The sequence below is a fragment of the Rhodomicrobium sp. R_RK_3 genome, from assembly GCF_002198715.1.
GTDB lineage: Bacteria > Pseudomonadota > Alphaproteobacteria > Rhizobiales > Rhodomicrobiaceae > R-RK-3.
Genome location: NZ_MWLK01000034.1, coordinates 111,954 through 159,306 on the forward strand (window position 1 = coordinate 111,954; position 47,353 = coordinate 159,306).

Annotated in this window: 42 protein-coding genes, 1 pseudogene and 1 riboswitch (1 of these 44 running past the window's edge); of the genes and pseudogenes, 22 read left to right on the plus strand and 21 right to left on the minus strand. The window is 66.1% G+C overall.

Annotation, left to right across the window (positions count from 1 at the left end; all coding sequences use genetic code 11):
* The 4 genes and pseudogenes from BLEFHOIH_RS21265 to BLEFHOIH_RS21280 form a co-directional block, all read right to left on the minus strand.
* A protein-coding gene (locus tag BLEFHOIH_RS21265; protein ID WP_088348040.1) for a thymidylate synthase crosses the window boundary here: on the minus strand, nt 1-471 show its 5' portion. Its footprint begins 324 nt before the window's first position; only the first 471 of its 795 coding nucleotides appear in the window; the start codon lies at nt 469-471; its stop codon lies off the left edge, out of view.
* Nucleotides 472-504: 33 nt separating this feature from the next.
* Complete coding sequence (locus tag BLEFHOIH_RS21270) at nt 505-1,401, minus strand: ion transporter (RefSeq protein WP_348626062.1); 897 nt, start codon at nt 1,399-1,401, stop codon at nt 505-507.
* A 170-nt stretch (nt 1,402-1,571) separates the two neighbouring features.
* Nucleotides 1,572-2,303, minus strand: coding sequence for a cell cycle transcriptional regulator TrcR (locus BLEFHOIH_RS21275; RefSeq protein ID WP_088348042.1), 732 nt, complete (start codon nt 2,301-2,303; stop codon nt 1,572-1,574).
* Between the two features lie 165 nt (nt 2,304-2,468).
* A pseudogene (locus BLEFHOIH_RS21280) lies at nt 2,469-3,463 on the minus strand (NAD(P)H-quinone oxidoreductase).
* A 77-nt stretch (nt 3,464-3,540) separates the two neighbouring features.
* Here BLEFHOIH_RS21280 and BLEFHOIH_RS21285 point away from each other — a divergent pair.
* Together BLEFHOIH_RS21285 and BLEFHOIH_RS21290 are read left to right on the plus strand one after the other, a co-directional pair.
* Complete coding sequence (locus BLEFHOIH_RS21285) at nt 3,541-3,729, plus strand: DUF1192 domain-containing protein (protein WP_088348043.1); 189 nt, start codon at nt 3,541-3,543, stop codon at nt 3,727-3,729.
* A 383-nt stretch (nt 3,730-4,112) separates the two neighbouring features.
* Complete coding sequence (locus BLEFHOIH_RS21290; protein WP_088348044.1) at nt 4,113-4,643, plus strand: DUF1465 family protein; 531 nt, start codon at nt 4,113-4,115, stop codon at nt 4,641-4,643.
* Between the two features lie 295 nt (nt 4,644-4,938).
* Here BLEFHOIH_RS21290 and rpmE read toward each other — a convergent pair whose 3' ends face one another.
* Complete coding sequence (gene rpmE, locus BLEFHOIH_RS21295) at nt 4,939-5,160, minus strand: 50S ribosomal protein L31 (RefSeq protein WP_088348045.1); 222 nt, start codon at nt 5,158-5,160, stop codon at nt 4,939-4,941.
* 243 nt (nt 5,161-5,403) lie between these two features.
* Here rpmE and BLEFHOIH_RS21300 point away from each other — a divergent pair, with 243 nt between their 5' ends.
* From BLEFHOIH_RS21300 to smc, 6 genes are all read left to right on the plus strand, one after another.
* Nucleotides 5,404-7,284 (plus strand): ABC transporter transmembrane domain-containing protein, encoded by a 1,881-nt coding sequence (locus BLEFHOIH_RS21300; RefSeq protein WP_245297128.1) that lies wholly within the window; start codon nt 5,404-5,406, stop codon nt 7,282-7,284.
* 87 nt (nt 7,285-7,371) lie between these two features.
* Nucleotides 7,372-8,016 (plus strand): HAD hydrolase-like protein, encoded by a 645-nt coding sequence (locus BLEFHOIH_RS21305; RefSeq protein ID WP_088348046.1) that lies wholly within the window; start codon nt 7,372-7,374, stop codon nt 8,014-8,016.
* Between the two features lie 115 nt (nt 8,017-8,131).
* Nucleotides 8,132-8,698, plus strand: coding sequence for a DciA family protein (locus tag BLEFHOIH_RS21310; protein ID WP_088348047.1), 567 nt, complete (start codon nt 8,132-8,134; stop codon nt 8,696-8,698).
* 218 nt (nt 8,699-8,916) lie between these two features.
* On the plus strand, nt 8,917-9,648 hold the full coding sequence (locus BLEFHOIH_RS21315; protein ID WP_245297129.1) for a DsbA family protein: 732 nt from the start codon (nt 8,917-8,919) through the stop codon (nt 9,646-9,648).
* 60 nt (nt 9,649-9,708) lie between these two features.
* On the plus strand, nt 9,709-10,383 hold the full coding sequence (locus tag BLEFHOIH_RS21320) for a DsbA family protein (protein ID WP_170937311.1): 675 nt from the start codon (nt 9,709-9,711) through the stop codon (nt 10,381-10,383).
* A gap of 66 nt (nt 10,384-10,449) precedes the next feature.
* Complete coding sequence (gene smc / locus BLEFHOIH_RS21325) at nt 10,450-13,905, plus strand: chromosome segregation protein SMC (protein WP_088348049.1); 3,456 nt, start codon at nt 10,450-10,452, stop codon at nt 13,903-13,905.
* Here the strand turns inward: smc and BLEFHOIH_RS21330 are convergent.
* Together BLEFHOIH_RS21330 and BLEFHOIH_RS21335 are read right to left on the minus strand one after the other, a co-directional pair.
* Nucleotides 13,902-14,219 carry a HigA family addiction module antitoxin gene (locus tag BLEFHOIH_RS21330; protein ID WP_088348050.1) on the minus strand — a complete coding sequence of 106 codons (318 nt, stop codon included), beginning with the start codon at nt 14,217-14,219 and terminating at the stop codon, nt 13,902-13,904. The two genes, smc and BLEFHOIH_RS21330, sit on opposite strands and share 4 nt — an antisense overlap.
* Complete coding sequence (locus BLEFHOIH_RS21335; protein WP_088348051.1) at nt 14,191-14,475, minus strand: type II toxin-antitoxin system RelE/ParE family toxin; 285 nt, start codon at nt 14,473-14,475, stop codon at nt 14,191-14,193. The genes BLEFHOIH_RS21330 and BLEFHOIH_RS21335 overlap by 29 nt, the downstream gene beginning before the upstream one ends.
* Nucleotides 14,476-14,576: 101 nt before the next feature.
* Here BLEFHOIH_RS21335 and BLEFHOIH_RS21340 point away from each other — a divergent pair, with 101 nt between their 5' ends.
* From BLEFHOIH_RS21340 to BLEFHOIH_RS21365, 6 genes are all read left to right on the plus strand, one after another.
* The gene (locus BLEFHOIH_RS21340) at nt 14,577-15,113 is read left to right on the plus strand and encodes a GNAT family N-acetyltransferase (RefSeq protein ID WP_088348052.1); all 537 of its coding nucleotides are present in this window, start codon (nt 14,577-14,579) and stop codon (nt 15,111-15,113) included.
* 100 nt (nt 15,114-15,213) lie between these two features.
* Entirely contained in the window at nt 15,214-15,567 is a 354-nt protein-coding gene (locus BLEFHOIH_RS21345) for an AtpZ/AtpI family protein (protein ID WP_088348053.1), read from the plus strand.
* 120 nt (nt 15,568-15,687) lie between these two features.
* Nucleotides 15,688-16,407 carry a F0F1 ATP synthase subunit A gene (locus BLEFHOIH_RS21350; protein WP_088348095.1) on the plus strand — a complete coding sequence of 240 codons (720 nt, stop codon included), beginning with the start codon at nt 15,688-15,690 and terminating at the stop codon, nt 16,405-16,407.
* Between the two features lie 46 nt (nt 16,408-16,453).
* Nucleotides 16,454-16,681: a F0F1 ATP synthase subunit C gene (locus tag BLEFHOIH_RS21355; protein ID WP_088348054.1), complete on the plus strand. Its 228-nt coding sequence runs from the start codon at nt 16,454-16,456 to the stop codon at nt 16,679-16,681.
* Between the two features lie 48 nt (nt 16,682-16,729).
* Nucleotides 16,730-17,215, plus strand: coding sequence for a F0F1 ATP synthase subunit B' (locus BLEFHOIH_RS21360; RefSeq protein WP_088348055.1), 486 nt, complete (start codon nt 16,730-16,732; stop codon nt 17,213-17,215).
* A 12-nt stretch (nt 17,216-17,227) separates the two neighbouring features.
* Nucleotides 17,228-17,713, plus strand: a complete 486-nt coding sequence (locus BLEFHOIH_RS21365) for a F0F1 ATP synthase subunit B (protein WP_088348056.1) — start codon at nt 17,228-17,230, stop codon at nt 17,711-17,713.
* A 424-nt stretch (nt 17,714-18,137) separates the two neighbouring features.
* Here the strand turns inward: BLEFHOIH_RS21365 and BLEFHOIH_RS21370 are convergent, their stop codons facing one another.
* The 7 genes from BLEFHOIH_RS21370 to BLEFHOIH_RS21400 all read right to left on the minus strand — a co-directional run bounded on the left by BLEFHOIH_RS21370 (nt 18,138) and on the right by BLEFHOIH_RS21400 (nt 25,001).
* Nucleotides 18,138-18,578 carry a hypothetical protein gene (locus BLEFHOIH_RS21370; protein ID WP_088348057.1) on the minus strand — a complete coding sequence of 147 codons (441 nt, stop codon included), beginning with the start codon at nt 18,576-18,578 and terminating at the stop codon, nt 18,138-18,140.
* A 142-nt stretch (nt 18,579-18,720) separates the two neighbouring features.
* The gene (gene gcvPB / locus BLEFHOIH_RS21375; protein ID WP_088348058.1) at nt 18,721-20,274 is read right to left on the minus strand and encodes an aminomethyl-transferring glycine dehydrogenase subunit GcvPB; all 1,554 of its coding nucleotides are present in this window, start codon (nt 20,272-20,274) and stop codon (nt 18,721-18,723) included.
* Nucleotides 20,271-21,611: an aminomethyl-transferring glycine dehydrogenase subunit GcvPA gene (gcvPA, locus tag BLEFHOIH_RS21380; RefSeq protein WP_088348059.1), complete on the minus strand. Its 1,341-nt coding sequence runs from the start codon at nt 21,609-21,611 to the stop codon at nt 20,271-20,273. Before gcvPA ends, gcvPB begins: the two co-directional genes overlap by 4 nt.
* Entirely contained in the window at nt 21,611-21,988 is a 378-nt protein-coding gene (gene gcvH / locus BLEFHOIH_RS21385; RefSeq protein ID WP_088348060.1) for a glycine cleavage system protein GcvH, read from the minus strand. Before gcvH ends, gcvPA begins: the two co-directional genes overlap by 1 nt.
* Entirely contained in the window at nt 21,981-23,159 is a 1,179-nt protein-coding gene (gcvT, locus tag BLEFHOIH_RS21390) for a glycine cleavage system aminomethyltransferase GcvT (protein ID WP_088348061.1), read from the minus strand. Before gcvT ends, gcvH begins: the two co-directional genes overlap by 8 nt.
* Before the next feature lie 168 nt (nt 23,160-23,327).
* A riboswitch (glycine riboswitch) is annotated at nt 23,328-23,415 on the minus strand.
* A gap of 179 nt (nt 23,416-23,594) precedes the next feature.
* The gene (locus BLEFHOIH_RS21395; RefSeq protein WP_088348062.1) at nt 23,595-24,080 is read right to left on the minus strand and encodes a VOC family protein; all 486 of its coding nucleotides are present in this window, start codon (nt 24,078-24,080) and stop codon (nt 23,595-23,597) included.
* Between the two features lie 120 nt (nt 24,081-24,200).
* Complete coding sequence (locus BLEFHOIH_RS21400) at nt 24,201-25,001, minus strand: phytanoyl-CoA dioxygenase family protein (protein ID WP_088348063.1); 801 nt, start codon at nt 24,999-25,001, stop codon at nt 24,201-24,203.
* A 170-nt stretch (nt 25,002-25,171) separates the two neighbouring features.
* Between BLEFHOIH_RS21400 and BLEFHOIH_RS21405 the strand changes: the two genes are divergently transcribed.
* Nucleotides 25,172-26,782: a Na+/H+ antiporter gene (locus tag BLEFHOIH_RS21405; RefSeq protein WP_088348064.1), complete on the plus strand. Its 1,611-nt coding sequence runs from the start codon at nt 25,172-25,174 to the stop codon at nt 26,780-26,782.
* Between the two features lie 182 nt (nt 26,783-26,964).
* Here BLEFHOIH_RS21405 and BLEFHOIH_RS21410 read toward each other — a convergent pair whose 3' ends face one another.
* The 5 genes from BLEFHOIH_RS21410 to BLEFHOIH_RS21430 all read right to left on the minus strand — a co-directional run bounded on the left by BLEFHOIH_RS21410 (nt 26,965) and on the right by BLEFHOIH_RS21430 (nt 32,034).
* On the minus strand, nt 26,965-28,404 hold the full coding sequence (locus BLEFHOIH_RS21410) for an amidohydrolase family protein (RefSeq protein WP_088348065.1): 1,440 nt from the start codon (nt 28,402-28,404) through the stop codon (nt 26,965-26,967).
* A gap of 226 nt (nt 28,405-28,630) precedes the next feature.
* Nucleotides 28,631-29,656, minus strand: coding sequence for an ABC transporter substrate-binding protein (locus tag BLEFHOIH_RS21415; RefSeq protein WP_088348066.1), 1,026 nt, complete (start codon nt 29,654-29,656; stop codon nt 28,631-28,633).
* A gap of 57 nt (nt 29,657-29,713) precedes the next feature.
* Nucleotides 29,714-30,490: an ABC transporter permease gene (locus BLEFHOIH_RS21420; protein WP_088348096.1), complete on the minus strand. Its 777-nt coding sequence runs from the start codon at nt 30,488-30,490 to the stop codon at nt 29,714-29,716.
* A complete protein-coding gene (locus BLEFHOIH_RS21425) occupies nt 30,490-31,311 on the minus strand; it encodes an ABC transporter ATP-binding protein (RefSeq protein ID WP_088348067.1) in 822 nt (273 codons plus the stop codon). Before BLEFHOIH_RS21425 ends, BLEFHOIH_RS21420 begins: the two co-directional genes overlap by 1 nt.
* A gap of 327 nt (nt 31,312-31,638) precedes the next feature.
* Nucleotides 31,639-32,034 carry a hypothetical protein gene (locus BLEFHOIH_RS21430; protein ID WP_088348068.1) on the minus strand — a complete coding sequence of 132 codons (396 nt, stop codon included), beginning with the start codon at nt 32,032-32,034 and terminating at the stop codon, nt 31,639-31,641.
* An 83-nt stretch (nt 32,035-32,117) separates the two neighbouring features.
* On the opposite strand from BLEFHOIH_RS21430, the gene BLEFHOIH_RS21435 reads away from it, so the two are divergent.
* The 3 genes from BLEFHOIH_RS21435 to BLEFHOIH_RS21445 all read left to right on the plus strand — a co-directional run bounded on the left by BLEFHOIH_RS21435 (nt 32,118) and on the right by BLEFHOIH_RS21445 (nt 38,130).
* On the plus strand, nt 32,118-33,353 hold the full coding sequence (locus BLEFHOIH_RS21435; protein WP_088348069.1) for an amidohydrolase family protein: 1,236 nt from the start codon (nt 32,118-32,120) through the stop codon (nt 33,351-33,353).
* Between the two features lie 90 nt (nt 33,354-33,443).
* Nucleotides 33,444-34,985, plus strand: coding sequence for a cation:proton antiporter (locus BLEFHOIH_RS21440; RefSeq protein ID WP_088348070.1), 1,542 nt, complete (start codon nt 33,444-33,446; stop codon nt 34,983-34,985).
* Nucleotides 34,986-35,307: 322 nt separating this feature from the next.
* On the plus strand, nt 35,308-38,130 hold the full coding sequence (locus BLEFHOIH_RS21445) for a winged helix-turn-helix domain-containing protein (RefSeq protein ID WP_088348071.1): 2,823 nt from the start codon (nt 35,308-35,310) through the stop codon (nt 38,128-38,130).
* A gap of 359 nt (nt 38,131-38,489) precedes the next feature.
* Here BLEFHOIH_RS21445 and BLEFHOIH_RS21450 read toward each other — a convergent pair whose 3' ends face one another.
* Nucleotides 38,490-39,458, minus strand: a complete 969-nt coding sequence (locus tag BLEFHOIH_RS21450; RefSeq protein ID WP_088348072.1) for an alpha/beta hydrolase — start codon at nt 39,456-39,458, stop codon at nt 38,490-38,492.
* 437 nt (nt 39,459-39,895) lie between these two features.
* On the opposite strand from BLEFHOIH_RS21450, the gene BLEFHOIH_RS21455 reads away from it, so the two are divergent.
* The 3 genes from BLEFHOIH_RS21455 to fhuF all read left to right on the plus strand — a co-directional run bounded on the left by BLEFHOIH_RS21455 (nt 39,896) and on the right by fhuF (nt 42,752).
* The gene (locus BLEFHOIH_RS21455; protein ID WP_170937312.1) at nt 39,896-40,561 is read left to right on the plus strand and encodes an AraC family transcriptional regulator; all 666 of its coding nucleotides are present in this window, start codon (nt 39,896-39,898) and stop codon (nt 40,559-40,561) included.
* Between the two features lie 236 nt (nt 40,562-40,797).
* Nucleotides 40,798-41,994: a DUF418 domain-containing protein gene (locus BLEFHOIH_RS21460; RefSeq protein ID WP_088348074.1), complete on the plus strand. Its 1,197-nt coding sequence runs from the start codon at nt 40,798-40,800 to the stop codon at nt 41,992-41,994.
* Entirely contained in the window at nt 41,991-42,752 is a 762-nt protein-coding gene (fhuF, locus tag BLEFHOIH_RS21465) for a siderophore-iron reductase FhuF (RefSeq protein WP_088348075.1), read from the plus strand. Before BLEFHOIH_RS21460 ends, fhuF begins: the two co-directional genes overlap by 4 nt.
* On the opposite strand, the gene BLEFHOIH_RS21470 is transcribed toward fhuF, so the two are convergent.
* Nucleotides 42,753-43,523, minus strand: a complete 771-nt coding sequence (locus tag BLEFHOIH_RS21470) for an alpha/beta fold hydrolase (RefSeq protein WP_125461845.1) — start codon at nt 43,521-43,523, stop codon at nt 42,753-42,755.
* Nucleotides 43,524-43,696: 173 nt separating this feature from the next.
* On the opposite strand from BLEFHOIH_RS21470, the gene BLEFHOIH_RS21475 reads away from it, so the two are divergent.
* Nucleotides 43,697-47,353, plus strand: a 3,657-nt coding sequence (locus tag BLEFHOIH_RS21475; RefSeq protein WP_170937313.1) for a condensation domain-containing protein, incomplete at its 3' end; no start/stop codon positions are given.

Below are 47,353 nucleotides of genomic sequence, written 5' to 3' on the forward strand. Positions count from 1 at the left end.
CCCATCAGCGACATGGAACTGGAACAGGCAATGGCAGGGCGGCAGCGCCATCTCCTCGACCTCGGCCGGGTTCCAGGCGCTGACAATATGGCGGCGCGAATAGGGGTTCGCCTTGAGCCCATGCATGAGTTGGGCGATCTGGTCGATGCTGCGGCCGTCCGGTGCCGCCCAGGAGCGCCACTGCTTGCCATAGACCGGCCCCAGCTCGCCATCCGCGTCGGCCCATTCATCCCAGATCCTGACGCCGTTCTCGCGCAGATAGCGGATGTTGGTGTCGCCGGAGAGGAACCACAACAGCTCATGCACGATCGACTTCAGATGCAGCTTCTTCGTCGTCACCATCGGGAAGCCGTCGGCGAGGTCGAAGCGCATCTGGTGGCCGAAAATGCCCAGCGTGCCGACGCCGGTGCGGTCCGAACGGCGCACGCCTTCACGGCGCACAAGACGGAGCAGATCGAGATATTGTTTCATGGGCCTCAATCTTAATGCGAGTCGGCGACGGAGCTAAACGTCCAGTTTTGCTTGCCGATTTCCATCATCGCGGCTCAGTTGGTCGCGGCGCAGCGCGGCCAGTTCCTCGCGCACGCAGCGCAGCTCGGACATCAGCGTATCGAAGTTTGCCGCCGAGCGCACGCGATCCTGGCTGATCTCCGCCTCCTGCTCGCTCTGCATGGCGTCGACGATGATGCCGATGAACAGGTTGAGCACCGCGAAGGAGGTGATGAGAATGAAGATGATGAAGAAAATCCAGGCGTAGGGGTATTTTTCCATCACCGGCCGGACGATCTCGGCCGCCCAGCCTTCGAGCGTCATCACCTGGAACAGCGAGAAGGCGCTGTCGCCGATCGTACCGAACAGGGCAGGAAAATCCGGCCCGTAGAGCTTGGTCGCCATCACCGAGAAAACGTAGAAGATGAGGCCGAGCAGCGCGATCACCGCGCCCATGCTGGGAATGGCCTGCAACAGGCCGTTGACCACCCGGCGCATCGACTTCACCGTCGAGATCAGCCGCAAGACGCGGATGACGCGCAGCGCCCGCAGCACCGAGAAGCCGCCCGTCGCCGGCACGAGGGCTATGGCGACGACGGTGAAATCGAACAGGCTCCAGCCGTCGCGCCAGAAGGCGCCGCGATAGACGAAGATGCGCAGCGAGATCTCGATGACGAAGATCGTCAGGATGATCGCGTCGATCGCATTGAGCAACCCGCCGAAACGCGACATCGCCGCGGCGCTGGTTTCCAGGCCGATCGACACCGCATTGAGGATGATCAGCGCCGTGATCGTGCGCTCCCAGGCGGCACTTTCCAGCGCCGCCTTCAGCTCACCGCGCAGATCGCGTCCGCCGCCGCGCCGGTCTTGCAGCCGGCCGGAGGCCGCTTTGATGTGGTCGGATGCAGTCAAGGCCCAATCCCGCAGCGGCACGTGTCTTGCGTCCTCATGCATTGCGCAGCCTGACCGGGGGACAAGCTGCGGCTTATGGCTTACCCCTTACCCGCCGCCTCGAGGCGGGAGCCCTCTCCCCCGGGAGAGACAGTGGGCGCGAAGCGACCGGGCGAGGCGGCGTGTTTTGCTTACGTGCGATCCGGCTGCGTGCCGAACACATCCTCGATGGTGAGTTCGCGCTCGTCCTCGTCGTCCTTGGCCGCCGGCCGGCCGTCATGCCGGTTGGCGAAGGCGTCGGGGTTGGAGGTCTCCTCGGCGGGCAGCAGCGTGCCGGCGGCGGCCTCTTCCTGCTCGGCATCGACATCGATGCCGGCGTCGCGACGCTCCTGCTCGACGCGCTTGGAGGCCTTGCGCACCTCGGCGTCGAGATCGATCTGCGAGCACAGGCCGAGCGCCACCGGATCCTGCGGCTGCAGATTGGCGGAATTCCAATGGGTGCGCTCGCGGATCGCCTCGATCGTCGGCTTGGTGGTGCCGACGAGGCGCATGATCTGGCTGTCGCGAAGCTCAGGATGGCTGCGCAGCAGCCACAGGATGGCGTTCGGACGGTCATGGCGGCGCGACAAGGGCGTGTATTTGGGCACGCGCTTGGTCTTCACCGGCGGGATCTCGACCTTCGACTTGGCGAGTTGCAGGCGGTAATTGGAATTGTCCTGGCCTTTGCGGATTTCTTCGCGCGTCAACTGGCCGGACGAGATCGGGTCCATGCCCTTAATGCCATGCGCGACGTCGCCATCGGCGATGCCCTTCACCTCGAGCACATGCAGCCCGCAAAATTCGGCGATCTGTTCGAAGCTGAGCGCGGTATGCTCGACCAGCCAAACGGCCGTGGCCTTGGGCATCAATGGGATTTGCGTCATAAATTTCTCCCGTCTCCTGCAAAACCTTTGCTTACAGGACTATTCTCTTCAACGATGCGTGGAGGAGGGCTTCGTTCGCATCAAAGCTCTAAATTCATATAAGCGTTATGAACGAAAGACGCAAATCTTCTCGACTGCCGGCCCCCGCGGCAGGCACGCTACGGCCTATATGGTTAAGATGATCTTGCCGATATGGCCGCCCTCCTCCATGCGCCGATGGGCCTCCGCCGCCGCCTCGAGGGGAAAGGTGCTGTCGATCACAGGAGCGACGGCTCCGCTGGCCAGCAGCGGCCAGACTTTGTCCTCCAGCGCCTCGGCCAGCTTGGCTTTGACCTCGAGCGTGCGCGGGCGCAGCGTCGACCCGGTATAGGTGATGCGCCGGACCATCAGCCGGGTGAAATCGACGCTTGCCTTGCCGCCTTGCAGAAAGGCGATCTGGTGGATGCGGCCGTCCTCGGCGACGCAGTTCAGATTGCGCTGGATGTAATCGCCGCCGACCATGTCGAGGATGAAATCGACGCCCTTGCCGCCGGTGCGGTCCTTGATGACCGCGACGAAATCCTCCTCGCGGTAGTTGATCGCCAGATCCGCGCCGAGCTGTTGGCAGACGGCGCATTTCTCGGCGCTGCCGGCCGTCGTGTAGACGACAGCGCCGAAAGCCTTGGCAAGCTGGATCGCCGTGGTGCCGATGCCGCTGGTGCCCCCATGGATCAGGATGCTTTCGCCCGCCCGAAGCCGCCGCGCGCGAAGAGATTTTGCCAGACGGTGAAGAAGGTCTCGGGCAGCGCCGCCGCCCGGATGGCATCGTAGCCGGCGGGAAACGGCAAAGCGGTCGGCTCGTCCGCTACGCAATATTCCGCATAGCCGCCGCCGGTGACCAGCGCCGTCACTTGATCGCCGAGCCGGTAGCGCGACGCGCCTGCCCCGAGTTCGACCACTTCACCCGCTATTTCGAGGCCGGGAATCGGCGAGGCGCCGGGCGGCGGCGGGTAGCGTCCTTCGCGCTGGATCACATCCGGACGGTTGACGCCTGCCGCCGCGACCTTGATCAGGAGCTGGCCCGCCCCCGGCCTCGGCATCGGCGCGTTCACCGGCCGCAGCACGTCCGGGCCGCCATGTTGCGTTATGGCGATAAGTTTAATCGTCTGGGGTAAAGTCACGGTGGCTCCTCATGCGTTGATTTGCATGTTGAGGCCATCATAATGCATCCAGAGAAGACGGACAGGAGATTTGAGCGATGAGCTGGGATGAACCCGTGGCAAAAAAACCGGCCGCCTTCGACCTCGGCGCTGATCTTTCCGCTTTGTCGGTCAAGGAGTTAGAGGAGTATATCGCGCTGCTTGCCGGCGAGCGCGACCGGGTCGAGGCGGTGCTGGCGGCCAAGCGCGCCTCGCAGAATGCGGCACATTCGATCTTCAAAAGCTGAACTGTTTCTGCGGAGACTAGGATATAGCTTTAATCAAATCTTAGAAATTTGCTGCGATCTTTTGCATTACTCCGACACGGACCTGTACTGACGGGCCGCATTGGGTGTAGTGATACCTCCTTGTAGACTGGTGCCGCGGCAAGCTCCGCGGCATTTTTTTTGCGCCTACGGTAAAATGCGTATGGCCGGTTGCCGCGAAAACATCTCCGATCGGCGCAAGTTACGGCCCCGCCCAGGAAAATAGCTGTGGATGATTCTTAATTCGTGCCGCTGTTTATCAAATCCTCAAATTTCCCTTGCATCGCTAAGCTTATATTAAACATGATTGGCGATCAGCTTATGGGTGGGTCGCATCGCGTTGCCAGTGGGTAGGGTCTGAGTTGATGAGTAGCAAATCCGGAATTATGCCTCCCCGCAGGGATGGCACGGTAACCGTTCCTTTCCGCAAGAAATCCGGCCAGCCGGACGCCTTTCTCGGCCTGTTCCGGGAAGGCATGTCGCTGGTCGAGGCGACGGCGAACTATCTCGACGGTCCGGGGCGGCGCGAGTCCAAATGCCTGCCGCCGCAGATCGCGCTCTGCTACGCCACCGAGAGCATGCGTCTGACGACGCGGCTCACTCAGCTCGCAACCTGGCTGCTCGCCCGCCGCGCGGTGATGAACGGCGAGCCGATGCCGCCCTCCGGCAGCGCCAACGATCCGCAGCAGCTCCCGCCGATGACGCGGCCTGCCGGCTCGAAAGGCTTCGAAAGCCTGCCCCAGCAGCTCCGCGATCTCATCGAGGCCGGCTACCGGCTGCATGACAAGGTCTGCCGTTTCGACGGCGCGGAGCGGGGGGTGGTGATCGTCGCGGCCCATCGCCACAATGCGGTCGCGTCGCAGGTGGCCCAGCTTCAGGCGGCCTTCGGGCAGTAAGCCGTCTGTCGCTCGTCCCGGACGGCTGGCAGGCCGAGCCGGGACCGAATGGCCTATTCGCGGGCACCAGGGCAAAAGAGAAGGCGAACAGGCCCCGGCTCTGGCGGCTGGGGCGACGGTTGAAGATGGCCTGGCGAGATCTCCACAAGAGAAGCGCGGCCGTCCTGCCCCCAAATCCAGCGATCAAACGCAAAAAACCGCGCTCCGGACGGCGGCTGCGCGGTTTTGCTAAGATTTTAACGATGAACTGAAATTCGGCGCCCTGGCGCGAGGCCGCTCGCCGGGCGACCGTAATTTAGCCCAAAAATCCTTCGAACTTCTTCTTGAACTTGCTGAGGCGTCCGCCGCGGTCGACAAGCTGCTGATTGCCGCCAGTCCAGGCCGGATGGGTATTCGGGTCGATGTCGAGATTGAGCTTGGCGCCCTCTTCGCCATAGGTCGAAAAGGTCTCGAATTCGGTGCCGTTGGTCATCACGACCGTGATCTTGTGGTAATCGGGGTGAGCGTCTTTCTTCATAGCCAATCGCCTTCCGTCTCGCATGAGCCCGCGCCGGATGCAGCATCCAAACTTTGGGTGGTGTTTCTCGGCTTCCTATATCGCACTCTATTGCGGGATGACAAGATGCGTGTTTGGGTGGATCTCGGCGGAAATACAGTGCCGCACCGGCTTGGATAAGCAGCAATCGGTACAGACCTCTGAGGTAACTTCTATTTTGCGACGGCCGCTGGCGGCCGCCTGGATTTGTTAGGGGCTAGAGTGATGAAAAACGGCAGCGCACAGACCCGCTGGCCCAAACCGGCGCCGGTCGACACCGAGATGCCGGAGACAGAAGATGCGGCGCCAGTCGGCAACTCCGCCTTGTCGCGGACGGCGGCGAAACGGCCCGCCCTCTCCGCCGAGAGCCTGAGGACTCTGAAGCCCTTCGTCCTGCGCTACAAGGGCACGCTGGCGCTCGCCGTAATCGGCCTCGTGCTCGCCGCCGGGGCGACGCTTGTGCTGCCGGTCGCCGTCCGCCGCATGATCGATTTCGGCTTTTCCGGCGACAGCGCCCATCTGATCAACAGCTATTTCGCCATGCTGCTGGTGGTTGCCGCCGTGCTTGCGGGCGCGAGCGCCGTGCGCTTCTACTGCGTGAGCTGGCTCGGCGAGCGCGCCGTCTCCGACATCCGCGCCGCCGTCTTCGCCCATCTGACCTCGCTCAGCCCGGTCTTTTACGAGCAGAACCATTCCGCCGAGCTGATGTCGCGCCTCACCGCCGACACCGGCCACATCCAGACCGCCATCGCCTCCTCCGTCAGCCAGGCGCTGCGCAATCTGGTGCTTGTGATCGGCGCCCTCGGCATGATGGTGTTCACCAGCCCCGCGCTGAGCGCGCTCGCCATCGGCGTCATCCCGCTGATCGTGCTGCCGCTGGTCGCCTATGGCCGCGTCGTGCGCCGTCTCTCCCGCCGCGCCCAGGACGAACTTGCCGCCGCCTCCTCCTACGCCGCCGAAAATCTGGCCGCCCCGCGCACCATGCAGGCTTTCACCTTTGAGCCGGTCGTCACCGCGCGTTACGGCCGGGCCGTGCAGAACGCCTTCGACGCCGCCCGCCAGCGCATCTTTGCCCGCGCGGCCCTCACCGCGATCGCGACCTTCCTGGTCTTCGGCAGCGTCGTCGGCATCCTCTGGTACGGCGCGCATGAAGTGCTGGCCGGCTCGATGACCGGCGGACGGCTGGCGCAATTCGTGCTTTACGCCGCCTTCGCCGCCGGATCGGTCGCGGTCCTGTCGGAAGTCTGGGGCGAAGTGCAGCAGGCCATGGGCGCCGCCGAACGGCTCGGCGAAATCATGGCCGTCAAACCCGAGATCGTCTCGCCCGAGAAGCCGGCACCGCTGCCCGAACCGGCGCGCGGCGAAATCCGCTTCGACGACGTCACCTTCGCCTATCCCGCCCGGCCGGACGCGCCGATCTTCAGCGATCTCGGCCTGACCGTGAAACCCGGCGAGCGCATCGCCATCGTCGGCCCGTCCGGCGCGGGCAAGACCACGCTGTTCAGCCTGATCCTACGCTTCTACGATCCCCAGCGCGGCCGCGTGCTGGTCGACGGCGTCCCCGTCAATGAAGCGGACCTGACATCGCTGCGCCAGCGCATGTCCTATGTCCCGCAAGATCCCGCCATGTTCGCCGCCAGCGTCGCCGAGAACATCCGCTACGGCTCGCCCGACGCGAGCGACGAACAGGTCCGCCGCGCCGCCCGCACTGCGCTCGCCAGCCAGTTCATCGAGGCGCTGCCGCAAGGTTATGACACGCCGCTCGGCGAACGCGGCATCACGCTTTCCGGCGGCCAGCGCCAGCGCATCGCGATCGCCCGCGCGCTTCTGCGCAACGCACCGATCCTGCTGCTCGACGAAGCCACGAGCGCCCTCGACGCCGAGAGCGAAAGCCTCGTCCAGACCGCGCTCAACCGCGTCATGCAGGGCCGCACCACGCTGGTGATTGCCCACCGGCTGGCGACGGTGCTCAGCGCCGACCGGATTCTGGTGCTCGAAGGCGGCCGCATCGTCGAGGAGGGCACACACGCGAGCCTGATCGACAAGGGCGGCATCTACTCCCGCCTTGCCGAGCTGCAATTCCGACACGAGGCGGGTGCGGCTTAGACGCTAGTGGTGGAGGATTGAGCGGCGGCAGCGATAGAATCATCTATCAAACCTCGGCAACCCCTAGCCGGTGAACCCCAGCCGCTCATGCCCTACAAGCTCGTCATCTTCGATTTCGACGGCACGCTCGCCGATAGCGCCGCCTGGTTTCTCGCCCGGTTCAATGGCGTGGCGGAGCGGTATCGCTTCCCCAAATTGACGCCTGACGAGATCGAGGAGATGCGCGGCCAGAACAGCCGCGAGATCGTCCGCCGGCTCGGTCTGCCGCTCTGGAAGCTGCCTTTGATTGCGCGGCACGTGCGCCAGCTCGCGATGGACGATGGCGGCGGCATCACCCTTTTCCCCGGCATCGAGGCGATGCTGCGGCATCTGGATGCGCGCGGCATGCAGATCGCCGTGGTGAGTTCCAATGCGGAAACGACGATCCGGCGGACCATGGGGGCGGCAATCGCGGCATCGATCGACCATTTCGAATGCGGAGCCTCGCTTTTCGGCAAGGCGCGGAGGCTTCGGCGTGTTCTGAAGTCCAGCGGGGTCGCCGCCTCCGAGGCCATTTTCATCGGCGATGAGACGCGCGACATCGAGGCCGCGCATCAGGCGGGCATCGCCGCGGCAGGCGTGCTGTGGGGCTATGCCAAACCGGCCGCATTCGAAGGCGTCGGCCCGATGACGACCTTCGCGACGGTCGAGGACATAACAAGCTTCCTCGCTGGTGATCCGCCGGCAGGCTGATCGGCGCGCATCACGCAAATTGGGACGGGCACCCCGCTTTCTCCGCCCCTCCTCGCCCAAAACCCTCGAATCATCTAGCGTCCCGCCCAGTCCAAGGGGACAGGCCGGGGGGCTGATGTCGGAAAAAACCGCGAAGATCGTCTCGCGCAAAGGCTTCACGCCGGCCAAGCCGGGCTGGAAGGCCAATGCGGTGCGCGCCAAGAGCGTCGGCGAATTCGTGCCCGCGCTGATGCGTCCGGCCTTCGAGAAATACGGCTTCCCCGCCGCCGCCATCCTCACCGAATGGACCGCCATCGCCGGCGCCGAGATGGCCGCCTTCACCGCGCCCGAGCGGCTGAAATGGCCGCGCCGCACCGGCGCCGAGGACGAGGGCAACGAAAAGGGCGCGACGCTGATCCTGCGCGTGGCGGGCGCGAGGGCGCTCGAAGTCGAACATATGCGCCAGCCGCTGATCGAGCGCATCAACGCCGCCTTCGGCTACCGCGCCGTCGCCGAGATCCGCGTTCTGCAGGCCCCGCTTGCCCGGCCGAAATCCGACGCGCGCCCTCCCCTCCCCGCCGCCTCGCCGGCCAATGCGGCCCTGCTCAGTGCCCTCCCCGAAGACCGGCTGAAACAAGCCTTTACCCGCATGGCCTCCGGCCTCGAAGCCCGCCGCGCCTCCGCCGCCGCCGCTCGCACCTAGCGTTTCAGCCCTAACGCGGATCCAAGCGCCGCACCGCGCGTTGGGCTAGGGCATGTGTCGAGCACGCCCAGGCTCCCGGATGCGGCGCGGTGATAATTCGGCGATCCAACGCGCCGAACATGACCGATTTTTCACGTCGAATTCATCGCCGGCGCCTTTGCCGCGCTCGACAGAGCCGTCATCTCGCCTTATGTCTTGACGCAAGATAACGGCAAGAAATGCGCCCCCACGCCGAGGAGGGCCGTCAGTCGCTGAAGGAGATGGAAGTGGTCACCTTGTTTTCTGCACCTGTCACACCGGTCTCGCGCCGTTTCGCGCTCATCGCCGGCGCGGCGGCATTGCTGGCGGCCATGATCGGCGCCGGCTCGTTCGAGGCGCGGGCGCAGGCCCCGCTGAAGCCCGATGTCGACATGACCGCGTTCATGAAGACCGACGGCCTGCCCGAGAATGTGATGGGCAAGGAAGATGCGCCCTACACCATCGTCGAATATTCCTCGATGACCTGTCCGCACTGCGCGGCCTTCCATAAGGACGTGCTGCCGGACCTGAAGAAGAAATATATCGATACCGGCCGCGCCAAATATATCGTGCGCGAATTCCCGCTCGATAACGTCGCCGCCTCCGCTTTCATGCTCGGGCGCTGCGTCGAACCGGCCAAGTATTTCGACCTGATCGACCTGCTCTACGCCAACCAGGAAGAATGGGCGTTCAAGGACAACCCGCTGCCGGGCTTGCAGAAATTCGCCCTGCAGGTCGGCTTCACCGAGGACAAGTTCAATCAGTGCCTGAAGGATGAGAAGCTGCTGAACCATATCGCCTGGGTGCGCGATCGCGGCAGCAAGGAATTCGGCGTGCGCGCGACGCCGACCTTCTTCGTCAACGGCCAGCGCCTGAAGGGCACCGGCATCGAAGCCTTCGATAAGGTCATCGGCCCCGACAGCAAGAGCTAAGCCGAATCGGTCATGCTGGCCCCGAAATTCCGCCGAGCGGCGGGCAACCGGGGTCCAGCCATGGCCAGCCTTGCATCGAGACTGATGTGTTTCATCTACGCCGCCGGGCTTTTGACGGCGGCGACAACCGCCGCCCAGGCCGAGGATGTCTTCCCGGCCCCGGTGGCCCGCCCGGCCAAGCCGCCGAGCATCGCCGAGCTGAACCTGCCCGGCCCGCTCGGCGAGCGCAGCCTCGGCAAGGCCACGGCGCCGGTCACCATCATCGAATATGCCTCGCTCGGCTGCCCGGTCTGCGCCGGATTTCACACGCAGATCCTGCCGAAGCTGAAGGCCGACTATATCGACACCGGCAAGGTCCGGCTGATCTACCGCGAATTCCCGATCGGCAAATCCTCGCTGGCCGCCGCCCATGCCGCCCGCTGCGTCGCCGAGCGGCATTTTTTCCGCATCAACGAAAAGCTGATGTCGAATCGCGGCGGCTGGAACGCGCGCGAGCCTGATCCGGGCCTGCTCTATAAAATTGTGCAGGAAACCGGCATTCAGCGCGCCGCATTTGACAGTTGCATGGCGAATCAAAAGACTAAGGATGGGTTAATATGGATGAAACAGCGGGGGCGGGAGCTTGGCGTGAAGGGCACGCCGAGTTTCTTCATCAATGGCCAGCCGGTGCGCGGCGTATTGAATTACGAGGAGATGCGCAGGCTCATCGAGCAGCATCTCCAAAGCGCGAGCTAAGCCGGCGCAGCCTCCCGCCCGCTCGACCGAGGGCGACGACGCCTCGCGAGCCATGAGGGATTGCCAGTGCAGATTAAGCGCCTCCGCCTTCTGGGCTTCAAATCCTTCGTCGAGCCGACCGAGCTGCTGATTGAGCCCGGCCTGACGGGCGTCGTCGGCCCGAATGGCTGCGGCAAGTCGAACCTGCTCGAAGCGCTGCGCTGGGTGATGGGCGAGACGTCCTACAAGAACATGCGCGGCGGCGCCATGGACGACGTCATCTTCGCCGGCACCGATACGCGGCCCTCGCGCAATATGGCCGAAGTCAGCCTGACGCTGGACAATTCCGCCCGCAAGGCCCCGGCCGAGTTCAACGACAGCGACACGCTGGAAATCTCCCGCCGCATCCAGCGCGAGGCGGGCTCGATCTACAAGGTCAACGGCAAGGACGTGCGCGCCCGCGACGTGCAATTGCTGTTCGCCGACGCCGCGACCGGCGCGCGCAGCCAGGCCCTCGTCCGCCAGGGCCAGATCGGCGAGATCATCAGCGCCAAGCCGCAGGACCGCCGCCGCATCCTCGAAGACGCCGCCGGCATCGCCGGCCTGCACGGCCGCCGCCACGAGGCGGAGCTGCGGCTGAAGGGCGCCGAGAGCAATATCGAGCGCCTGCGCGATGTCATGGGCCAGCTCGGCTCGCAATTGCAGAGCCTGAGGAAGCAGGCGCGGCAGGCGCAGCGCTATAAGGAGATCTCCGTCGAGCTGCGCAGGTACGAGGCCATCCAGCATCATCTGCAATGGACCTCCGCCTCCGAGCATGTGACGGCCGAGGAGGCCGCGCAACTCGACGCCACGCGGCAGGTCGGCCAGTTGACCCAGGCCGAGTCCTCGGCGATGCGCATTCAGGCCGAAATCGCCGAGACCTTGCAGCCCTTGCGCGAGGAGGAGGCGACCCGCGCCGCCGTGCTGCATCGCCTCGAAGTCGAGCGCCAGACACTCGACCGCGAGGAGCAGCGCGCCAAGGACCGCTATGCCGAGCTGGAAACCCGCCTCGCGCAATTACAGCGGGACATCGACCGCGAGACCGACGCCATCGGCGAGGCCAAGGAGCTTTTGAAGAAGCTCGACGCCGAAGAGGAAGAGCTGCGCGACAGCGGCGAGGACGATGGCGCCGCGCGCGAGATCATGCAGGAGGCCGTCGCCGAGGCCGCCGCCGCGCTCGAGGCCACGGAAGACGCGCTGCAGGCCGCGACCAGCGCCGCCGCCGAGGCGCGCGCCAGCCGCACCCAGGCCGAGGCGCGCATTCAGGAAAGCTCCGGCCGCGTCAACAAGCTGAACGCCCAGGCTGCCGAGCTGGATCGCCAGATCCGCGCGCTCGGCGTGTCGCCCGATGCGATGGCCGATGTCGAGATGCTGCGCGAGCAGGTCGCCCAGCTCGCCGAGGAACTGGAGATCGTCGAGGCGCAGACGACCGACGCCGAAGCCGCTTTGCCCGAAGCCCGCGCCCGCGAGAAGGAAGCGCGCGAGACGGCAGGTCAGGCGCGGCTGAAGGCCCGCCAGCTCGAGACCGAAGTGGCGACGCTGGTCAAATTGCTGAAGCCCGACGAAAGCGCCAAATGGCGGCCGGTGGTCGATGACATCCGCGTTTCGCCCGGTTTCGAGATCGCGCTCGGGGCGGCGCTCAGCGACGATCTGGAAGCCGGCCTCGACGCCAGCGCGCCCGTGCGCTGGAGCCTCGTCGCCGCCGATGGCGATGCGCCCCTGCCGGCCGGCGCCGAACCGCTCAGCAGCTCCGTCAAGGCTCCGGCGGAACTTGCCCGCCGCCTCGCCCAGATCGGCGTCGTCGACCGGGCGCAGGGCGCCGCCTTGCAGCCGCAGCTCAGACCCGGCCAGCGCCTCGTCAGCCGCGAGGGCGACGTCTGGCGCTGGGACGGCTTCATCGCCGCGGGCGACGCCCCCACCGCCGCCGCCAAGCGCCTCGCCGAGCGCAACCGCCTGGGCGAACTCGAGGAGCAGGTTTCCGCCCTGCTTGCCATGGCCGAGGACGCCGAAGCCGCGCGCGAAGCCGCGACCGAGGCCGTCAACCATGCCCAGCAGCAGGAGAAATCGCTTCGCGACCGCTGGCGCCAGCTCCAGGCCCAGGCCGGCTCGTCGCGCGACAAGCTGGTCAAGGCCGAGCGCGCCATCCAGGAGCACACCACCAAGCTGACCAGCCTCACCGATGCTGCCGCCCGCATCGAAGAGGCCCGCGAGGAAGCCGCCGCAATCCAGTTCGACGCCGAAGCCGCGCTCGACGCGCTTGCGCCAACCGCCGATCTGGAAGCCCGCCAGCAAGCCGCCATGGCCGCCGCCGCCGCCAAGCGCAGCGCCTTCGCCGAGGCCAAGTCGCGCGCCGACGGCATCGAGCGCGAAATCCGCGCCCGGCAGATGCGGCTCGAAGCCATCTCAGCCGAGCGCAAGCGCTGGCTCGGCCGCGACGGCAGCGCCGAGCAGCAGATCGCCACGCTGCATGAGCGTCTCGGCGAGATCCGGCGCGAGATGGCCGAGCTGGGCGAGCTTCCGGTGAAGATCGAGGAGCGCCGCCAGCGCATCCTCAACGAGCTGAGCCAGGCCGAGGAACAGCGCCGCCTTGCCGCCACCACGCTGGCCGAATCCGAACATGCGGTGCGCGAGCAGGAACGGGCGCTGCGCGAGGCGCAAAGCGCGCTCGGCAAAGCCCGCGAGGAACGCGCCCGCATCGAAGCGCGCCTGGAAGCCGCCCGCGAAAAGCGCCAGGATCAGGCGCGTATGATCCGCGAAATGTTCGAATGCTCGGCGGAAGAATGCCTCGCGGTCGCGGGCGTCGAGGCCGGCAAGCCGCTGCCGCCCCTCGATGAGGTCGAGCAATCCATCGTCAAGCTGAAGGCCGACCGCGAGCGCCTGGGCGGCGTCAATTTGCGCGCCGAAGAGGAGGCCGAAACGCTCGGCGCCGAATTCGACGGGCTTGAGAAGGAGCGCGCCGATCTCGAAGAAGCGATCGCCAAGCTGCGCCAGGGCATCATCAATCTGAACAAGGAAGGCCGCAAGCGCCTGATGGAGGCGTTCGAGACCGTGAACGGACATTTCCAGCGCCTGTTCAAGATCCTGTTCGGCGGCGGCGAGGCCGAATTGCAGCTCATCGAGAGCGACGACCCGCTGGAATCGGGGCTAGAAATCCTCGCCCGCCCGCCCGGCAAGAAGCCGCAAGTGCTGACCCTGCTCTCCGGCGGCGAGAAGGCGCTGACGGCGCTGGCACTGATCTTTGCGGTGTTCCAGACCAACCCCTCCCCGATCTGCGTGCTGGACGAGGTCGACGCACCGCTCGACGACGCCAATGTGCACCGCTTCAACGCCATGCTGGAGGAAATGACCAAGACCACCGACACCCGCTTCCTGGTCATCACCCACAACCCGATCACCATGGCGATCATGAGCCGCCTGTTCGGCGTCACGATGCAGGAGAAGGGCGTGAGCCAACTCGTGTCGGTGGACCTACAGACGGCAGAGCGGTTCCGCGAGGCGAGTTAGGCGCGCGGGCTGATCGCTTCCAACTCGCCGGCGATCTGGCGGCGGCGTTGCATCAGGTCGTAATCGCTCTGCAGTCCGAGGAAAAAGCCCTCGGAAAGGCCGAAATAGCGGGCCAGTCTCAAATCGGTGTCTGCGGAAATCGACCGCTTTCCAAGGACCAGTTCATTGATACGTCGCGGCGGCACGCGCAGTTCGCGGGCCAGCCGGTTCTGACTGAGGTCCAGTGGGCGCAAAAATTCCTCCATTAGGATTTCGCCTGGGTGAGGATTCGGCAATAGCTCGGCCTCATTTATGATAGTCGACGATTTCGACATCTGTCGCTCCTTCGTCCCGCCAGATAAAGCAAATCCGCCATTGATGATTGATCCGGATGCTGTGTTGTCCCTCGCGTCCGCCCCTCAAGGCTTCGAGCCGATTACCGGGCGGTATTCTCAGATCTTCGAGGACGCGCGCTTGGTTCAACATGCGCAATTTGCGCAAGGCCGCCGGCTGCATGTCGGCGGGAAGCTTCCGGCTGCGCCGCCCGGCCCATATTGTCGCCGTTTCGTCGTCGGCAAAGCCTCGGATCATGGACAACTATAACGCGCCGCGTTATAGTTGAACAGCAAATTCCGCTGGCAAAAACTTCGCTGAATTGGCAAGCAATCCGGGACGTAACAACGAGGCCTCCGATGGTGAATGTGCGTGATCTGCGTTCGGCGGATCTCGAAGCCGTGACCCGCATCTATGCCCATCATGTCGCTCATGGCACGGGTACGTTCGACGAGGTCGCGCCGTCTCTTGCCGAGATGGCCGAAAAGTATGAAACCCTGCGCGCCGCCGGCCTGCCCTGGCTGATCGCCGAAGCCGATGGCGACATCCTCGGCTATGCCTATGCCGCGCCCTTCCGCACGCGCACGGCCTATCGTTTCACCCTCGAAGACAGCGTCTATATCGCCCCCGGCGCCCAGCGCCGGGGCGTCGGCCGGGCGTTGCTCGCCGCGCTCATCGCCCGCTGCGAAGCTCTCGGCTACCGGCAGCTCCTCGCGGTCATCGGCGACAGCGAAAATCACGGCTCGGTCGGGCTGCACCGGGCGCTCGGTTTCACCCATACCGGCACCTCGAAATCGGTCGGGCTGAAATTCGGGCGCTGGCTCGATGTGGTGTTCATGCAGCTCAGCCTCGGCGAAGGCGACAAGACCCCGCCGAACGATGCGTCCACGGCCTAAAACCGGGCAAAACCGGCTTTCCCTTTGTGGGACGATCGACTAAGCTGCGGCCAATTCAAAGTGCGGCACGGCGCCGCGCGTATTCCCCTTGAGGTTTTCTATGGTGCAGTCAGCGGGCGGGGGCCGTCCGCCGCAGGATGACGGGCCGGACGACCGGGACATCAAGGACCGGCTGAACCAGTTGCGCGGCAAGCTGGACCAGGTCAAGCGGCGCGATCCGCCGCCGCCGGCCGATCCGGAAGCGCGCGGCCGGGCGATGAGTTTCGCCTTCCGGCTGGCGACCGAACTGGTGGCAGGCGTGTTCGTCGGCGGGCTGATCGGCTGGGGTCTCGACAAGCTTTTGGGAACTGCGCCGATTTTACTCATTGTGTGCCTGCTTTTGGGGGTTGCCGGAGGGCTCCTCAATTCGGTAAGAGCAGCACAGAGAATGCAGAAAGACCTTCAGGGGCGATAGGTGACGGGCGTGACAGCGCAGACTTTGACGTTAGCACAAGCCGACACGCATGGCGCGGCAGCAGGCCATGGCGCCGAGGCGGCGCACGGCGCCGCGCATGGAGCGCCCGGCATCGATCCGATGCATCAGTTCGAGATCAAGCGCTTCGTGCCGCTGGAGATCTTCGGCATCGATGTATCCTTCACCAATTCGGCGCTGTTCATGCTGATCGCGGTCGCCGTGGTCAGCCTGTTCCTGATCTACGCCACGCGCGGCCCCTCGCTGGTGCCGAGCCGGCTACAATCGGCGGCGGAACTGGCCTATGAATTCGTCGCCAATCTGGTGCGCGAGAACACCGGCAAGGAAGGGATGCAATATTTCCCCTTCATCTTCTCGCTGTTCATCTTCATCCTGGCGCTGAACATGCTGGGCATGGTGCCCTATTCGTTCACCGTGACCAGCCACATCATCGTCACCTTCGCCATGGCGCTGATGGTGTTCCTGTTCGTCACCATCGTCGGCTTCGCCAAGAACGGCCCGGGCTTCCTAAAACTGTTCGTGCCGTCGGGGGTGCCGGTCGCGCTCTTGCCGCTGATCACGCTCCTGGAAGTGTTCTCCTTCCTGATCCGGCCGATCAGCCTCTCGGTGCGTTTGTTCGCCAACATGATGGCCGGCCACATGATGCTGAAGGTGTTCGCCGCCTTCGTCGTCGGCCTCGGCCTCATCGGCGGCTGGGCGCCGCTCCTGTTCATGGTCGCCTTTACCGGCCTCGAAGTGCTGGTGGCGTTCCTGCAGGCCTTCGTCTTTACCGTCCTCACCTGCATCTATCTCAATGATGCACTTCACATGCACGATCACTGACCTTTCCGTCTGACAATTCTCAAAACATCTTCCCAAGGAGATCATCATGGACGCAGCAGCAGCAAAGCTCATCGGCGCGGGCATCGCCTCGACCGCTCTCATCGGCGCCGGCCTCGGCATCGGCAACATCTTCGGCAGCTACCTCACCGGCGCCCTGCGCAATCCGTCGGCCGCTCCCGGCCAGTTCCCGAACCTCCTGCTCGGCTTCGCGCTTGCCGAAGCAACCGGCCTGTTCGGCCTGATCGTTGCACTGATCATTCTGTTCGTATTCTAAGCCGCGCGAGACCCATAGCTTCATGCCGGCGAATAGACAGAGGCGGACATGCCCCAGTTAGACGTCAATGATTTCGCGCCACAGCTCATCTGGCTCGCGATCTCCTTCATCCTGCTCTATCTGATCATGTCGCGCCTCGCTCTGCCGCGCGTCGGCAGCATCCTGGAAGAGCGGGCCGGCCGGATCGCGGGCGACCTCGCGACGGCCGCCAAGCTGCGCGAGGAAACCGCGCAAGCCATTGCAGACTATGAGAAAGCGCTCGCCGATGCCAAGGCGCGCGCCCAGGCCATCGCCCGCAAGGCGCGCGAGGAAACCATCGCTGCCATCGAAGCGCAGCGGGCCGAAAGCGACCGGCAGATCGCCGCCCGCATGGCAGATGCTGAAAAACGCATCACGACGCTTAAAGAGGCAGCGTTGACCCATGTTGGCGAAATAGCCACAGAAACCGCGGAAGCACTTGTCGCCCGTTTGCTGGGCAAGCCGGTCGATCGGAAAGAATTGCAAGTGGCCGTAAACGAAGCGCTTGGAAAGTGACGAAGGTGTGCTATGTTTGCCTCTCCCGAGCTTTGGGTACTCGTGTCTTTCGTCCTGTTTCTGGCGCTTCTCGTGTATTACAAGATACCTAATAAAGTTGCTAAAGCCTTGGATGATCGTGCCGACCGCATCAAGGCCGAACTCGAGGAGGCGCGTCGCCTTCGCGAAGAGGCCCAAAGCATCTTGGCCGATTACCAGCGCAAGCAGCGGGACGCCGAGAAGGAAGTGGAAGACATCATCGCGTTGGCACGCAGAGAGGCGCAGTTTTTCGCCGCTGAATCCAATAAGTCTCTCAACGAGACGCTACAGCGGCGTGTAAAGCTTGCCGAGGAAAAGATCGCTCGTGCCGAGGAGCAGGCCGTCCAGGATATCCGCTCCAAATCGGTCGATGCGGCCGTCGCAGCCGCACAGACCGTGATTGCGCGTGAACTCAGAGGCAAATCGGCGGAAGACTTGGTGACAAAAAGCATCAGAGATGTAAGCGCCAAGTTGAATTGACGAGCTGAGGCTTTGGCCCAGGTCCTGTGGGAGGAGAGGAACTAGCCGGGTTTTCGAACCCGGTTTTTTCTTTTTTGGGCCAGCCTCAGTCATAAAACTGTCATGGGCGTTACCGCCTTTCCGGTTCCACTTCGCTTGGTCTCCCCTTCTTCGTCGTCCCGGACGGCCGTCAGGCCGAGCCGGGACCCAATCATCTATCAGCGAATTCTGCGGCAAGAGATGAGGCGAGTGGGCCCCGGCTCTGACGGCCGGGGCGACGAGATTGCAGGTACGCTAAAGCCACCCCGCAGCCGCCATATCGGACTTGGCCGAATAGCCCCTCTCCCCCCAAAAATAAAGAGCCGCTGGCTCTAACACCAGCGGCTACAACTCGCTCACCACGCAACGCTTGCTCTACGCGACGCCACGCTACGCTATCCCTGCCTCAGCGGCAGGGGGTCGCCGTCGCGACGCAGCTCTTCAGGCCGCCGACGCGCGTGCAGGTGATTTCGGCATTATGTGCGTTGCTCCAGCTTGCATATCGATCACCATGCACGAAGCGGGCCTCGCGGATCCAGGCGAAGCGGGCGCTGTTCCGGGCAAATGCCGTCACCAGATTGCGCTTGCCGACCGCACGCACGAGCGGAGCGCAGCGGCCATAGCCGTTGCCCTTGCCATTGTAGCTCTCGCGCTTGCGGTGCTTCTTGGCATAGGGGTCGCAGGCGTCGTCATAGGGATGCTGGTAGCAATAGCGGCTGAGGCTCTCGCGATTATATTTGTAGCTGTCGTCGTCGCTGTCATAGAGGCCGCCGGCCTGGGCGCCGGACGCCATCGCGACCATGCCGAACAAGGCGAATGCAGTGATTTTGGTCGGAAATTTCGACATCGGAGTCTCCCTAAACGAGGGGGGCGGTGCCGTATTTCGCCCACCCTTCAAATCCTGGGAGATCGTAGCTGGATCAAAATGAACGCGGCTCGAGGGCGGCGTTCATTTTGAATTAACCATTCGAGCGGCTTGCGGGCTCAAGCTACTCCGCCGCTTTACTTTGCGCTGGGCTATAGCTCAGCACGGGCTGACGGGCGGCGCGGGTCTCGTCGAGGCGGCGGCGCGGCGCGTAATGCGGGGCGCCCTTGAAGCGCTCGGCATCGCCTTGCGTTGCCGCGCGCACCAGCGAGCGCAGCGCGCCGATGAACTGGTCGAGGCTCTGCTTGCCCTCGGACTCGGTCGGCTCGATCAGCATGGCGCCGTGCACGACTAGCGGGAAATACACCGTCATCGGGTGAAAACCCTCGTCGATCATGGCCTTGGCGAAATCGAGGGTCGAGAGGCCGGTGCCCTTCAGGAAGCTGTCGTCGAACAGCACCTCATGCATACAGACCTTGTCGCCGAACGGCTGGCTCATCACGTCGCGGAGGCCAGCGCGGATGTAGTTGGCATTCAGCACCGCATCCTCGGAGGCCTGCCGCACGCCATCAACGCCGAAGCTCAGCATGTAGGAGACGGCGCGCACGAACATGCCCATCTGGCCGTGGAAGGCGACGAGGCGTCCGAAGGGGTGTTCGCCCTGCGTCTCTGATTCGTTCTCGATCAGCGCGAAGCTGTCGCCATCCTTGCGGATCAGCGGCAGCGGCGCGAAGGGGGCAAGGCTTTCGGAGAACACGACCGGGCCGGAGCCTGGGCCGCCGCCGCCATGCGGGGTCGAAAAGGTCTTGTGCAGGTTGATGTGCATGGCGTCGATGCCGAGGTCGCCGGGGCGGACGCGGCCGGCGATGGCGTTGAAATTGGCGCCGTCGCAATAAAGGAAGGCGCCCGCCTCATGCAGCGCGGCGGCGATTTCGGCGATCTCCGGCTCGAACAGCCCGCAGGTGTTCGGATTGGTGATCATCATCGCGGCGACGTCCGGCCCGAGCGCCTCGCGCACGGCCGCAGCGCGCACGGTGCCGTCCTTGTCGGCGGCGACGGCGCGGACCTCGAAGCCGAGCAGCGCGGCGGTCGCCGGGTTGGTGCCGTGCGCCGAATCCGGCACCAGCACGACGCGGCGCGTCTGCGCCTCGCCCCGCGCTTCGAGCGCGGCACGGATCGCGGTCATGCCGCAAAGCTCGCCATGCGCGCCGGCCTTGGGCGAGAGCGCCACGGCAGGCATTCCGGTCAGCTTGGTCAGCCATTCTGAGAGCACGGCCATCAGCTCGATGGCACCCTGAATGGTCTTTTGCGGCTGCAGCGGATGGATATCGCCGAAGCCGGGCAGCCGCGCCATCTTTTCGTTGATGCGCGGATTGTGCTTCATCGTGCACGAACCCAGCGGGAAGATGCCCGTGTCGATCGAGTAGTTCTTCTGGCTGAGCCGCACATAGTGGCGCATCGTTTCCGGTTCGGAGAGGCCCGGCAGGCCGATGGAATCATGCCGCTCGACATCGCCGAGGCGGCTTTCGAACGCCTCCGGCTCCTCGAAGTCGACGCCCGAAGTCTCCAGCGCGCCCGCCTCGAAAATCAGCGGCTCCTCGATCTGAAGCCCGCGATTGCCGGTATGGGTGCTGGGCTGCGCGCCCTTGGCGAAGAATTTCGTGGTCATGTCGGTCATGCGAGCACCTTGGCGAGAGCGGCGGCGTAGGCGTCACGGTCGCCGGATGTGTTGGTTTCGGTCGCGGCGACGATAATGAGGTCGTCCAGCCGCTCCTCGCCGGGGAAGAGCCGCGAGGCGGGAACGCCGCCAATGACGCCTTCATCGACAAGCGCATCGATCACGGCGGCGCCGGGCTTCGGCGTGCGGATGGTGAACTCGTTGAAGAAATGCCGCGTCACGATTTCGACGCCCGGCACAGCGGCGAGCTTATCAGCCAACGCGACGGCATTGGCGTGATTGAGCCGGGCCAGCTTGCGGAGGCCCGCTTCGCCGAGCAGCGTCATATGGGCGGTGAAGGCCAGCGAGCACAGCCCCGAATTGGTGCAGATATTGCTGGTCGCTTTGTCGCGGCGGATGTGCTGCTCCCGCGTCGAGAGCGTCAGTACGAAGCCGCGCTTGCCGTCCTCGTCGACGGTCTGGCCGCAGAGGCGGCCGGGCATCTGGCGCAGGAATTTTTGGCGCGTGGCGAACAGGCCGAGATAGGGGCCGCCGAAATTCAGGCCGTTGCCGATCGACTGGCCTTCCGCCGCGACGATGTCCGCGCCCATCGAGCCGGGCGAGCGCAGCGCGCCGAAGGAGATCGCCTCGGTGACGACGACGATCAGCAGCGCCCCGGCCTTGTGGACCAACTCGGCCAGCGCCGACAGGTCACGCGCGCCGCCGAAGACGCCCGGATATTGCACCACGACGCAGGAGGTCTCCGCGTCCACCGACTCCACGAACTCCGTGTTCGGCGCGGAGGGCAGCGCCATCGTCTCATAATGCGCGTAGCGGCTGATGGTCTCGATCACCGCGCGGTAATGCGGGTGCAGGTTACCGAACAGCACCGCCTTGTTGCGCTTGGTGAGCCGGTGCGCCATCAGCACGGCCTCGGCCGCCGCCGTCGAGCCGTCCCACATGGACGCGTTGGCGACCTCCATGCCGGTCAGCGCCGCGACCTGGGTCTGGAACTCGAACAGATATTGCAGCGTGCCTTGCGCGATTTCCGGCTGGTACGGCGTGTAGGCCGTCATGAATTCGGAGCGCTGGATGATGTGATCGACCGTCGCCGGAACATGATGCTTATAAGCGCCGCAGCCCGCAAAGAACGGCACCGAGCCCGCCGGCACATTGCGCGCCGCGATGCGGCCCAGCGCCCGCTCGACCGCCATCTCGCTCTGATGATGCGGCAGGCCCTCGATCTCGCCCGTGCGGAAGGCGGCCGGCACATCCTGATAGAGCGCATCGACGCTCGGCACGCCGATGGCGGCGAGCATTTGGCGGCGCTCCTCGGCGGTGTGGGGAAGAAAACGCATTATTCGACAGTCTCCAGATAGTCCTTATAGGCCTGTTCCGGCATGAGCTGGTCCAGCTCGCGCGGATTGGCGATGCGGATTTTTAGGAACCAGGCATTGCCTTCCGGGTCCTGGTTGACCAGTTCGGGATTGGCGACGATGGCCTCGTTGACCTCGACGACCTCGCCCGAGACCGGCGCGTAAACCTCGCTCGCCGCCTTCACGGATTCGACGACCGCCGCTTCCTGGCCCTTCGAGAGCACCTTGCCGACCGCCGGCAGCTCGACGAATACGATGTCGCCGAGCTTGTCCTGCGCATATTGCGAGATGCCGATGGTGCCGATGCCGTTCTCGACGCGGATATATTCGTGATCGCTCGTATATCTGGGCTCAGCCATTGGATTTTCCTGACTTGGTAGGCCGGTGGTAGCGGTGCGGGACAAAAGGCATTTTGACGACGGACGCCGGATGCGGCGTGCCGCGGATGACGATGTTGAGGCGCGTGCCTGGTGCGGCCCTCGCGGCGGCGACATAGCCCATGGCGACCGGGCCGCCGACACTCGGCGCGAAAGAGCCGCTGGTGACGCGGCCGACGGGCTCGCCGGTCTCGGTGACGATCTCGCAGCCTTCGCGAGCGGGCGCACGGCCCTCGAGCCTGAGGCCGACCCGCTTGCGGGACGGACCGCCGTTCAACTCGGCCTGGACGCGCCCGGCGCCGGGGAAACCGCCCTCGTCGCGGCGGCGCTTGCCGATGGACCAGACCAGATCCGCCTCGACGGGCGAGGTGCTTTCGTCGATGTCGTGGCCGTAGAGGCAAAGCCCGGCTTCGAGCCGCAGCGTGTCGCGGGCGCCGAGACCGATCGGCTTGACCAGGGGATTGCCGAGCAATGCGCGCGCCAATGCCTCAGCCTGCGCCGCCGGGACGGAGATTTCGTAGCCGTCCTCACCGGTATAGCCGGAGCGGGAGATGTGCAGCGGAAAGCCCTCGAAACTTGAGCCGATATAGCACATGAACGGCATGTCGCGCGCGTCCGGCACCAGTGCCGCCATCACGTCGACCGCCTGCGGACCCTGCAGCGCGATCAGCGCAAGGTCGTCCCTGACCTGAAGCGTGACGCCGTCGGGGAGGCGGTCCGCGATATGGATGTAGTCGGCGTCTTTGCAGCCCGCATTGACGACGACGTACGCGGTGCCTTCCAGGCCGTCATAGCCGAGGCGCGTAATCATCAGATCGTCGAGAATGCCGCCATCTTCGGCCATGAGCTGCGAATAGCGCTGCTGCCCGGGCTTGAGACCCAGCACATCGGCGGGGACCAGCGCCTCGATGGCGCGGGCGGTCGCGTCCCAGCTTTCGCTGCTGATATGGCACTGCCCCATATGCGAGACGTCGAACAGCCCGGCGGCCTCGCGCGTATGCAGATGCTCCTTGATCAGCCCCGGCGGGTAGCTGACCGGCATGTCATAGCCGCCGAACGGCACCATCTTCGCGCCGAGCTCGAGATGCAGGGCGTGAAGCGGCGTCCGCTTCAATGCTGATTTTGTGTCTTTTTCCGGCGCCGCAATGGTCATCAGAATCCCGCGAAACAAGTGGCGATACGCCCGGCCAAACCGGACGCCAAGCCCCCTCTGTCACGTGACCTGAGAGAATTCACCGGATCGCAGCGTGGAACGCCGGACGCGGCATTACCCCATCGGTGAGCCCGAACGCTTGCGCGCGTAGACTACTTTCCAGAGTGCCGTCTGCTTGCGGTCCTTTTGCCTGAGAGGTTCCGGGGCGGTTGCTCCTTCGGCGCCGGACTGAACCGGTCTCTTCCGCATGCATCGCGCGGCGTATGGCTATAGATAGCGAAATAAAACGACGTGTGCAATGCAGCGAAACCGATTCCCCCAATAATGGCAATGGCCTCGCCGCCGCGGCATGGAAGCGGCCACGGCGGCGGCACGGGCGGCCGGTCTTGGAGGGAGGAAGGAGAGATTTGGCCCGGCGGCCTCGTGCAAACGGCCTCAGGCGTCCTTCTTCGACGGCGCGCCCATGGACCAGATCACGCCGAACGGATCGCGAACCTGGCCGTAGCGGTCGCCCCAGAACATGTCCTGCAGCGGCAGGGTGATTTCCGCGCCGGCATCGACCGCGCGCTTCCAGGCGGCCTCGACGTCATCGACCTTCATATGGATGTTGAAGGCTTGCGGCGCGACCTTGGGAAAGCCGTGCTCCGGGTAGAAATCGCACAGCATCACCGAGCTGCCATTGATGTAGAGATGGATATGCATGGTCCGGCCCTTCTCGTCGACCGGATGGCGGCCGACTTCCCTGGCGCCGAAGGCTTTGGCGTAGAATTCGGCGGCCTTGACCGCGCCGTCGACGTTCAAATAGGGCACCGCGCCGCCCTTGACTTCGATCTGGCCGACTGGAACCGGCTCACTTTTCTTGGACGGTGCTGCGGGCTTGCGAGAAGTTGCTGGTTTGCGCGCTGTTGCTGTCTTTGCCATTCGTAGCTCTCCTTGTTCTCGATCAGCCCCCCGATCCTGAAGTTCAGCAGGAGCTTAAGGCTATTCCAAGGACGTTCAGCCTGCCGCCGGTGCGACAGGCCCGCCGGAATTTTTTCGAGCTTATTCCGCCGCCACCTTGCGCGAGGCCGCATAGCGCAGCAGCGCATCATCCTCGACCGCCGAGATGGGCGTGAAATCGCGATGCGCGATCCACTCCTCGCGGTTGAACTTGGTGATGTGGTTCGACACCGCGCATAGCGTCAGATAGACGATCTTGCGCGGATAGGGCGTGATGTTGGGCGGCGAGGCGTGAACCAGATTGCCGTGGAACATCAAGACCGAACCCGGCTTGCCCGTCGGCGCGACGATGCCGCCCTCCTCGGCGAGCTGGGTGATGGTCTCGCGGTCGAGCGTCCACAGCGGATAGGACGTCGTCTTCAGATCGTGGCCGGCGGCGAGCACGCCCTTCTTGTGGCTCTTGGGGATGAACATCAGCGGGCCGTTGATCGGCATCACCTCGTCCAGGAACACGGCGATGTTCATCGCGCGCGGCTCGGGCATGCCGTCGTCGCGCGCCCAGGTGCCGTAATCCTGGTGCCATTGCCAGACCTCGCCGTCGAAGGGCGCCTTGGCGTTGATCTTGAACTGGTGCACATAGACCGGCTCGCCGAAAAACTGCATGAGCGGCTCGACGAGGCGCGGATGCGCGCCGAGCAGCCGGAAGGCCTCATTATAGGTGTGGGCGGCGAAGGCGGTGCGGGGCGCGCCGGAGCTTTCGCGCCAGACCTCCTTGCGGTCGCTGCGGTAGATCGCCTCCGCCTCGCTGCGCAAAACCGCGACCTCGGCGTCGGAAAAGCAGTTGGGCATGAAGAGATAGCCCTGCTCGTCGAATTCGCGCAATTGGTCCTGGGTAAGCTTCATTGGTCGACCTCCCTGATCGGCCGCCTCGTCCGGGCGGTTGATTGCTTTTCATAAAGTCTAACGCCAATTGTGGCCTTTTCGCAGGGATTTCCGTTATAGGAGGCAGGCTCCACTGAGACGAAGCGAGGCTGCCCACCCGCCGAGGCACGCCGCGACGCAAGGGACGATCCATGGCCGAAATGATGCATACGCTTTTGATGCTCGCCGCCGTGCTGGCCATGGGGGCGGTGGTGGCGCGGAAGCTCGATGTCGCGCCTTCGATCGTGCTGCTGATCGCGGGGCTGACGCTGGCGCTCATCCCCGGCTTTCCGACCGTCGAGCTGGCGCCGGAGCTCGTGCTGCTCGGCATATTGCCGCCGCTGATCTACTCCGCCGGGGTCGCCATGAGCTGGCGCGAATTCCGCTTCAACCTGCGCCCGATCATTCTGCTGGCCTTCGGCGGCGTCATCTTCACCACCTGCGCGGTGGCGCTGGCGGCGCATTGGCTGCTCGGCATGCCGCTGGGCGTTGCCTTCGTGCTCGGCGCCATCGTCGCCCCGCCCGATACCGTCGCGCCGATCGCCATCGCCCGCCGGCTCGGACTGCCGCGCCGCCTCCTCGTGGTGCTTGAAGGCGAGGGCCTCGCCGACGACGCGACCGCGCTCATCCTCTACCGCTTCGCGGTGGCGGCGGTGGCGACGGGCGTGTTCGAGTTCGGCGAGGCGGTCGGCGGCTTCGCGCTGATCGTGCTCGGAGAAATTGCCTGGGGCCTGGTCATCGGCTGGCTCAGCCTGCGCCTGCGCCGCTGGGCGCACGATCCGCGCGTCGAAATCACCCTGTCGCTGATGACGCCCTATCTCGCCTTCTGGTTCCCAGAACATGTCGGCGGCTCCGGCGTGCTGGCGACGGTCACCGCCGGACTGTTCGTGAGCTGGAACGGCCCGCTGCTGATCCCTTCGGCGACCCGGCTGCAAGGCATCTTCTTCTGGGACTTGGCGATCTATCTGCTCGAGGGCTCGGTGTTTCTCGTCACCGGCCTGCAGGCGCGCACAATACTCGACCGCATCGGCGAGGAAGGTGTGCGCGACGTCATCGCCAGCACCTTCGTCGTGCTCCTGGTGCTGATCGTGACGCGGTTCATCTGGGTCTATCCGGCGATCTATCTGCCGCGCTGGCTGAGCCCGGCGCTCGCCGTGCGCGACCCGGCGCCGCCGTGGCAGCAGCCCTTCCTCATCGCTTTTGTCGGCGTGCGCGGCGTGGTCTCGCTGGCGGCGGCGCTTGCCATCCCGCTGACGACGTCGACCGGCGCGCCCTTCCCCTATCGCGACGAAATGCTCTCGATCACCTTCGGCATTATCATCCTGACGCTGGTCGGCCAGGGCCTGGTGCTGCCGGCCATCGTGCGCTGGCTGGGGCTGGGGACGATCCAATCCGCCGAGGCGCTGCGCGAAGAGGCCGACGAGATCCGCGCCCGGCGCAACGCGCTGAACATGGTCAAGCGCCGGCTCGACGAGCTGGAGGCCAAGGGCGATCTGCCGCCGGAGGTGCTGACCGCGCTGCACCGGCGCCAGGAGCACCGCGTCAGCCGCCTGCCGCAGCCGGCGTCCGAGGGCGGCGAGCCGCTGCACCGGATTTCTGAATTGAAATATCAGCTCATCACGCTGGAGCGGAACTACATCCACAACCTGCTGCGCGACGGCAAGATCACCGACGAGTCGCGGCGCCGGATCGAGCGCGAGCTGGATCTGGAGGAGGCGAGCATCGCCTGCCGGGTCGACGGCAGCGCGGAGCTGCCGATTTAAAGACGTGACGTCGAGAGGCGGCGCCGACCCCAATCCATCCACGCCCTCATACGAAATCCCCGCGAAGGCGGGGATCCAGTAAAGGGCGGCATCAGCCGTTGGGCGTTCGCCTAGCCGCGACTACTCGGCGTACTGGATCCCCGCCTTCGCGGGGATTAGGAAACGGGAGATTCGGCAGCCCGTTAACAGCAGCCCTGCGCGCGGAACCAGTGCGTCACGGCGGCCTCGAAGGGGGACCACGCCTCTTGCAGCGCGGCGTAGCGCGGGACGTTGCGCCGGTACAATTCCCGCAGCTCGGTCTCCAGGGCGGGCAGGTCGATGCCGGTCGGCTGGCCGTCGCGGGCGACGGTGCGGCCCGCGATCACCACCTCCCGCACGCAGCCGCTATTGCCGCGTGCGAACAGCAGGTCGATGGGGTCGATGGGCATGATGGCGTCGCGGTCGAGGCGGTCGAGGTCGATGATGGTGAAATCGGCCGGCTCGCCGATGGCGAGGACACCCGTTCCCGGCGCGCCGGTCGCCTTGCGGCCGTTCCTCACCGCCAGCGACAGGAAATCGGCGCGGCTCCAGGTGCGCTCGAAGCCTAGGCCGTTATGCATCATCTGTACGAGGCGCAATTCGCGGATGGCGTCGTCGTCCTCGTCCAGCGCGATGCCGTCGACGCCGACCGCGATGCCGCAGCCGCGCCGATGCGCGTCGGCGATGGGCCCGAGACCGGAATGCAGATGCAGGTTGGAGCTGAAATTGGTGACGATGGTCGCGCCGCTTTCGGCGATCATATCGAGTTCTTCCTGGCGGGCATGGACGCAGTGGGCGAGCGTCAGCCGCTCCGAGAGCAGGCCGATATCGCGCAGATAGCGCACCATGCCGCCGGGAAAGGCCCGGTCGGCCCATTGCCGCTGATAGATCGTCTCCAGGAGATGCATGTGGATGCGCCGCCCGGTCGCCGCCGAGCGCTCGGCGATGGCCTCCAGCAGCGCGGGCGAGCACCATTGCACGCCGGCCGGACCGTACTGCACGTCGATCATCGGCCCGGCGATGGCCGCGTGGATGCCGTCGACCAGATCGAGATAGGCGGCGGGCGTCATCGGCGGCCGCAGAAAGATGTCCTCGATCGTGCGCCGCGCCTCGGGCGGCAGCGCGTCGAGCACCGGGCGGCTGTCGCCGTAGACCAGCGGGTTCTGGTCGCGCACCGCCAGCGCGAAGGCGATGCGGATGCCGACGTCGCCGGCCGCGCGCGCGACGGCCCTGGCCTCGTCGATGACCGGCATGGTGCCGCTGAGCCGGGTGTAATGCACCATCATCGCGCCGCAGCCGGAGCGGGCGCAGCGCGCGAGCGCAGCGGCGGCCTGCATGTAGGGATCGGCTGGCGTGCCGAAAACCGAGCGCGCGATCCAGATCTCCAGCGGCATGTTGGAGGCGCCGAAGGAGGTGGCGCTCGGGCGGGCGTGGTCGTGGGCGTTGGCGAGCGCCGGGACGATCAGCGTGCCGCCGCCCGATGGCGCCGGCGTGCCGTCGGTGATCGCGGTGATGATCCCGTCATGATGCCGGATGGTCGCGTTGGTGAGAAGCCCCCGCTCGCCGCCGCAGAAGACTGACGTCGCATGTACGGATTCGGTCATTTGCGTTCTCCTATGGCGAAGTCATCCTCGTGGCACAGCCCGATTTCCTCTCCCTTGGGAGCCCTCGGCCAAATCCGGCAAGCGCTCATCCGTCGCCCCGGCCGTCAGAGCCGGGGCCCACTCGCTTCTCCGCGAGCACGGTGCCGGCTGATCCGCGAGTGGATCCCGGTTCGGCCTGACGGCCGCCCGGGACGACGAGAGAAAAGTCGCCTGGGTCCGCGACCTGTCAGTTCGCCGTGTAACTCAGCTCGCGCTCTCCCCGCGCGGGCAGGTAATCGCGCGAAAAAATCTCGGCGGGTGTGGGGGTGCGGGTCAATTGATAGCCCTCGACGACGATGCCGATGGCGCGGGTCATGCGGTCGTCCTTGATGTCGCCGACGCCGATCTCCTTCATCTCCGGCGAGACGATCAGCTTATCGAAAGAATATTGCAAACGCCTCTTTTCGACCGCGACATTGATCAGATTGTCGAAATTCACCGCCGCCGCCATGCCGGCATTCTGGTCCTTGGCCACCTCGATCAGCGCCTTGTTGGTCGCCCGCACCAGACCGGCGACCGCCTTCGGATTCTCCGCGATCAGCTTGCGCGACACCATCAGCCCGTTCGAGTAGAGGTCCAGCCCGAACTCGCCGAAGGTGAACCACTTATAATCCTTGTCCGGATCCTGGCGGTTCAAGACGAGGTTGAAATAGCTGGTGATGTTGAAGACCAGGGCGGCGTCGATGTCGCCCTTGATCATCATCGGCTCCTGCAGGTTCGGCGCCATGTTCGACAGCTTGATCTTGGCCATGTCGAGGCCGTTCTTGTGGGCGAACACCGGCAGCAGCCGCGTCGTCGGGGTCCCTTGAGCGCCGCCCAGGATGCGCCCCTCGAAATCCTTCGGGGAATTGATGCCGCTCGACGCCTTGGTGACGATGGCGAAGGGCGGCTGGTTCCACATCATGTAGACCATGACGGGCGCTTCGTTCGGCCGTGTCGAGGCATTCTGAATGATGGCGTTCACATCCCCAAAACCGGCGTCATAGGCGCCCGACATGATGCGCGTGACGGTCGCGCCCGAGCCTTCGCCCTGGTCGATGGTGACGTCCAGCCCCTCGGCCTTGTAGTAGCCCTTGTCGCGGGCGAGGAAGAAGGCGGCGTCCGAGCCTTGGGTCTTCCAGCCGAGCGTGAACTTGATCTTGGTCTCCTGCGCCGCCGCCGGGCCGCTGAGCAGCAGGCCGGCGAGGATGAGGCCGGTCAGTCGTTTGAACATGGGTCTTCTCCATTCAGTGTGGGGGTTTTTCTTGTGGCGGGATGGCCGCCGCCGGTCTCACGCGGCGACCAGGTCGTTCTTGCGCGTCGCCCAGCCGGTGACGCGGGCCTCGATCAGCGAGAAGGCGACGTAAAGGGCGACGCCGAGCGCTGCCAGGATGAACAGCCCGGCGAATACCAGCGGCACGTCGAAATTCGACGAGGCGCTCATCATGACGTTGCCAATGCCGCGATTGGAGGCGACGGTCTCGGCCAGCACCGTGCCGACGAAGGCGTAGGTGATGGCGACCTTTAGCGAGGCGAAGAAGAACGGCATGGTGCGCGGCAGGCCGACATTCCAGAGGATGTCCATCTTGCTGGCGCCGAGCGCCTTCAGCACGTCTTCGAGTTCCGGCTCGGTGGTGGCGAGGCCGGTCGCGATGTTCACGACGATCGGGAAGAAGCAGATTGCCAGCGAGGTCAGCACGGCCGGCACCGTGCCCGAGCCGAACCAGAGCACGAAGATCGGCACCACCGCGACTTTCGGGATCGAGGAAAAGCCGATCAGCAGCGGATAGACGGTGTCGTAGGCGACGCGCGAGACGCCGATCATCGCGCCGAGGAAGACGCCGAGCGCCACGCCCAGCGCGAAGCCGACCATGGTCGTGGAGAGCGTCTGGAGGATGTGCGGCCAGAGCACCGGGAAGCGCGCGATCAGCGTTTCGATCACCTGCGAGGGGCGCGGCAGGATCAGGTCGGACATGCCGGAAATCAGGCAGAAGGCTTCCCATCCGGCGAAGAAGAGGACGATCAGCCCGCCGGACCAGAGTTTTTGCGTCAGTTTCAGATCGGCCATCATGCGCTCACTTCCGCCTGGGCCGCGCCGCGCGCATCGACGATCAACTCGCGCAGGCGCTGGTTTAGGGCGACGAAATCGGGCTCGAAGGTCATGGCGATGTTGCGCGGGCGCTGGAAGGCGACCGGCGCGTCGTCAATGATGCGGCCGGGGCGGGCGCTCATCACGCAGATGCGGCTGGCGAGGAAGGCGGCCTCGCGCAGATCGTGGGTGACGAGCAGGACGGTCGGGCGATAGCTCAGCCAGAGGTCTTGCAGGATCGACCAGAGTTCCTCGCGGGTGAACTGGTCGAGCGCGCCGAAGGGCTCGTCGAGCAGCAGCATCCGGGGCTCATGGATCAGCGCGCGGCAGAGATTGGCGCGCTGCAACATGCCGCCGGAGAGCTGCCAGGGGTAGCGGGAGGCAAAGCCTTTCAGCCCGACTTGCGCCAGCAGCGCGTGGGCCTTGTCGCGGAATTCGCTGCGTTTTTTCTGGCGGTAGGCGGCGCGGAAGGGCTGCACGATCTTCAGCGGCAGCATGACGTTCTTCTCGATGGTCAGCCAGGGCAGCATGGTGGGGTTCTGGAACGCCATGCCGATGCGCAGCGCCTTGGCAGCCACCTCCCGCCCGCCGACGATGACGACGCCCGCGCTCGGCTGCACGAGGCCGCTGACGAGGCGCAGGATCGTTGACTTGCCGCAGCCGGACGGGCCGACGAGGGCAACGAATTCGCCATCCGGGATGCGCAGCGTGGTGGCGGCGAGCGCGGGCACGGAATTCGCGCCGCGCCCGAAGGTTACCGACGCTTGCGAGAGCTCCACGGCAAGCGCCGGGCGCGGCATTGGGGGCGCTGAGATCGCGGGTTCGTCGATAGTCGGCACAAGCCGCGGCTGCATAATGGTCATACGAGATTGTATGCAAGCGCAGTGCCAGATTGAGATTTGCGGCCGATTAGGGGGCGGCGCTTGTCGGGAGTGGCCCGACGCTACGCCGCCGCTTACACCGCGCCTAAAATCAACGTCCTCTCGCCCCGGCCGTCAGAGCCGGGGCCTATTGGCATTTCCCAAAATTGCCGAGGCAAGAGGACAGGCGAGTGGGCCCCGGCTCTACGGCCGGGGCGACGGTAATTAACTGGCAAAGCCGCATTTCCCATGGCTAGGATTGCGCAGCTAAGCCTCGATCCCACGCTGCATCAGGATACGCTCGGCGCTATCGTTCCAGACGTCCATCTTTACGATCAGACCGTCCTTCACCACGAACCGGTCGACATAGCGGTTGCCTTCGAACGCCGTCCCGTCCGGCCATTCGCCGTATAAGGTGCCGATGCTGTACACCACGGTCTCGCCCTCCCCTGGGCAGACATCGAACCGGTCCATCCGCTTTTTCACCCATTTGTAGCGCATGGCATTGAAGCCGGTGGGGCCGCTCGGGTGGTCGAATTCGCGGCCGCCGGTGAAGGTGATCACCGTCCCCGGCTTCATGTAGCGCGCGGCGGTCTCGGGGTCGGGCACCATCGAGGCTTCGAGATAGGTGCGCACGAGCTCGGCGTCGGATTGGGTGGTCATGGACGTCTCCGATTGTCACTCAGGCGCCGGCGCTGCATGCGCCATGCCAAACGCTTGGCACGGTTCTTGTACGCCCCACGCCGATGATCACAGACAGCGCATTCGACCATATCTTCCGCCAGGCCGCCATCGCCGGACGCGATACGCCCGTCGACATCGGCGTCAAGGCCGGACGCATCCTCGCCATCGAACCTTACCTCGCGGCCGACGCGCTGGATGTCGCCCTCGGCGGCCGCTATGTGATCGCGGGCTTCGTCGACACCCATATCCATCTCGACAAAGCCTGCCTGCTCGGGCGCTGCGGCCATGTCCAAGGCGGCCTTGCCGGAGCGCTCGCCGCCGTCTCCGCCATGAAGCGCGATTTCACCGTCGAGGATGTTTACGCGCGCGGCGCGCTGGCATTGGAAAAAGCCATCCTCAAGGGCACGACCCGGATGCGCACCCATGTCGAGATCGACCCCCGCATCGGCCTGCGCAGTTTCGAGGCGATCAAGGCGCTGAAAGCCGACTATCGCTGGGCCATCGACCTGTCGATCTGCGTCTTCCCGCAGGAAGGGCTGACTAACGACCCCGGCACCGAGGAGCTGTTGACCGCCGCGCTCGAGAACGGCGCCGACGCGCTCGGCGGCTGCCCCTATATGGACACCGACCCGCTCGCGCATCTGGAACGGCTGTTCGGCCTCGCCGCCCGCTTCGATGTCGATCTGGATTTCCATCTCGATTTCGATCTCGACCCGTCCTGGCTGCGGCTCGAAGACGTCTGCCGGCTGACCGAGGCGCGCAAATATCAGAACCGCGTCGCCATCGGCCATGTCACCAAGCTCTCCGCGCTCGCGCCCGAGCCGTTCGCCCGCATGGCTGCGTGCCTCGCCGAAAGCGGCGTCGCCGTCACCGTGCTGCCCGCGACCGACCTCTACCTCATGGGCCGCGACGCCACGCAGAACATCCCGCGCGGCCTGACGCCCGCCCACCGGCTGCATGAAAGCGGCGTGCTCGCCTCCATCGCCACCAACAATGTGCTGAACCCCTTCACGCCATTCGGCGACTGCTCCCTCCTCCGAATGGCGAATTTTTATGCAAATGTCGCGCAAATCGCCCCGGACGGCTTCGGCCTCTGCATGGATCTCGTCACCGCGCTGCCCGCCCGGCTGATGAACCTGACCGATTACGGCATCGCCATCGGCAACCCCGCCGACCTCATCGTCCTCGACGCGCCGGATGCGCCGACCGCGCTGGCGGAACTGGCCGAGCCAGTCATGGGTTTCAAGCAGGGCCGCCAGACCTTCCTGAAGCCGCCGGCGCGGCTCTGCTCCCCCTGACGCAGCGCGGCCCGCCGGCAACCGCAATTCAGCGGGGCAAACCGGCAAATCGGTCAGGACGGCAAAGGCGGCGGGGAGTAAGCAGACCGCATGGCGCTGTTCGAACTCACGCTGATCCTCTTGCTGGTTGCGATCCTGATGCTGCAGGTGTCGCGGCGCTTCACCATTCCCTACCCGACCATCCTGGCGCTGGCGGGCGTGGTGGTCGCCGCCCTGCCGTGGGCGCCCGACATCGCCATCGACCCGCATCTGGCGCTCGCCCTGTTCATCGCCCCGGCCCTGCTCGATGCGGCCTATGACCTGCCCCCGCGCGCCCTGCGCCGCAACTGGCTGCCCGTCATCATGCTGGCGGGCGTCGCGGTGCTGCTGACCACCGCGGCCGTCGCCTGGGCAGGCGTGGCGCTCGCCGGATTGCCGCTCGCCGCCGCCATCGCGCTCGGAGCCATCGTCGCGCCGCCGGATGCCGCCGCCGCCTCGGCCATGCTGAGCCATTTCGAATTGCCGCGCCGCACGGTCACCGTGCTGAAGGGCGAAAGCCTGCTCAACGACGCCGTCGCGCTGCTGATCTTCAGCGGCGCCGTCAGCGCGGCCACGGCGTCGGAATCATTTGGCAGCCTGGCGCCGCAACTGCTCATCGCCGCGCCCGGCGGCCTCATCCTGGGCATCCTGTTCGGCAAGCTCTACCTGAGGCTTTCGGCGGGGCTGGCGGGCACCCTCGGCGGCACGCTGTTCGAATTCGTCGCCACATTCGGCGCCTGGATCATTGCCGAACGGCTGCATCTGTCGGCCGTGCTCTGCGTCGTCGCCTATGCCATGACCATCGCCCGCTATATCCCCGAGCGGCAATCGCCGCGCGACCGCGTGCATTCCTACGCGGTCTGGGAGGCGACGGTGTTCCTGGTCAATGTGCTGGCCTTCCTGCTGATGGGCTTGCAGGCCCGGGCGATCCTCACTCGGCTCGAGCGGAGCGATCTCTGGGACGCGCTCGCCTTCGCCGGCATCGTGCTCGCCATCGTCATATTGGTGCGGCTGGCCTGGGTGATGCTCTATAACCGGGCGATCAACCTCATCTTCGCCAGGATCAACCGCAAGGGCGCGCCGAGCATCGCGCAGAGCCTCGTCGTCTCCTGGTGCGGGATGCGCGGCCTGGTGACGCTGGCGACGGCCCTCGCCCTGCCTCCCGGCTTCCCGGCGCGCGACACCATCGTGCTGGCGGCGCTCGCCGTTGTGCTCGGCACGCTGATCCTGCAGGGGCTGACGATCGGGCCGCTGATCCGGTTCCTCGCCTTCAAGCGCGACGATTCCTTCGACCGCGAAATGGCGGCGGCGCGGGTGGCGCTGATCGACGCCGCACTCAGCGATCTCGGCGGCCGCGACGATGAGGCCGCCAGGGGCCTGCGGGCCGTCTACGTCGCCGACCACGCCGCGACCGTCGGCGGCCTCAATCCGCGCCACGTCTCCGAAACCGATCGCCTGCGCCGCCGCAGCATCGCCGCCAAGCGCAAGACCCTCGCCGAAATGCGCCGCTCCGGCCAGATCGAGGACGATGTGTTTCACGCGCTGGAAATGGAACTGGACTGGGCGGAACTGGCGTCCTCACCGCCTGAACGGTTCGAAATCGTCGAGGGCTGACTCAGTCTTGCCGCATGGTTTGCAAGATCGATGGCATTCGATGGGCCGCATCCGTCGGCGCCGCTCCTTCCATTCGCGCATACGCGCGCCTTATCCGGCGCTCAGTAACCAATCGCGGCGCGCCTCCGGTCCCTCGTTCACCTTGATGCCGGTTTCTTGGCGCGGAAATCTCGCAGTTAATATAAGCATTATAAATAACAGCTCGGGAACGGCTGTCTCGCGCACAACGCAAAACGATATCTGGATCGTCCGAGCAAGGGAATGCGATCTTTGCAGGCGCGCGCCGAATTGACCAACTCCTATTCTTGGCGGTGAGGCGACGTTGACAGCGCAAGCGCTCAAATTCGGGCCGTTTCAACTGATGCCCGCGCAGCGCATGCTGCTGCAGAACGGCAAGCCGCTGGCCGTCGGCGGCCGGGCGCTGGACATTCTCATTGCCCTGGCGGAACGCCCTGGCGATGTCCTCGGCAGGGATGAGCTGGTCGCGCGGGTCTGGCCGAATGTGCATGTGGCGGAAGCCAATTTGCGCGTCCACGTCGCCGCGCTGCGCAAGGCGCTGGGCGATGGACAGGGCGGCAATCGCTACATCACCAATGTCGCCGGCCGCGGTTATTGCCTGGTGGCGCCGGTGACCCGGCTCGACGGCACGGCGGACTCCCCCCCGGCGCCGGAAGGCGAGATGCCGCGCCCGTCATTGCTGGTCCGGATGATCGGACGCGACGACGTGCTCCAGAGTCTCGAAACCAAACTGCCGCAACGCCGGTTCATCACCATCGTCGGCCCCGGAGGCATCGGCAAAACCACCTTGGCCCTCACCCTCGCCGACCGCCTCGCCGCGTCCTATGGCGACGGCGTGGCTTTCGCCGATTTGGCCGCTCTCGCCGACGCCTCGCTCGTCCCCGCGGCCGTTGTCTCGGGTCTCGGCCTGTCGTCCGGCACGCAGGAGCTCACCGCCGCGATCCTGTCTTTCCTGAGGGAGCGCCGGACGCTGCTGCTGCTGGACAATTGCGAGCATGTCATCGACGCCGCCGCCACGCTGGCCGAGGCCATTTATCAGAATGCCGCCGGCGTCCACATCCTCGCCACCAGCCGCGAACCGCTGCGCGCGGAGGGGGAATGGGTGCAGCGCCTGTCCTCCCTCCCAGCCCCTGCCTCCCACGCGTCGCTGACCGCGGCGGAGGCGCTCGCCTACCCCGCCGTGCAGCTTCTCGTCGAGCGCGCCATGGCCAGCGTCCACGCTTTCGAGCTCCGCGATGCCGATGTGCCTCTCGCCGCCGAACTTTGCCGCAAGCTCGACGGCAATCCGCTTGCCATCGAACTGGCGGCGGCGCGTCTGGAACAGTTCGGCATCGCCGGGCTGGTCGAACGGCTCGACGACCGCTTTTCGCTGTTGTCGCGTGGCCGCCGGACCGCCCTCCCCCGCCACAAGACGCTCCGGGCCATGCTCGACTGGAGCCATGATCTGCTCGGCGAGACTGACCGGGCGGTGCTGCGCCGGTTCTCGATCTTCAAGAGCCTCTTCACGCTGGAATCGGCCATCGCCATCGCCGCCGACGATGAGATCGGCGAGGCGCAGATGCTGGACGTCATCAGCAATCTGACGATGAAATCGCTGCTGACCGTCGATCTGGCGGGCGAGAACGTGTGCTACCGGCTCCTCGACACCACCCGCGCCTATGCCGCCGAAAAGCTGACCGAGAGCGGCGAGCGCGACGCCATCGCCCTCCGCCATGCCCGGCGCTGCTGCATCATGCTGGCGAAGGCCGAGCGGGATTGGCCCGAGCAGCCCGTCTCGCGCTGGCTGGCGATCTACGGCCGCCGCATCGATGATGTCCGCGCCGCGCTCGACTGGTGTTTTGGCCCAACCGGCGATACCGCCATCGGCATCGGGCTGACGATCGCCTCCTCGCCGCTCTGGTTCCAGCTCTCCTACATGGATGAATATCTGGCGCGCATCGAGTGGGCGCTCGAGCAGGCCGGCAAGCTCCAAATGTTGGATCCAGACCGGGAAATGCGCCTGCGCATCGAGCACGGCCACGCGCTCTGGCACGCCAAGGGTCCCGGCCCGGAGATGGAGGCCGCCTTCGGGCGGGCGCTCGAACTTGCCGAAGATCTCGCCTCCCCGGCGCATCAACTGGAGGCACTGTGGGGCCTCTGGACCGTGCGCAACGCCGGCGGCGACTATCCGGCGACGCTCGCCCTGGCGCAGCGATTCCGCGCGATCGCGATCCTTTCGGGCGATGACAAACACCGGATGATCAGCGACCGCAATCTGGCGATCTCGCATCATTTTCTCGGCAATCACGCGCTCGCCCTGGAGCATGCCAACGCCGCGCAGGGCTTTCCGGACGCCACCATGCGCCGCAGCCGCAATGTGGGTTTTCAGCTCGACCAGCAATTCGCGGTGCGCACGCTCATCTGCCGGATTCTCTGGGTGCACGGCCTGCCCGATCAGGCGGCCCGATGCGCCCAGGATTGCGTCGAGCAAGCCTTGGCCGCCGGGCACAGTTTATCGCTATGCTATGCGCTGGCGATCGGCGCCTGTCCCGTCGCGATCTGGTCGGGCGATTTGCCGGAGGCCCGGCGGCTGACGACGCTGCTCGACGACTGCGCCCGGCGGCGTTCGCTGATCTATTGGCAGCGCTGGGGCTGGTGCTTTGCCTCGGCGCTCGCCCTCGCCGAGCGCGATGCGGGCGTGCCCGAGCGGCCGGTGCCGCTTCCGGCGTGCGATGGAAATTTGATACCGCGCCAGCTCGAGACCATGGCGACGCTGCATGAGGCGCTGACCGACCCGGCGGTGATCGCCAATGTCGCGCGGGGCAATGCGGGCTGGTGCGCGCCTGAGATCCTGCGCGTGCAAGGCTTAGCAGCCCTGACCCAAGCGTCGCCCGAGGCCGCCTGCGGCGCCGAGGCGCTCTTTCGCCGCTCGCTCGATCTGGCCCGCCGGCAGCAGGCGCTTTCCTGGGAATTGCGCACCGCCGTCAGCCTGACGCGGCTTTTGCGGGACCTCGGCCGCGACAGCGAAGCGCTGGATTGCCTGACCTCCGTGCACAGCCGTTTTACCGAGGGCTTCGCCACGGCGGACCTGCAGAAGGCAAGCCGGTTGCTGGCGGATCTCACGGCTTGCGGCCAGCCCAGGCCGTAAATCTCCGCGAAGCTGGACCGGACATAAAAAAGCCCGCCGCGGCGGGAGCGCGCGCGGCGGGCGGGACAGTGCCGAGGGTGAGAGAGGGAGGTGCACTGCCCCAACTAGTCAGCACCTTGTCCGCCGGGAATAAGCAGCAAGGCAGTATCCGGTGGGAGGACCGGATGCGCGGCGACGATGCGCCGAACTCTTGGCAATCGCGCTGCGAGCCGGACAGAGGCGGGCGACGCCAATGTCAGGGTCTCGTCCGCCAAGCCACCCCGTGGCCAGCCCGAGCTACCGAAACAGCTTACGGCGCGCGAATGGCCGGGCCTTGCAGGTCTATGCCGTTTTTGTCGGATCGGCGGGATTTGCGGTCATCAATCTTCCAGGCCGAATGCGGCGCGCAGGCACTGCGCGGCCTGGGCCATGGCGGCGCGCGCCGGCGCGGTATCGGCGAGCGCGTTCAGCAGCACGAAATCATGGATGGTGCCGTTATAGCGGGTGGCGGTGACGGTCACGCCGGCCTCGATCAGCTTGCGGGCATAGGCCTCGCCCTCGTCGCGCACCACGTCGTTCTCGGCAAGGATGATGAGCGCCTCGGGCAGATCGTTGAGCTGTTCGGCGCTGGCCAGCAAGGGAAAGGCCGTGATCTCACCGCGCACATCGTCCGGAAACGCCGCATTGAGATAAGCCTGCATGGCGCTGCTCGTCAGCCACGGCCCGAGCGAGAATGCCGCGTAGGATGGGGTGCCGCCGGCATCGGCTGTGATGGGATAGAACAGCACCTGCCTGACGATCTCCGGCCCGCGCCGCGCCTTGGCCATCAGCGTCAGCGCCGCGGCCATATTGCCGCCCGCGCCATCGCCGGCGACCGCGATCCGCGCGGGGTCGAGGCCGAGCCTGTCGGCATGGACCGCGATATATTCGAGCACGGCATAGGCTTCCTCGTTCTGCACGGGATAGCGGGCTTCCGGCGCGAGGGTGTAATCGACGAAGACAATCGCCGCGCCGGCGGCATTGGCCAGATCGCGCAGGAGCCGGTCATGGGTGCGCCTGCCGCCCATCACCCAGCCGCCGCCATGGCAATAGACGATGGCGGGCAGGACCGGCTCGAACGCCGCCGGCCGTACGATGCGCACCACCACTGACCCGGTCGGCCCGACCGGCAGCCGCAAGTCCTCGACATAGGCGGCGCGCCGGCCAACGAGGCCGGATTGAATGGCGGAAAAGCAGCGTCGCGCGTCGGCATGGTTCGGGCCATGCAGGCAGGAAACGGCCACCGAATCGACGAAGGCTTGCGTCCGAGCGTCCAAAAGCGGGGCGGTAATTGGCAGTTCGATCAGCATTCAAATCGTCCCATTGCGTCAAGCGGGGGCACCCGGCGCGCGCCTCGGATGGGCGCGTCACGACATCTCAACGCTGATCCTCGCGGTTTGGATGCGGAATTGTGAGTTAAGCGATGATTAAAAATGTTGGCCCCGGGACACGGCAAGCGCCGTTCGTGGACGCTTTTGCCTCATTCCCGCAATGGCACGGCGCTAACGCAAAATTAGACCTGGCGTCAGCGGCCAAAGCAATCATGGATTTTCCCTCCTTTAGTTCGGATGTTGAACGGATCGGTAAGCATGTGGTCCGCTGAAAAACGCAGCATTGTGCGACAGCGTTTTTGTATCTCCTAACAACCGCTTGCATCGCTTTACTCGATTCCCCTGGGAGAATGCCTCACCCTTTCGGCAAGTCGCCTGATTTGCCTTCAGTCATGACGACCTTCAGGAGTGGTGAGATGTCCTTTGTTCAGATTAAAAGCACTGAAAATCCTTCCAATATCGTCTTCCCGAACTTTCTCCCGCGCTCCGCACCCGCCGACCGTTCCGAGCCCACCCCGCAGGGGCCCGAGGATGACGGCAAGCGCGACGTGGACGCGATCATCGTGTTGCTGCTGAAGCAGGCCGAACTGGCCTGGGAGAGCGATCTCGAAGGCGCAAAGGTCTGCGTCAAGCACGCCTGCTCCCTGCTGCAGACCGAGCGCGCCCGCAACGGCGCCGAACTTGAACAGCCGGCGGAAGGACCTGCCCGCGGCGGCCTCGCGCCCTGGCAGGTGCGCCGGGTCATCAGCCATATCGATGCGCATCTGGACAGCCAGTTGACCGGCAATGAACTCGCCGGCATCGCCACTTTGAGCAACGGCCATTTCAGCCGCGCCTTCAAGGAGAGCACCGGCCAGACCCCGCACGCCTATGTCACGCGCCGCCGCATCCAGCGCGCCCAGGCGATGATGCTGGCGGGCGACGAGCCGCTTTGCCAGATCGCGCTGACCTGCGGCTTTGCCGATCAGGCGCATTTCTCGCGGCTGTTCCGGCGGCTGGTCGGCGTCAGCCCGAATGGCTGGCGGCGCGAGCGGCGCGTCGGCGCGCAACTTGTCGAGGTCAAGAGCCGCAGCTTCATGTGAACCGGCGAAATCTCCGATCCGAACCATCTTGACCGGCGCCTGTGTCTCCCGACACGGGCTCCGTCACGCCGGGAGAGCCGGCGATCCAAAGGCGTGCGCCGGCTCTGACCGCATGCCGGCGGGCGGTTCCACCGTACCGGCCAGCCCCAAAAAAATAGCTCCCCCAGACTAAATTTCCGCGACCCGCCATCGTCCAATCTGACGATGCGAGCACCCAATCCGTTGAGAGACAGACCATGCCGGACTCCGCCCGCGACCCGGTGATCGATGCATTGCGCGGCGTGGCGCTGCTCGGCATCCTGGCGGCGAACCTGCCCTTTTTCGGGATGCCCGGCGGCGTCGCGGGGAGCTGGTGGCGTGCCGAATTTCCGGGCGCGCCGGATCTTGCCGCCGCCTTCATCATCCGCGCGGCCTTCGAAAACACCTTCATCCTGATCTTCTCATTCCTGTTCGGCTACGGCGCCGCGCGCCAGCTCGAAAGCGGCAACGCCGCATGGTTCCGCAAGCGCCTGCTGGTCCTCGCCGGTTTCGGCATCGTCCATGCCCTGCTGTTCTGGGCGGGCGACATCCTGCTGGCCTATGCGCTGATCGGGCTGGCCCTGCCCGCCGCAGTCAGATGGCCGGTCAAGCGCCTGCTGCGCGCGGCGATCGTGCTGTGGGTCGCCGCCATCATCGGCAACGCGGTGATCGGGATAGCGCTCGCGATCCTCCACCCGCCTCTGCCGGACGCGGTTGCGGCGCTCGCGCTATTCCGCTCGCGCGATATCGCCGCCATGTTCGGCATCCGGCTCGCCGAATGGGCCGAGTTCTACATCTTTGGCAGCTTCGTGCTCGCCCCGCTGATCGCGGGCGCATTCTTCGTCGGCGCGGCGGCGCGGAAGACTTTCGCCGGCCGCCCGTTCGCGGCAATGCTGCCGGCCGCCGAACGGCTCAGACGCGCGATCTTTTGGCCCGCGCTCCTGAGCAGCCCCGCCTATGGCGCGCTCGCCGTCGCGCCGAAACAATGGGCGGGCGGCGCCCTGATCGCGCCGGAGGTGATCTTGCGCGCCATATCCTCACCGCTGCTCGCGACGCTCATCTTCGCCGCCACGCTTCGGTTCCTGCTCTGGGCAGCCGATTGGCGGCTGACGCAGATCTTCGCCCTGAATGGGCGGATGTCGCTTTCGGTCTATATCGGCCAATCGGTGCTGATGGCACTGCTCTTCCATGGCTACGCAGTAGGCGCCTATGGCATGATCGGACCGGCCTGGGGCCTCGGCGTCGCCCTGGCGATTTTCGCCCTGATGAGTTTGGCTGCCGCGCTCTGGCGCCGCCACTTCGGGCAAGGGCCGCTGGAGGCGCTGTCCGCGCGGCTCACCGGACCACGGCTGGGGCGCGCGGCAACGACATCGGCGCCACAGGAAGAAGCCATGCAGGGAAGGCCCGGACAGTGATCCCATCGCTTGCGCCGATTTTCGTCGACGGGCTCGCGCCCTACCGGGACACGCTGGTGCTGCCCGGCGATCCGCGCGATGCCATCGAGGGGCGCGCGCTGTTCGCACCCGCGACGCTCGACCGCATGATGGACCATGCCGCCGAGCATTTCGGCGCCGGCGACCGCCGCGCGCTGGCCTCACTCTGGGCCATCGACTACGTGCATGTGCTGATGCCGGGCGTCGTCGTCGCGGGCCTGCTGCTCGGCCGCACGCTGCCCGTCGCGCTGGACGAAATCGCCCTGATCCTCGACGACGAGAAAATGCCCGGCGCCATCCGCCTGCCACATGACGGCGCCGTCACCGCCCCCGCCGATGCCTTCACCCGTTTCGATGGGCTCGTGCGCGGCCATCTGGAGCCCGCCTTCGACGCACTGGCCGCCTATTCGGGCGTCTCGCCGCGCGTGCTGTGGACGAACGCCGCCAACCTTTACGAGGCCATCGTCCGCGCGCTGGAGCAGAAGCCCGGCACACCTGCCGATCTTATCGCGGCGGCGGACCTGCTTGTGACAGGCCGCGCCTGGCCCGATGGCGGGCGCAATCATTTTCACCGCCCGGTCTTCTACTCCGACGCCGTGCCGGACAACCCGCGCTGGCGGCGGGTCTGCTGCGTGCGCTATCTGATCCCAAGCTACGATTATTGCAGCAATTGCCCGCATCTGCTCGCGGACCTGCGTAAAGGCAGCGCCCCAGCCGACGACACGACCGCGCATTGCTGATCATGCGCCGTTGATGGGGCTCATCCATCGCTCCAGGCAGTCCCGCAAATGCGCCAGCAGCCGGTGTTGATGGGCGTGAATGAAAAAATGCCCGCCGGGCCAGATCGCGGTCTCGACCGGTCCGGCAAAGAGCTCGCCCCAGGCCGCGAGGCTATCCACCGGATTGCGCGCATCTGCCTCGCCGCCGATGACGCTGGCCGGAAGCGGAAGCTTCGGCAAGAGCGCGCCCAGCTCCGGACGATAATTCGCCACCAGCCGGTAATCCGCGCGCAGCACCGGCAGCATCAGCGACAGCAAATCGGGGGACTCGAACACCTCCGGCCGCGTCCCGCCCATGGCGCGCATCTCGGCAATCAGCGCCGCGTCGGAAAAATCCTGGCGCGCCGGCCTGGCGTCCGGCCAATGCGGCGCGCGCCTCCCGGTCAGCACCAGTCCCGCGATCTGGGCGCGGCCATGCAGCCGCCGCGCCGTCTCATAGGCGAGGATGGTGCCCATCGAATGCCCGTAAAGCAGTAGCGGTGCCGCAGGCAAGCCGCTAAGGGCCTCCGCCAGCTCGGCCGCGATCACCTCCGCATGCTCGACGAGCGGCTCCGCAAAGCGCGCGCCCCTGCCCGGCAATTCGACCGGCAGAAGCTGCACCGCCCCGTCGAACCCGCGCCTCCACGGCCCGAAACTGGCCGCCGACCCGCCCGCGAACGGAAGGCAAACGATCCGCGCGCCGGCGCTCCGGTTCCAGCCGGGACCAAAAATTCGGGAAGGGTCGATCGGCATCGGATTTCGCCCGCTGGCTTGGTTGGCGACACGGCCCGCCGCCGTCACCCGCAAGCAGAAGACGCGGCCGTCCTCTGGGAATTTAGCTAAATTCCGCGCGGCTCGCGGCGTCACCTCTTCGTTCGATGCGCGTCGCAAAATCGGACGGCATTTGCTCGCAAGGACGCAACCACATGCTTCGGCCGGCCCCCGCTTCCCTCCCCACCCTTCCGCCGCAAAATTTCGCCGCCCATCTGAGCGAGCTGGCTTCGACGCGCGCGGACGACGTCGCCCTGACCTTCCTCGACGCCGCCGGCGAGACCCATTTTTCCTATGCCGTGGTGGACAAGCGCGCCCGGGCCGCCGCCGCCGCCTTGCATCGGGTCGCCGCGGCGGGCGACCGTGCCCTCATCATGCTTGACACCGGCATCGACTATGCCGCCGCCTTTTTCGGCTGCCTGCAAAGCGGCGTCATCGCCGTCCCCGCCTTCCCGCCCGAGCCGCGCCGCGCCCAGCATCAGGCCCGCCTCGCCGCCATCATCCTCGACGCCGAGCCATGCGCCATCTTCGTGCAGCGCGCCGACGCCGAAGCCGTCACCGAGATGCTGAGCGGCACGCCTGTCCGCGCCGAAATCATTATCTGCGAGGATATCGCGCCCGCCCCGGACGCCGCCGCGCAGACCCACCTGCCCGGCCCGGACGATGTCGCGCTGCTGCAATACACCTCCGGCTCCACCTCGGAGCCGAAAGGCGTCATGGTCAGCCACGCCAATCTGATGGCGAATGCCCGCCAGATGCGCCCTTTTGGCGGCGACGCGCCCGGCGATCGCGGCCTGAGCTGGCTGCCGCTCTATCACGACATGGGCCTGATGGGCGGCCTGCTGCAGCCGATCTTCGTCGGCGTGCCCGGCATCCTCATGCCGCCGAAACATTTCCTCGCCCGCCCGCGCCGCTGGCTGGAAGCGATCAGCCGCCACCGCGCCACCAGCAGCGGCGGCCCGGATTTCGCCTATAAGCTCTGCGTCGATCTGATCCCGGACGACGCGCTCGCAGGACTGGACCTGTCCTGCTGGAAAGTGGCGTTTTCCGGCTCCGAGCCGGTGCGCGCCGCCACCATGGACGCCTTCGCCACCAAATTCGCGCCCGCCGGTTTCGACGCCCGCGCGGTCCATCCCTGCTACGGCCTTGCCGAGGCGACATTGTTCGTCAGTGTCGGCGGCATGGGCAAAGGGATCTTTGCACCCGGCTTTGCGCAGGCGGATCTGGCGAAGGGGCTCGCCCGGGCGGAGCCGGACGGCGTCCGCGTCGTGTCCTGCGGCAAGCCGGGCGAGGAGCAGCGCGTCATCATCGCCGATCCGGAGACGGGCGAGGCGCTGCCCGAAGGCCGCGTCGGCGAGATCGTCGTGTCCGGGCCGAATGTGGCCCTCGGTTATTGGCGCAAACCCGAGGCCACCGCGCGGACCTTTCCTCTGCGCGGCGGCCGGCGCCAGCTCGTCACCGGCGACCTCGGATTTATGCGCGGCGGCGAATTGCACATCGCCGGGCGAAGCAAGGACCTCATCATCATCCGTGGCCAGAACATCTACCCGCAGGATATCGAGCAGCGGCTCGAATCCGAGCTGGAGCTTCTGCGCCAGGGCCGGATCGCCGCCTTTCCCGCCGAGATCGGCGGGCGCGAGGGCATCGGCATCGCCGTCGAGGTGGCGCGCTCGGTGCAGAAGCTGACGCAGCCCGAAGCGCTGGCGCAACTGATTGGCCAGACCGTCAGCGAGGCGTTCCTGGAGCCCGCCCGCGTCGTCGTGCTGCTGAACCCCGGCGCGCTGCCGCGCACATCGAGCGGCAAGCTGCAGCGCGCCGCCACGCGCCAGGGCTGGCTGGCCCGCAGCCTCGATGCCTATGCCGTGGTCGAGGATGGCGCGGCGATGTCCGGCGCCGCTGCACCCACGGAGAGCCAGGCGGATTGGACCGAGGGCGAGCGAGCGCTGGCCGCGATCTGGAGCGAGGTCCTGGGCCGCCCGGCGGTGGGCCGCGACGAGCATTTTTTTGCCGCCGGTGGCACGTCGATTTCGGCCATGCAGATGGCCGCGCGCCTCGGCGAGAGCGGCGTGACACTGGAGATGTCCGGGCTGTTCGCGACGCCGACCATCCGCAGCCTCGCCGCCGACATCGAACGGCGGAAGGGCGATGGCACTGCGGCCGGCGTCGCGATCGTGCCCGCGCCGCGCGGGGAGCGTTCGACGCAGTTTCCGCTGTCGGCGGCGCAGGCGCGGCTGTGGTTTCTGGGTCAGCTCGGCGGCTCGGCGGCGGTCTATCACATCGCGGGGGGCCTGCGGCTGTCGGGGACGCTGGATGAGACGGCGCTGCGGCGGGCGCTGGACCGGCTGGTGGAGCGGCACGAGGCGCTGCGGACACGGATGCGGCGGCTGCCCGGCGGCGATGCCGAGCAGGAGGTTTTGAGCGCGGCGTCTGTGGAGCTGGCGCAGGCGGACTTGAGCGGCTTCGACGACCGCGAGCGGCGGCTCGCCGAGCTGTCGGCGGCGGAGGCGCGCGCGCCGTTCGATCTGGAAGCCGGGCCGCTGCTGCGGGCGACGCTGGTGCGGCTGGCGAGCGATGAGCATGTGCTGCTGATCACGCTGCACCACATCATCGCCGATGGCTGGTCGATCGGGGTGCTGCTGAAGGAATTGCTGGCGATCTATGCCGGTGACGAGACGGCACTGACGCCGCTGCCGGTGCAATATGCCGATTATGCCGTCTGGCAGGCGCGGTTCCTGGAAGCCGGGGCGATGGCGCGCCAGCTCGACTATTGGCGGCAGCGCCTGGATGCCAGCGCGCCGCCCCTGCCGCTGCCGCTCGACCGTCCGCGGCCGGCGGCGGCCAGCCTGCGCGGCGGCGCTGTTGGCTTCGCGCTGGACGCGGCGCTGAGCGCAAAGATCCGGGCGCTGGCGGCAGCGCATCAGGCCACGCCGGTGATGGTGCTGATCGCCGCCTTCAAGGCGCTGCTCGCCCGCTATACCGGCGAACCGGATATCCGCATCGGCCTTGCCGCCGCAGGCCGGGGACGGCCCGAGACCGAGGCGGTGACGGGCCTGTTCGTCAACACGCTGGTGCTGCGCACGCGGCTGGATGGCGCGGCGACGTTCGCGGAGGCTTTGGCGGCGACGCGCGAGACGCTGATCGGGGCGCAGTCGCATCAGGATGTGCCGTTCGAGAAGCTGGTCGAGGCGCTGTCGCCCGAGCGAAGCCTTGCCCATGCGCCGCTGGTGCAGATCGCTTATACCCACCAGCCGGCGGCGCTCGGGACCCTGCCGCCGGTACCGGGCCTTGGCGTCGAAGCCTTCGGGCGCGAAGCGGGCGGCCAGCAATTCGATCTGGCGCTGGAGACGCGGGAGGATGCGGGCGGCCTCATCGCCGGACGCTTCGGCTACGCGCTCGACCTGTTCCGCGAGGCGACCGTTGCGCGGCTCGCCAAGGATTATGCGGCGCTGCTGGATGCCGTCACCGCCGACCCCAGCCTTCGCCTCGATGCCATCGCATTGGTGAGCCCGGAAGAGCTCGACCGCCTCTCCGCGCCCTACCCTGCCAAGCCCCTTGCGGACGCGCCGGTTCACGCGCTGATCGCGGCTCATGCCGCAGCCGGGCCCGATGCTCCGGCCGTGATCTGCGCGGATGAAACGCTCAGCCGCGCCCAGTTGGAGGCGATGGCCAATCGCATTGCGCATCGATTGCTGCGGCTGGGCGTCGAGCCGGAGGCCCGCGTCGGCATCATGCTGCCGCGCTCGGGGCGTCTGATCGCGGCCTTGCTCGGCGTGCTGAAGGCGGGGGCTGCTTTCCTGCCGCTCGATCCGGCA

Coding starts and splice junctions, on each gene's coding strand:
- BLEFHOIH_RS21300 (WP_245297128.1), top strand. CDS start 5,404: ATGAAAAACGGCAGCGCACAGACCCGCTGGCCCAAACCGGCGCCGGTC.
- gcvT (WP_088348061.1), bottom strand. CDS start 23,159: ATGACCATTGCGGCGCCGGAAAAAGACACAAAATCAGCATTGAAGCGG.
- BLEFHOIH_RS21315 (WP_245297129.1), top strand. CDS start 8,917: ATGCGCCCCCACGCCGAGGAGGGCCGTCAGTCGCTGAAGGAGATGGAA.
- BLEFHOIH_RS21360 (WP_088348055.1), top strand. CDS start 16,730: ATGCCCCAGTTAGACGTCAATGATTTCGCGCCACAGCTCATCTGGCTC.
- BLEFHOIH_RS21350 (WP_088348095.1), top strand. CDS start 15,688: ATGCATCAGTTCGAGATCAAGCGCTTCGTGCCGCTGGAGATCTTCGGC.
- BLEFHOIH_RS21395 (WP_088348062.1), bottom strand. CDS start 24,080: ATGGCAAAGACAGCAACAGCGCGCAAACCAGCAACTTCTCGCAAGCCC.
- BLEFHOIH_RS21440 (WP_088348070.1), top strand. CDS start 33,444: ATGGCGCTGTTCGAACTCACGCTGATCCTCTTGCTGGTTGCGATCCTG.
- BLEFHOIH_RS21470 (WP_125461845.1), bottom strand. CDS start 43,523: ATGCCGATCGACCCTTCCCGAATTTTTGGTCCCGGCTGGAACCGGAGC.
- BLEFHOIH_RS21420 (WP_088348096.1), bottom strand. CDS start 30,490: ATGGCCGATCTGAAACTGACGCAAAAACTCTGGTCCGGCGGGCTGATC.
- BLEFHOIH_RS21370 (WP_088348057.1), bottom strand. CDS start 18,578: ATGTCGAAATTTCCGACCAAAATCACTGCATTCGCCTTGTTCGGCATG.
- BLEFHOIH_RS21275 (WP_088348042.1), bottom strand. CDS start 2,303: ATGACGCAAATCCCATTGATGCCCAAGGCCACGGCCGTTTGGCTGGTC.
- BLEFHOIH_RS21405 (WP_088348064.1), top strand. CDS start 25,172: ATGGCCGAAATGATGCATACGCTTTTGATGCTCGCCGCCGTGCTGGCC.
- BLEFHOIH_RS21425 (WP_088348067.1), bottom strand. CDS start 31,311: ATGCCGCGCCCGGCGCTTGCCGTGGAGCTCTCGCAAGCGTCGGTAACC.
- BLEFHOIH_RS21355 (WP_088348054.1), top strand. CDS start 16,454: ATGGACGCAGCAGCAGCAAAGCTCATCGGCGCGGGCATCGCCTCGACC.
- BLEFHOIH_RS21340 (WP_088348052.1), top strand. CDS start 14,577: ATGGTGAATGTGCGTGATCTGCGTTCGGCGGATCTCGAAGCCGTGACC.
- gcvPA (WP_088348059.1), bottom strand. CDS start 21,611: ATGCGTTTTCTTCCCCACACCGCCGAGGAGCGCCGCCAAATGCTCGCC.
- gcvPB (WP_088348058.1), bottom strand. CDS start 20,274: ATGACCGACATGACCACGAAATTCTTCGCCAAGGGCGCGCAGCCCAGC.
- BLEFHOIH_RS21400 (WP_088348063.1), bottom strand. CDS start 25,001: ATGAAGCTTACCCAGGACCAATTGCGCGAATTCGACGAGCAGGGCTAT.
- BLEFHOIH_RS21410 (WP_088348065.1), bottom strand. CDS start 28,404: ATGACCGAATCCGTACATGCGACGTCAGTCTTCTGCGGCGGCGAGCGG.
- BLEFHOIH_RS21330 (WP_088348050.1), bottom strand. CDS start 14,219: ATGTCGAAATCGTCGACTATCATAAATGAGGCCGAGCTATTGCCGAAT.
- BLEFHOIH_RS21415 (WP_088348066.1), bottom strand. CDS start 29,656: ATGTTCAAACGACTGACCGGCCTCATCCTCGCCGGCCTGCTGCTCAGC.
- BLEFHOIH_RS21460 (WP_088348074.1), top strand. CDS start 40,798: ATGCCGGACTCCGCCCGCGACCCGGTGATCGATGCATTGCGCGGCGTG.
- BLEFHOIH_RS21335 (WP_088348051.1), bottom strand. CDS start 14,475: ATGATCCGAGGCTTTGCCGACGACGAAACGGCGACAATATGGGCCGGG.
- BLEFHOIH_RS21430 (WP_088348068.1), bottom strand. CDS start 32,034: ATGACCACCCAATCCGACGCCGAGCTCGTGCGCACCTATCTCGAAGCC.
- BLEFHOIH_RS21290 (WP_088348044.1), top strand. CDS start 4,113: ATGAGTAGCAAATCCGGAATTATGCCTCCCCGCAGGGATGGCACGGTA.
- BLEFHOIH_RS21455 (WP_170937312.1), top strand. CDS start 39,896: ATGTCCTTTGTTCAGATTAAAAGCACTGAAAATCCTTCCAATATCGTC.
- BLEFHOIH_RS21310 (WP_088348047.1), top strand. CDS start 8,132: ATGTCGGAAAAAACCGCGAAGATCGTCTCGCGCAAAGGCTTCACGCCG.
- BLEFHOIH_RS21365 (WP_088348056.1), top strand. CDS start 17,228: ATGTTTGCCTCTCCCGAGCTTTGGGTACTCGTGTCTTTCGTCCTGTTT.
- BLEFHOIH_RS21450 (WP_088348072.1), bottom strand. CDS start 39,458: ATGCTGATCGAACTGCCAATTACCGCCCCGCTTTTGGACGCTCGGACG.
- rpmE (WP_088348045.1), bottom strand. CDS start 5,160: ATGAAGAAAGACGCTCACCCCGATTACCACAAGATCACGGTCGTGATG.
- BLEFHOIH_RS21320 (WP_170937311.1), top strand. CDS start 9,709: ATGGCCAGCCTTGCATCGAGACTGATGTGTTTCATCTACGCCGCCGGG.
- gcvH (WP_088348060.1), bottom strand. CDS start 21,988: ATGGCTGAGCCCAGATATACGAGCGATCACGAATATATCCGCGTCGAG.
- BLEFHOIH_RS21345 (WP_088348053.1), top strand. CDS start 15,214: ATGGTGCAGTCAGCGGGCGGGGGCCGTCCGCCGCAGGATGACGGGCCG.
- BLEFHOIH_RS21285 (WP_088348043.1), top strand. CDS start 3,541: ATGAGCTGGGATGAACCCGTGGCAAAAAAACCGGCCGCCTTCGACCTC.
- BLEFHOIH_RS21435 (WP_088348069.1), top strand. CDS start 32,118: ATGATCACAGACAGCGCATTCGACCATATCTTCCGCCAGGCCGCCATC.
- BLEFHOIH_RS21305 (WP_088348046.1), top strand. CDS start 7,372: ATGCCCTACAAGCTCGTCATCTTCGATTTCGACGGCACGCTCGCCGAT.